The sequence below is a fragment of the Blautia hansenii genome, assembly GCF_013304445.1.
GTDB lineage: Bacteria > Bacillota > Clostridia > Lachnospirales > Lachnospiraceae > Blautia.
The window spans coordinates 57,672-115,342 of record NZ_JAAITA010000006.1; the positions used below are offsets into that span (position 1 = coordinate 57,672).

At 45.7% G+C, this 57,671-nt stretch carries 47 protein-coding genes and 1 riboswitch (2 of these 48 cut by a window edge); of the genes, 40 read left to right on the plus strand and 7 right to left on the minus strand.

The annotated features are described in order from the left end of the window. On the plus strand, nt 1-963 hold the 3' portion of the coding sequence (locus tag G5A70_RS06725; RefSeq protein WP_173748898.1) for a glycoside hydrolase family 43 protein. It extends 684 nt beyond the left edge of the window; only the last 963 of its 1,647 coding nucleotides appear in the window; its start codon lies beyond the left edge, outside the window; its stop codon occupies nt 961-963. Here the strand turns inward: G5A70_RS06725 and G5A70_RS06730 are convergent. Continuing rightward, the gene (locus G5A70_RS06730) at nt 960-2,189 is read right to left on the minus strand and encodes an AraC family transcriptional regulator (RefSeq protein ID WP_173748899.1); all 1,230 of its coding nucleotides are present in this window, start codon (nt 2,187-2,189) and stop codon (nt 960-962) included. The genes G5A70_RS06725 and G5A70_RS06730 overlap by 4 nt on opposite strands. 151 nt (nt 2,190-2,340) lie before the next feature. Here G5A70_RS06730 and G5A70_RS06735 point away from each other — a divergent pair, with 151 nt between their 5' ends. From G5A70_RS06735 to G5A70_RS06745, 3 genes are read left to right on the plus strand one after another with little or no spacing between them, the layout of a single operon-like run. Continuing rightward, entirely contained in the window at nt 2,341-3,510 is a 1,170-nt protein-coding gene (locus G5A70_RS06735; RefSeq protein WP_173748900.1) for a glycoside hydrolase family 5 protein, read from the plus strand. A 21-nt stretch (nt 3,511-3,531) separates the two neighbouring features. After that, a complete protein-coding gene (locus G5A70_RS06740; protein ID WP_173748901.1) occupies nt 3,532-4,914 on the plus strand; it encodes an MFS transporter in 1,383 nt (460 codons plus the stop codon). A 23-nt stretch (nt 4,915-4,937) separates the two neighbouring features. Continuing rightward, nucleotides 4,938-6,935: a beta-galactosidase gene (locus G5A70_RS06745; RefSeq protein WP_173748902.1), complete on the plus strand. Its 1,998-nt coding sequence runs from the start codon at nt 4,938-4,940 to the stop codon at nt 6,933-6,935. Between the two features lie 88 nt (nt 6,936-7,023). Here G5A70_RS06745 and G5A70_RS06750 read toward each other — a convergent pair whose 3' ends face one another. After that, complete coding sequence (locus G5A70_RS06750; protein WP_173748903.1) at nt 7,024-7,302, minus strand: type II toxin-antitoxin system HicB family antitoxin; 279 nt, start codon at nt 7,300-7,302, stop codon at nt 7,024-7,026. Nucleotides 7,303-7,579: 277 nt separating this feature from the next. Here G5A70_RS06750 and G5A70_RS06755 point away from each other — a divergent pair, with 277 nt between their 5' ends. The 5 genes from G5A70_RS06755 (at nt 7,580) to G5A70_RS06775 (ending at nt 13,133) form a co-directional block, all read left to right on the plus strand. Next, nucleotides 7,580-8,413: a winged helix-turn-helix transcriptional regulator gene (locus tag G5A70_RS06755; protein WP_226853541.1), complete on the plus strand. Its 834-nt coding sequence runs from the start codon at nt 7,580-7,582 to the stop codon at nt 8,411-8,413. 84 nt (nt 8,414-8,497) lie between these two features. After that, nucleotides 8,498-9,259, plus strand: a complete 762-nt coding sequence (locus G5A70_RS06760) for a class I SAM-dependent DNA methyltransferase (protein ID WP_173748904.1) — start codon at nt 8,498-8,500, stop codon at nt 9,257-9,259. 16 nt (nt 9,260-9,275) lie between these two features. Then, nucleotides 9,276-10,157, plus strand: coding sequence for an Hsp33 family molecular chaperone HslO (gene hslO / locus G5A70_RS06765; RefSeq protein WP_173748905.1), 882 nt, complete (start codon nt 9,276-9,278; stop codon nt 10,155-10,157). Nucleotides 10,158-10,204: 47 nt separating this feature from the next. Then, nucleotides 10,205-12,115 (plus strand): NAD(+) synthase, encoded by a 1,911-nt coding sequence (locus tag G5A70_RS06770; protein ID WP_173748906.1) that lies wholly within the window; start codon nt 10,205-10,207, stop codon nt 12,113-12,115. A gap of 46 nt (nt 12,116-12,161) precedes the next feature. Then, entirely contained in the window at nt 12,162-13,133 is a 972-nt protein-coding gene (locus G5A70_RS06775) for a Gfo/Idh/MocA family oxidoreductase (protein ID WP_334295092.1), read from the plus strand. A 100-nt stretch (nt 13,134-13,233) separates the two neighbouring features. Here the strand turns inward: G5A70_RS06775 and G5A70_RS06780 are convergent, their stop codons facing one another. Beyond that, entirely contained in the window at nt 13,234-13,665 is a 432-nt protein-coding gene (locus tag G5A70_RS06780) for a hypothetical protein (protein ID WP_173748908.1), read from the minus strand. 195 nt (nt 13,666-13,860) lie between these two features. Here G5A70_RS06780 and G5A70_RS06785 point away from each other — a divergent pair, with 195 nt between their 5' ends. Genes G5A70_RS06785 through addA form a run of 3 tightly spaced genes read left to right on the plus strand, consistent with a single transcriptional unit; the run spans nt 13,861 to nt 21,840 of the window. Continuing rightward, nucleotides 13,861-14,667 carry a Cof-type HAD-IIB family hydrolase gene (locus G5A70_RS06785; protein WP_173748978.1) on the plus strand — a complete coding sequence of 269 codons (807 nt, stop codon included), beginning with the start codon at nt 13,861-13,863 and terminating at the stop codon, nt 14,665-14,667. A 28-nt stretch (nt 14,668-14,695) separates the two neighbouring features. Continuing rightward, nucleotides 14,696-18,139, plus strand: coding sequence for a helicase-exonuclease AddAB subunit AddB (gene addB / locus G5A70_RS06790; RefSeq protein WP_173748909.1), 3,444 nt, complete (start codon nt 14,696-14,698; stop codon nt 18,137-18,139). A gap of 2 nt (nt 18,140-18,141) precedes the next feature. Then, complete coding sequence (gene addA, locus G5A70_RS06795) at nt 18,142-21,840, plus strand: helicase-exonuclease AddAB subunit AddA (RefSeq protein ID WP_173748910.1); 3,699 nt, start codon at nt 18,142-18,144, stop codon at nt 21,838-21,840. A gap of 64 nt (nt 21,841-21,904) precedes the next feature. Here addA and G5A70_RS06800 read toward each other — a convergent pair whose 3' ends face one another. Then, a complete protein-coding gene (locus tag G5A70_RS06800) occupies nt 21,905-22,522 on the minus strand; it encodes a DUF4230 domain-containing protein (protein ID WP_173748911.1) in 618 nt (205 codons plus the stop codon). A gap of 223 nt (nt 22,523-22,745) precedes the next feature. On the opposite strand from G5A70_RS06800, the gene G5A70_RS06805 reads away from it, so the two are divergent. The 6 genes from G5A70_RS06805 to G5A70_RS06830 all read left to right on the plus strand — a co-directional run bounded on the left by G5A70_RS06805 (nt 22,746) and on the right by G5A70_RS06830 (nt 25,953). Beyond that, entirely contained in the window at nt 22,746-23,069 is a 324-nt protein-coding gene (locus G5A70_RS06805; protein ID WP_173748912.1) for a PadR family transcriptional regulator, read from the plus strand. Then, nucleotides 23,066-23,884, plus strand: coding sequence for a DUF1700 domain-containing protein (locus G5A70_RS06810; protein WP_173748913.1), 819 nt, complete (start codon nt 23,066-23,068; stop codon nt 23,882-23,884). Before G5A70_RS06805 ends, G5A70_RS06810 begins: the two co-directional genes overlap by 4 nt. Further along, on the plus strand, nt 23,881-24,708 hold the full coding sequence (locus tag G5A70_RS06815) for a DUF4097 family beta strand repeat-containing protein (protein WP_173748914.1): 828 nt from the start codon (nt 23,881-23,883) through the stop codon (nt 24,706-24,708). Before G5A70_RS06810 ends, G5A70_RS06815 begins: the two co-directional genes overlap by 4 nt. Before the next feature lie 29 nt (nt 24,709-24,737). Further along, nucleotides 24,738-24,923 carry a PspC domain-containing protein gene (locus tag G5A70_RS06820; RefSeq protein WP_173748915.1) on the plus strand — a complete coding sequence of 62 codons (186 nt, stop codon included), beginning with the start codon at nt 24,738-24,740 and terminating at the stop codon, nt 24,921-24,923. A 67-nt stretch (nt 24,924-24,990) separates the two neighbouring features. Then, the gene (locus G5A70_RS06825) at nt 24,991-25,194 is read left to right on the plus strand and encodes a small, acid-soluble spore protein, alpha/beta type (RefSeq protein WP_173748916.1); all 204 of its coding nucleotides are present in this window, start codon (nt 24,991-24,993) and stop codon (nt 25,192-25,194) included. Nucleotides 25,195-25,243: 49 nt separating this feature from the next. Then, nucleotides 25,244-25,441: riboswitch (cobalamin riboswitch) on the plus strand. 134 nt (nt 25,442-25,575) lie between these two features. Continuing rightward, nucleotides 25,576-25,953 carry a hypothetical protein gene (locus G5A70_RS06830; protein WP_173748917.1) on the plus strand — a complete coding sequence of 126 codons (378 nt, stop codon included), beginning with the start codon at nt 25,576-25,578 and terminating at the stop codon, nt 25,951-25,953. Nucleotides 25,954-26,039: 86 nt separating this feature from the next. On the opposite strand, the gene G5A70_RS06835 is transcribed toward G5A70_RS06830, so the two are convergent. Further along, a complete protein-coding gene (locus G5A70_RS06835; RefSeq protein WP_173748918.1) occupies nt 26,040-27,218 on the minus strand; it encodes an MFS transporter in 1,179 nt (392 codons plus the stop codon). A gap of 278 nt (nt 27,219-27,496) precedes the next feature. Between G5A70_RS06835 and G5A70_RS06840 the strand changes: the two genes are divergently transcribed. The 22 genes from G5A70_RS06840 to G5A70_RS06940 all read left to right on the plus strand — a co-directional run bounded on the left by G5A70_RS06840 (nt 27,497) and on the right by G5A70_RS06940 (nt 55,210). Beyond that, nucleotides 27,497-28,792 (plus strand): ABC transporter substrate-binding protein, encoded by a 1,296-nt coding sequence (locus tag G5A70_RS06840; protein ID WP_173748919.1) that lies wholly within the window; start codon nt 27,497-27,499, stop codon nt 28,790-28,792. Between the two features lie 25 nt (nt 28,793-28,817). Then, nucleotides 28,818-29,720 carry a carbohydrate ABC transporter permease gene (locus G5A70_RS06845; RefSeq protein ID WP_173748920.1) on the plus strand — a complete coding sequence of 301 codons (903 nt, stop codon included), beginning with the start codon at nt 28,818-28,820 and terminating at the stop codon, nt 29,718-29,720. A 12-nt stretch (nt 29,721-29,732) separates the two neighbouring features. Continuing rightward, nucleotides 29,733-30,557: a carbohydrate ABC transporter permease gene (locus G5A70_RS06850; protein WP_173748921.1), complete on the plus strand. Its 825-nt coding sequence runs from the start codon at nt 29,733-29,735 to the stop codon at nt 30,555-30,557. A gap of 33 nt (nt 30,558-30,590) precedes the next feature. After that, entirely contained in the window at nt 30,591-31,769 is a 1,179-nt protein-coding gene (locus G5A70_RS06855; protein ID WP_173748922.1) for a glycoside hydrolase family 88 protein, read from the plus strand. An 11-nt stretch (nt 31,770-31,780) separates the two neighbouring features. Next, nucleotides 31,781-33,160 (plus strand): sulfatase, encoded by a 1,380-nt coding sequence (locus G5A70_RS06860; protein ID WP_173748923.1) that lies wholly within the window; start codon nt 31,781-31,783, stop codon nt 33,158-33,160. 20 nt (nt 33,161-33,180) lie between these two features. Beyond that, nucleotides 33,181-34,695: a sulfatase-like hydrolase/transferase gene (locus G5A70_RS06865; RefSeq protein WP_173748924.1), complete on the plus strand. Its 1,515-nt coding sequence runs from the start codon at nt 33,181-33,183 to the stop codon at nt 34,693-34,695. Between the two features lie 143 nt (nt 34,696-34,838). Continuing rightward, nucleotides 34,839-36,623: a sensor histidine kinase gene (locus G5A70_RS06870; protein ID WP_173748925.1), complete on the plus strand. Its 1,785-nt coding sequence runs from the start codon at nt 34,839-34,841 to the stop codon at nt 36,621-36,623. A 21-nt stretch (nt 36,624-36,644) separates the two neighbouring features. After that, complete coding sequence (locus G5A70_RS06875) at nt 36,645-38,291, plus strand: response regulator transcription factor (protein WP_173748926.1); 1,647 nt, start codon at nt 36,645-36,647, stop codon at nt 38,289-38,291. Nucleotides 38,292-38,391: 100 nt separating this feature from the next. Next, complete coding sequence (locus G5A70_RS06880) at nt 38,392-39,672, plus strand: glycoside hydrolase family 125 protein (protein WP_173748927.1); 1,281 nt, start codon at nt 38,392-38,394, stop codon at nt 39,670-39,672. Nucleotides 39,673-39,702: 30 nt separating this feature from the next. Beyond that, the gene (locus tag G5A70_RS15965) at nt 39,703-39,888 is read left to right on the plus strand and encodes a hypothetical protein (protein WP_319017070.1); all 186 of its coding nucleotides are present in this window, start codon (nt 39,703-39,705) and stop codon (nt 39,886-39,888) included. Next, on the plus strand, nt 39,875-40,102 hold the full coding sequence (locus tag G5A70_RS15970; protein ID WP_302702871.1) for a glycoside hydrolase family 2 protein: 228 nt from the start codon (nt 39,875-39,877) through the stop codon (nt 40,100-40,102). The genes G5A70_RS15965 and G5A70_RS15970 overlap by 14 nt, the downstream gene beginning before the upstream one ends. A 24-nt stretch (nt 40,103-40,126) precedes the next feature. Then, nucleotides 40,127-41,365, plus strand: a complete 1,239-nt coding sequence (locus tag G5A70_RS06890; RefSeq protein WP_173748979.1) for an AGE family epimerase/isomerase — start codon at nt 40,127-40,129, stop codon at nt 41,363-41,365. A gap of 100 nt (nt 41,366-41,465) precedes the next feature. After that, nucleotides 41,466-42,848: an NCS2 family permease gene (locus G5A70_RS06895; RefSeq protein ID WP_173748928.1), complete on the plus strand. Its 1,383-nt coding sequence runs from the start codon at nt 41,466-41,468 to the stop codon at nt 42,846-42,848. Nucleotides 42,849-43,391: 543 nt separating this feature from the next. After that, nucleotides 43,392-43,952, plus strand: coding sequence for a M15 family metallopeptidase (locus tag G5A70_RS06900; RefSeq protein ID WP_370779157.1), 561 nt, complete (start codon nt 43,392-43,394; stop codon nt 43,950-43,952). A gap of 383 nt (nt 43,953-44,335) precedes the next feature. Next, nucleotides 44,336-45,676: a TrkH family potassium uptake protein gene (locus G5A70_RS06905; protein WP_173748930.1), complete on the plus strand. Its 1,341-nt coding sequence runs from the start codon at nt 44,336-44,338 to the stop codon at nt 45,674-45,676. 61 nt (nt 45,677-45,737) lie between these two features. Continuing rightward, a complete protein-coding gene (locus tag G5A70_RS06910; protein WP_173748931.1) occupies nt 45,738-47,300 on the plus strand; it encodes a DUF4118 domain-containing protein in 1,563 nt (520 codons plus the stop codon). Further along, the gene (locus tag G5A70_RS06915) at nt 47,293-47,988 is read left to right on the plus strand and encodes a response regulator (protein WP_173748932.1); all 696 of its coding nucleotides are present in this window, start codon (nt 47,293-47,295) and stop codon (nt 47,986-47,988) included. The genes G5A70_RS06910 and G5A70_RS06915 overlap by 8 nt, the downstream gene beginning before the upstream one ends. A 115-nt stretch (nt 47,989-48,103) precedes the next feature. After that, nucleotides 48,104-50,635, plus strand: a complete 2,532-nt coding sequence (locus G5A70_RS06920; protein WP_173748933.1) for an FAD-dependent oxidoreductase — start codon at nt 48,104-48,106, stop codon at nt 50,633-50,635. Nucleotides 50,636-50,801: 166 nt separating this feature from the next. After that, on the plus strand, nt 50,802-51,305 hold the full coding sequence (locus G5A70_RS06925; protein ID WP_173748934.1) for a GreA/GreB family elongation factor: 504 nt from the start codon (nt 50,802-50,804) through the stop codon (nt 51,303-51,305). A gap of 98 nt (nt 51,306-51,403) precedes the next feature. Beyond that, nucleotides 51,404-53,164 carry a Na/Pi cotransporter family protein gene (locus G5A70_RS06930; protein ID WP_173748935.1) on the plus strand — a complete coding sequence of 587 codons (1,761 nt, stop codon included), beginning with the start codon at nt 51,404-51,406 and terminating at the stop codon, nt 53,162-53,164. A gap of 43 nt (nt 53,165-53,207) precedes the next feature. Beyond that, complete coding sequence (locus G5A70_RS06935; protein WP_173748936.1) at nt 53,208-53,882, plus strand: winged helix-turn-helix domain-containing protein; 675 nt, start codon at nt 53,208-53,210, stop codon at nt 53,880-53,882. Further along, complete coding sequence (locus G5A70_RS06940; RefSeq protein ID WP_173748937.1) at nt 53,879-55,210, plus strand: sensor histidine kinase; 1,332 nt, start codon at nt 53,879-53,881, stop codon at nt 55,208-55,210. The genes G5A70_RS06935 and G5A70_RS06940 overlap by 4 nt, the downstream gene beginning before the upstream one ends. 80 nt (nt 55,211-55,290) lie before the next feature. Here G5A70_RS06940 and G5A70_RS06945 read toward each other — a convergent pair whose 3' ends face one another. Together G5A70_RS06945 and trkA are read right to left on the minus strand one after the other, a co-directional pair. Continuing rightward, nucleotides 55,291-56,733, minus strand: a complete 1,443-nt coding sequence (locus G5A70_RS06945; RefSeq protein WP_173748938.1) for a TrkH family potassium uptake protein — start codon at nt 56,731-56,733, stop codon at nt 55,291-55,293. An 11-nt stretch (nt 56,734-56,744) separates the two neighbouring features. Continuing rightward, nucleotides 56,745-57,671, minus strand: partial view of a Trk system potassium transporter TrkA gene (gene trkA, locus G5A70_RS06950; protein WP_173748939.1) — the 3' portion only. It continues 435 nt past the right edge of the window; the window shows 927 of its 1,362 coding nt (coding positions 436-1,362); its start codon lies off the right edge, out of view; it ends in the stop codon at nt 56,745-56,747.

Consider the following 57,671-nt stretch of genomic DNA (forward strand, 5'->3'; position numbering starts at 1 on the left):
GACCCGGCCAATCCCATTGTCACTTCGGTACCGGGAGTTTCCAATGAAAGACATGACCCGGATCATTTGAAGCCCCGCTATTATAATCCGGATTCTGTGCTGCAGAAGTCGGGACATGGCAGTTATGTGGAGACTCAGAACGGAGAAGTATATTTGCTGCATCTCTGTGCCAGACCTTTTGTGCCGGAACTGCGGTGTACTCTTGGCAGGGAAACGGCGATTCAGAAAATGAAATGGACAGAAGACGGCTGGCTGCGTATGGCGGACGGCAGTCATCTGGCAAAAATGGAAACGGAAGAGAGCAATCTTTTGGAAGTGCCTATGGCGAACATACCGGATTTTGATGATTTTGACGGGGAAGAACTTGGGAACTGGTACTATGCCCCCAGAATTATGCCCCAGTCATTTGCCGATGTAAAGGCACGTTCAGGCTATGTGAGAATCCGGGGACAGGAATCCCGTACGTCTCTTAATGAAGTGAGTATTCTGGCAAGAAAGCTCACCAGCGTGTACGCAAGGATTACCACAAAAATGGACTTTAAGCCGGAGGTGCACCAACACAGCGCCGGATTAATTTTGTATTATGACAATATGAATTATATCAATCTGCGGAAGTATTACAGTGAAACGCTGGGACAAAGCGCTCTTTCGATTATCCATCTGGAGAACGGAGAGAAGACAGAGTTTTTAAATACCAGAATTCCGGTGGAAGACCGGGAAATTTATCTGCGGTTGTATATAGAAGGGCGAAAATCCTGGTTTGCGTGGAGTTATGACGGCGAAGTCTATGAAAAGATAGGCCGGGTTTTTGATACAACCAGGTTCTCAGATGAATACTGCAAATACGGAGAATTTACCGGTACTATGGTGGGGCTTACCTGTGCAGACAGGGTAAAGCATGCCCATTGTGCGGATTTTGATTTCTTTGAATATATTGCAGATGAAAGCAGGAATCCTTCTTAAAGGAATTCCCGCACATGATATTTATCACGATACTGTTTCAGTGTCATCCCTGTCTGGGCTTTAAACTGCTTTCCAAGGTGGCTTTGGGAAGAAAAGCCCAGATAGGAAGCAATTTCAATATAAGAATAATTGGAATAAGTCAGCAGGTTTTTTACCAGCTTGAACTTTTCCTGTGCAACAAAATCTACAATAGAAATACCCTCATGTCTGCGAAATAAATTGGAAAGATAATTGGGATTTAAGTATAATTCCCGGGCAATATCCGGAATGCGGATTTTCTCGTGGAGATGTTTAAAAATATAGTCTTTACACTGTTCTACTGTAGGGTTTCCCTCCCTTTTTTTCTGTTGGGATGTCTGTTTTTTTAAGTCTTGTACAAGTCGTGCATATTCCATTTCAAAGGTGCGTATCAGAGGATACAGCGCAGCAGGATTTTGCATACTGTCCAGTTTTTGAATATGAATGTCGCTGAGGGAATAGGCGATTTCAGGGAGCACTCCGCCCCGGATAGAAGCACGGCAGGCCAGGGTAGTCACCACGATTCCCAGATTTTTTAGCTGACGCAGGGGATTTTCCGACAGGGTTCCCAGTTGTCCGGGATAGTCTTCTTCAAAGCTTTTCTGCAGCATTTCCAAATCCCCGTTTTCAATACTGGAAAATTCCCGTAGTTCCTGGTCATAAGGGTTATGGGTTACAGCCATTTCCTGATTATGAAAAATCAGGTCAGCCAGCTTTTGCTGTGTTTCCTCCGGAGAAATCAAGGGAACAACATTTTGGAAAAGAAGGGTATCCCGGTTCAGGAAATTTTCCTGAAAAGAGTTATAAATGAGCAATACACAGTCTGCAAAGTCTGTAAAATCGCAAAGGGCGGCAGTTTCCGGGAAGTCCTTTGGCATTTTGGATGCCGTCAGTGCGGTTTTGAGAGACGCTGAGGAAGAGAAGCGCACAGGGCCCACTACAAAAAGTCCCTCCGGAGTGGGAACAGAGGCATAAATAAGGCTGTAGTTGACTGTAAGCAGCAGGGGGAACTTCCGGGCGGCAGCGGTGTAAAAGGTGCGGAGGATTTCTTCGGTCAGAAAAGAGGCATCCGTAAACGCATAGCGGGAACAAAAACTCTCGTCAGGAACAAGAGAAGGGAGAGGGCAGGAAGAGGGAAGGAGCGGATACCGTTTGATTATGGTGTGCAGGCGGCAGGAAATATAGTGCATCAGATATTGATAATTCATAAGAACCTCCGGGAAAAACAAATTCTGTGAGCACAGTATAGCACAATTTTTTATATGTGAAAAGTGATATACTGCTGTGAAAAGTAATATATTTTCCGGAAATGAGAGCATACAATAGAGGTATCATATAGAAGCGGAAAGGAAGAAAAGCATGAAAGTAAAAGGCGTGAACCTGGGAAACTGGCTGGTGCTGGAGAAATGGATGAGTCCTTCTTTATTTGAGGGGACAACAGCGGAGGATGAGTATTATCTGCCTACACAGTTGTCAAGAGAAGTGTATGAGGCAAGGATAAAAATACATCGCTCTGAATATATCACAGAGCGTGATTTTACAAGAATTAAATCTATGGGTATGGATGCAGTGCGGATTCCGGTTCCTTATTTTATTTTCGGAGACAGAGAGCCTTTTATTGGGTGTATAGAGGAGTTGGACAAGGCATTTTGCTGGGCTGAAAAGTACGGACTTCAGATTCTCATAGACCTTCATACAGCGCCGGACAGTCAGAATGGATTTGACAACGGCGGTATCAGCGGGGTGTGCAAGTGGTCACAGCAGCCGGATGAGGTGGAATTTGAGCTGACTGTATTGGAAAGACTGGCCGAGAGGTACGGTAAGAGAGAAGGACTTTGGGGAATTGAGGTACTCAATGAGCCTGTTTTAGAGGATATGTGGGAAAGCATGAAGGTGACGGAGCGTTATCCGGCAGCAGACCCGGAGAAGGCAAAAGGGACAAAACCCAATACCATGGAGTTTGTCCGGGATTTCTATCTGAGAGCCTATGACAGAATCCGGAAGCATATGCCCAAGGAAAAATATGTGGTTATCCACGACGCATTCAAACTGAAAGCCTGGAAAGATTTCATGCAGGAAGAAAAGTACAAAAATGTAGTGCTGGATACACATCAGTATCTTATGATGGCAGAATTGCAGGGGTGTCCTCAGACGGTGGAAGGTTATGTAAACTATATTGAGGAAAATTTTGAAAAGGATATTCAGGAGATGTCCCAATATTTCCCGGTCATCTGCGGAGAGTGGTGTCTTTTTAATTCCCTGGCAGTGGGAAGAGATACCAAAGGCGGACAGACGGTATTGAACGGCCAGGAAGGTGTTTCAGAGGAAAGTCTTACACCGGAACAGAAAAGGGAAATTTATCAGGCTCTTGCAAAAGCGCAGTTAAAGGCCTGGGACGCAGGAAGCGGTTATTTTTACTGGAGTTATAAGCTGCTTACGGACACGGTGAATACCCCCGGCTGGGTCGGCTGGGACAGTTGGGATTTGGGAAGATGCGTGGACTTTGGCTGGTTTCCCACAGAAAGATAAAAGGAAAGGCAGGACAAACAAATGAAAACAGATAAAAATCCAAACGCAAAATTATCCTTTTTGGAACGGTTCGGCTATGGACTGGGGGACTATGCAGGAAATCTGGTATATTCTGCTATCAGCGCTTTTCTGCTGGTGTATTACACCAATGTAGTGGGGGCAAATGCAGCGGCGGCAGCTTCTATGATTGCAGTGTCTAAGCTGCTGGACGGTATTTCAGATTTGATTATGGGCTATATCATTGACCATACACACAGCAAATGGGGAAAAGCGCGTCCGTGGATTGCAAGACTATGTATTCCGCTTGCAGTATGTACTGTGCTGATGTTCAGTGTGCCATCACAATTTGCGGGAAAAGCGCAGATTGCTTATATGTTTCTGACTTATAACCTGGTATCTACTATTTTTTATACAGGCATTAATGTGCCTTATGCAACCATGCACGGGTTAATGACAACCAATCAGTATGAAAGAGGGCTGCTGGGGAATTTCCGTATGCTTCTGGCAACCGCAGGAACGATGACCATTAACACCGTAGTTCTGAAAATGACCGGATTTTTCGGCGGCGGCGATGCCTATGCACAGAAAGGCTGGACGCTGACTTTTGTGGTGCTGATGCTTGTATTTGTTGTGTTAAATATGTTTACCTTCTTTGTCTGCCGGGAACGTGTGACAGAACAAAGTGAGGAACGGGAAAAAGTTTCTTTTGTCAAAGGAATTACAGGGCTTTTGAAAAACAAATACTGGGTGCTTATGGTTGTGGCTCTGTTTTCTATGTACTTTATGATGTCCTGTTTCTTTGGTTCTGCTTTGTATTTTACAAAGTATAACATGGGAAATGAGGGACAGTATGCCATGGTTTCCAATCTGCTTTCCGTGGCTCAGATTGTAACCATGTTCTTTACGCCGCTTCTGATGAAAAAGGTAAGCAAGAGAAATGTATTTCTTCTTGGAATGGCAATTTCTACCATTGGTTTTCTTATGGCAGGTGTGAGTACGGATTATGTCATTATCTGTGTATCCTCGGTTGTAAAAGGAATTGGTTTTGGCTGTGGAGGTGCAACGATGTTTGGCTGTCTGCAGGATGCCATTACTTACGGGGAGTGGTATAATGGATATGGAACCGCCGGTATGGGAAATGCAGCTTCCTCCTTCTGTATGAAGGTAGGTTCCGGTGTAGGTACGGCAGCTCTTGGCTGGATTTTGAATGCCGGAGGGTTTGATGCAGCGAAAGATGTGCAGAGCGCATCTTCCCTGCACGCGGTTACCACAGCGTTTGTGTGGGTTCCCATTGTAACTTCTGTTATCTGTGTGGTCTGTATGCTGCTGTTTGATTTGGACAAACATTATGACCAGGCTGTGGCAGATTTGGCACAGGGGAAATCCAGAATCCATCAGAAATAGAATACGAGTAGGAGAGAAGTTTGATGAAAGAGGAATTGCTGTTTGGTGCGGCTTATTATGCGGAATATATGCCATATGAGAGAATTGACCGGGATATGGAAATGATGAAGCAGGCAGGTATGAATGTTCTGCGTATTGCAGAATCCACCTGGAGTACGCTGGAACCTCATGACAATGTATTTGATTTTTCTTTTCTTGATAAGGTGCTTGAGGCCGCAGAGCGAGAAAACCTTTCCGTCATTGTGGGAACGCCTACTTATGCTGTTCCTGCCTGGCTGGTAAAGAAAGACCCGGCGGTGCTGGCGGTTACAAAGGAAAGACAGGAATTATACGGCAGACGGCAGAACATGGACATTATGAATGAGACTTTCCGTTTCCATGCAGAACGGGTGATCCGGAAATTACTGGAGCATACCGCAGGCAGACGCTGTGTCATAGGATTTCAGATTGACAATGAAACCAAGCATTACGGTACGGCATCTCCCGGGGTACAGGCGCTTTTTGTGGAATATTTGAAAGAAACTTTCGGGACAACGGGGAAACTGAATGAAACCTTCGGGCTGGCGTACTGGAGCAATTCTGTTCATTCCTGGGAAGATTTTCCGGATATGAGAGGCTGTATCAACGGCGGCCTGGCCAGTGAATTTGAAAAGTTCCAGAGAAAACTGGCGGCAGAGTATTTAAGCTGGCAGGCGGACCTTGTAAGAGCCTATAAACGGGAAGACCAGTTTATCACCCACAATCTGGATTTTGAATGGAAGAAATTCGGTGCGGATATTGCCCAGGATGGATACTCTTATGGAGTGCAGCCGGATATCAACCACTATGAGGCAGCAAAGTGCCTGACGATTGCGGGCACTGATATTTATCATCCTACACAGGATTTTCTTACAGGGGCGGAGATTGCCTTTGGAGGAGATGAAATACGCAGCCTTAAGCAGGAAAATTACTTTGTGCTGGAGTGCCAGGCCCAGGCTTTTAAATATTGGACGCCTTATCCGGGACAGCTTCGTCTTCAGGCATACAGCCATCTGGCCAGTGGCGCTAAAGGGCTGATGTACTGGAACTGGCATTCCATTCACAATGGATATGAAACTTATTGGAAAGGGCTTTTGAGCCACGATTTGGATACCAATCCCACTTATGAGGAAGCCTGTGTCTTTGGCAGAGAATGGAAAAATCTGGGAAAGAAGCTTATCGGGCTAAAGAAAAAAAACAGAATTGCCCTTTTGGTGGATAATCAGTGTCTGACTGCCATGAAGTGGTTTCCTATTGACAGGGATTTAAGCTATAATGATGTAGTGCGCTGGGCTTACGACAGCCTTTATGAGATGAATCTGGAGTGCGATGTGGTGGATGTGCAGGCCGTAGACATGAGTCGGTACGACATGATTGTAACGCCTGCCCTGTACAGCGCAAAAGAATCTCTTTTGCAGCAGCTGGAAGAGTTTGTTGCCCGGGGCGGTGTGCTGGTAAGCACGTTCAAATCCTTTGTATGCAATGAATATTTAAGTGTGTACTGCGATAAACAGCCACACAGGCTGCACCGGTGTTTCGGTATGAGTTACAACCAGTTTACCGAGCCTGGAACAGCGGCTTTAAAAGGGCAGAAGGTGCAGTATTTTGCCGAACTTTTAAAGACGGAGGGTGCAGAAAGTCTGGGGAATTACGAACATAAATACTGGGGAAAATATGCGGGAATTACCTGCAATGATTATGGAAAAGGCAGAGCCTATTATATTGGCTGCTTTACGGAGAAAGGGATTTTAAAAGAAATTTATGCCCAGGCAGGAAGAGATGCCGGTATGGAACTTCCCTTGTCAGTCTGGCCAGTCGTGTTCAGAAGCGGAGAAAATGCAGAGGGGCATATGCTGCATTATGTGCTGAATTACAGTGAAAATCAGCAGGAGGTTTTGAATCCTTACAAAAGGGTAAGGGATTTGCTTTCAGACAAGGTGTATGAACCGGGAGAGAAGATTCTGCTGATGGACTGGAATCTGGCAATTTTGGAAGAAATTTAAAGCGTTATTTGGAACAAAAAATAAGAACAGGCAGGAGCAGGAAGTGCTTCTGCCTGTTCTGAGCATCTCTCATAAAGCAAAGTCTGCTTTATTCATCCCAACCTTCATAAAACCGGATATTTACGGAAATATTTCTTACAATATCCCCTTCCTGTAAATCCATATCACTTTCGTCCGATACAGAGGGGAGGCTGCAGTCCTCTTCGGAGAGTTCCAGGCTCAGCCAGTCGTAGGCAGCCTCGTTGGCATTATCTACGGCATCTTCCAAAGTGTCGCCTTTGGCATAGCAGCATTCCAAATCCGGAAAGTGGCCTTCATATGTTCCGTCTTCTGCTTTGCGGAAAACCGCAGGATATATAAATTTCATAGGGAAACTCCTTTCTGGGTATTCTGAATTTATAATATTGGCTTCTTTAGGGAGTATATAACAAAATTCCGGGAGGGACAAGTAAAATGTGGGGATAAGGTATATCTGTGAAATGTACATACAGGCTGAAAGAGACGCGGAATTATGGTATAATGCAAATAAAAAATTGGAAAGGAAGAAAATATGGATTCAAAGGATATCAAAGCAATATTGGGAATAGGTGAGACCGTTGCAGTGGAATTTAAACGCTGCGGAAATGGCATTGAAAGTGATGTCTATGAGACTGTATACAATGGACCGGGTAACAGGAGAACAGGGATTCAATCTGGCTGCAGTTATGCTTTTGGGATATGATGATGTGATTTTAGATATAGTTCCAACCTATATGACAGACGCATTGCTTCGGCGCATAAATGTAGACCGTTATGATGATAGAGAAATTGTACAGACAAATTTGATAGAAAGCTATGAACGATTGATGGAATTTGGACACAAGCATTTACCGGATAAATTTTTTCTGGAAGATGACCAGAGAAAGAGCCTGAGAAATATTATTACTCGAGAAATGATTGCAAATACATTGATTCACCGTGAATATACAAGTTCTTATCAGGCAAAATTTGTCATAGAGAATGAACGTATGTATGTAGAAAATGCAAACCGGGCTTTGCAGCAGGCAGTTCTGACGCCGGATAATATGGAACCACTGCCTAAAAATCCAATCATAGCGTCGTTTTTTAGAAATATCGGATATGCAGATCAACTTGGTTCGGGGGTGCGGAATTTGTTTAAGTATAGTAAATTCTACTCTGGTGATGACCCGAAGTTTATGGAGGGAGATATTTTTAGAATTATTGTACCATTAAATGAAAGAAAGACGAAAGAAACTATTACCCAATCGGCCACCCAGTCCACCCAATCAGATGAGATAAAGCCGGTTCAGAGAATCATTGAAATCATAGAACAGAATCCACTTCTTTCTCAAAAGCAAATGGCTGAAAAATTATCTTTAAATCAAAATACACTGAAATATTATATTAAAAAGATGCGGGAAAAAGGAATTATTGAAAGAGTTGGTTCCAGCCGAAAAGGAAAGTGGGTTGTTAAATAACGGAAAAATGAATCTTTCTTTACACAACTCGGTATTTCGTGATAGTATGAATTGGAATCAGGAAAGAAAAGGAGGAATCCCTATATGGGTTCTTACGAAAGTTTTGCCAGGGTATATGATTTGTTTATGGACAATATACCCTATGACGAATGGTGCAGTTACCTGATAGAACTGCTGAAAGAATACGGCATAGAGGACGGTCTGGTTCTGGAGCTGGGCTGCGGTACCGGAAATGTAACAGAACGGCTGTTCAATGCGGGATATGATATGATCGGTGTAGACAATTCCATGGACATGCTGGAAATTGCCATGGAAAAGAAAGAAGAGAACAAAAAGGACATTCTGTATCTTCTGCAGGATATGCGGGAGTTTGAACTTTATGGGACAGTTCGGGCGGTGGTGTCTATTTGTGACAGTATGAATTATATCACAGAGGAAGAAGACCTCTTAGAGGTGTTCCGCCTGGTTAATAATTATCTGGACCCCGGTGGAATCTTCCTATTTGATATGAATACAAAGTATAAGTATGCGGAGATTCTGGGGGATAATACAATAGCAGAGAACCGGGAGGACGCCAGCTTTATCTGGGATAACTATTATGATGAGGAAGAGCAGATAAATGAATATGATTTGGCGTTGTTTATTCCCGAAGACTGTCAGGGTGAGCTGCTTTACCGGAAATATGAGGAAACTCATTATCAGAGAGCATATGAGCTGGAAACCGTGAAGCGGCTTCTGGAAGAAGCGGGTATGGAGTTTCTTGCTGTGTATGACGCATTTACACGGGAAGAGCCAAAGGCAGACAGCCAGAGAGTTTACATGATAGCCAGAGAAAAAGGAAAATAAAACAGGGAGAGACAAAATGAGAGATTATATAGTAAGAGCAACTGCAGCAAACAGTCAGATTCGGGCCTTTGCTGCGACAACCAGAGATTTAGTGGAATATGCCAGAGCTGCACATAACACAAGCCCGGTAGCTACAGCAGCGCTGGGACGTCTTTTGACAGGGGGCGCTATGATGGGCGTTATGATGAAGGGGGAGAAAGACCTTCTGACTTTACAGGTAAAAGCAGGCGGCCCTTTAAACGGCATGACTGTTACTGCAGATTCCAGAGGAAACGTCAAGGGATATGTGGGAAATCCAAACGTGGTACTGCATGCCAATGACAAAGGAAAATTAGATGTAGCAGGCGCTGTAGGCGTGGGATTTATGAACGTCATTAAGGATATGGGGCTGAAAGAGCCTTACATGGGACAGACCGTGCTGCAGACCAGTGAAATTGCGGAGGATTTGACGTATTACTTTGCTACCAGTGAGCAGGTGCCGTCTTCTGTAGGACTGGGGGTTTTAATGGAAAAGGACAATACCGTGAAACAGGCCGGAGGCTTTATCATTCAGCTTATGCCTTTTACAGAAGAATCCGTTATCAGCCAGTTGGAAGAGAATCTGAAAAACGTAACGTCTGTTACTGCGCTTCTGGAAGAGGGCCACACACCGGAAAGCCTTCTGGAGACTCTTTTAAAAGGCTTTGACATAGAATTTACAGAAAAAATTCCTACACAGTTTTACTGCAACTGTTCCAAAGAGCGGGTAGAGAGAGCTTTAATCAGTGTAGGCAAAAAGGACATTCAGGAGATGATTGACGACGGAAAAGAAATTGAGATGAATTGTCATTTCTGCAATAAAAATTATATTTTTACCGTGGACGAATTGAAAAGAATTCTGAAAGAATGTAAAAGATAAGGGCATAGAAGGATAGAAGTAAAAAAGCAGGAAAGGTTTGGTGCAAAATGAAAGACGGATTCATAAAAGTGGCAGCCGCAACACCGGATATTCAGGTGGCAGACTGTGTTCACAACACCCGGGAAATTGTAAAAAAAGCAAAAGAAATGAGCCGGGAGGGCGCCCGTATTCTGGTGTTCCCGGAACTTTGTATTACGGGGTATACCTGCCAGGATTTATTTCAGCAGGATACTCTTCTGGAATCTGCCAAAGAGCAGCTTTTAAAGGCAGCAGAGGAACTGAAAGAGGTTCCGGGACTGATTTTTGTGGGTCTGCCTCTGGAATTTCATGGGAAGCTGTACAATACCGCAGCGGTGTTAAGCGGCGGTGAGATTCTGGGAATTGTGCCAAAGCAGTATTTGCCCAATTACGGAGAATTCTATGAAGCCCGTCATTTTGTCTCCGGAGGAGAGATTCTGGACTATATTCCTATGGGAAAGGGAAAAGTTCCCTTCGGCAGCAGACTGCTTTTTACCTGTGAGGAAATGCCGGGACTTACGGTGGCAGCGGAAATCTGTGAGGATTTGTGGGCGCCCTGTCCTCCAAGCGTAGGACACGCCATGGCAGGAGCCAATGTGGTGGTGAACCTGTCGGCCAGCGATGAAACAGTGGGAAAAACAGAATACAGGAGAAGTCTGGTAAAGGGACAGTCGGCAAGACTTTTGTGCGCTTACATTTATGCCACAGCAGGAAACGGAGAGTCCACTCAGGACTTGGTTTTCGGCGGACAGAATCTTATCTGTGAAAACGGCAGTCTTCTGGCAGAGGCGCCGCTGTTTGCCAATGAAACGATTTACGGAGTTCTGGATATTCAGAAGCTGAAAGGGGAGAGAAGACGGATTTCCACCTGGCAGCAGGAAATGGATGGCTCTTATCTCAAGATTTCTTTTCACCTTCCGAAAGAGGAAACACTGCTTACCAACTGCTTTGAGCAGAATCCTTTTGTACCGGGAAATCCGGAAAAGAGAGCGGAAAGGTGCAATGAAATTTTGAATATTCAGGCTATGGGACTGAAAAAGAGAATGGAACACACCCATTGCAAGACAGCGGTTTTGGGAATTTCCGGCGGTCTGGATTCTACCCTGGCCCTTCTGGTGACAGCCAGAGCTATGGATTTGCTGGGCATGGACAGAAAGCAGATTGTGGCGGTTACCATGCCCTGCTTCGGAACGACGGACAGAACGTATACCAATGCCTGCGAACTGACCAGACGTCTGGGGGCGGAACTTCTGGAAGTGGACATTAAAAAGGCAGTTCTGCAGCATTTTGAAGATATTGGGCAGGACCCACAGGTGCATGACGTGACATTTGAAAATGCACAGGCCAGAGAGCGGACACAGGTGATTATGGATATTGCCAACCAGCGGGGCGGCATGGTTATCGGTACCGGAGATTTGTCAGAACTGGCCCTTGGCTGGGCAACGTATAACGGAGACCACATGTCTATGTATGGAGTCAATGGTTCGGTGCCGAAAACTCTGGTGCGCTATCTGGTGCGCTATTATGCGGAAACCTGTGGGGAAGAAAAGCTGGCGCAAATCCTTATGGACGTGCTGGATACTCCGGTAAGCCCGGAACTTCTGCCACCTGAGGACGGTGTGATTTCCCAGAAAACAGAAGATTTGGTAGGACCGTATGAATTACATGACTTTTTCCTCTATTATATGCTGCGGTTCCATTTTTCGCCGTCCAAGATTTACAGAATGGCGAAAGCGACTTTTGAAGGTGCGTATGACGAGGAAACGATTTTAAAATGGCTGAAGAAGTTTTACTGGAGATTTTTCTCTCAACAGTTTAAGCGTTCCTGTCTTCCGGATGGACCGAAAGTGGGCAGCGTGGCGGTATCGCCCCGCGGGGATTTGCGTATGCCAAGCGATGCCTGCGTGACGGTGTGGATGAAGGAAATAGAAAAGTTATAAGAACGTATTTGGTGGGATTTTACGGGAGGTTTGGATTATGGAAAAACTGAGAGTCGGTATTTTAAGTACCGGAAATATTGCTGCCACAATGGCAGGAACTGTCAAACAGATGAAAGAGGCCCGGGTGTGTGCCGTTGCGTCGAGAAATCTGGAAAAGGCAGAGAAATTTGCGGAAAGATTTGAAATTCCGAAAGCCTACGGTTCTTATGAAGAACTGGCAAAAGATGAGGAACTTGACGTGGTCTATGTGGCAACGCCCATGTCAGAGCATTATGAAAATGTAAAAATGCTGCTGAACCATGGCAGAAACGTGCTTTGTGAAAAATCTTTTGCGTTGAATAAAAAACAGGCAGAGGAAATGATTCACCTGGCAGAAGAAAAAGGTCTTCTTTTGACAGAAGCCATCTGGGTGCGGTATATGCCTATGTGGAAAACACTAAGGCAGGTGCTGGATTGTGGAATGATCGGCGAGCCTATGACAGCTACCGCCAATCTCTGCTATCTCATAGACCAGGTGCCGCGGCTTATGGAATTGAAGCTGGGCGGCGGCGCACTTTTGGACGTAGGTGTGTATGTCCTGAACTTTGCCTCTTTGGTATTTGGAAATGAGATAGAAAGTATCACTGCAAAGGCATTGATGACAGAGGGTGGAGTGGACGCGCAAAACAGCATTACGCTCACCTATCCGGGACAGAAAATGGCAGTGCTGAACAGTTCTCTTCGTGTGATTTCCGACAGAAAAGGCGTGATTTACGGCACAAAGGGATATGTGATTGTAGAGAATATCAACAATTTTGAGTCCATTGCCGTGTATAACCGGGACAGGGAGCAGGTGGCATTTTATGAACAGCCGTCTCAGATTTCAGGTTATGAATATGAGGTGCTGGCCTGCAAAGAAGCGTTGGAAAAGGGATGGAAGGAATGTCCGGATATGCCTCATGCAGAGACCCTTCGGATTATGGCACAGATGGATGCCATCCGCGAAGGATGGGGGATGAAATACCCCCAGGAAAGATAGAAAGATACCAGGAATTATGCGATTACAGTAAAAGAAAAACTGCCCCATAAAGTCTGCGGAACACTTACCAATTTCCGCAGCGGCTTCATGGGGCAGTTTTTTATTTTCGCGCCTTTTCAAGTGCCTTCTCAATGGCATCTAACAACATCATGGAGGTATATTTGTTTTCCTCTGTATATGTGATGTTTTCCGTGGACTGTGTCTGGCAAATCTGTTCAGAAAGCGCGTCCAGGGCCGGCTGCATCAGGGGATACATAGCAGTGGTGGTTTCGCTTAGATTTACAAGAGAAATGGCATTGATGTGATTTTCGTCCACCGTAACCTCCACATCAAAGGTATTGTCGTTGAGTGTAATGGGGCTTGCATAGACACCGGCGTGATAGACGGCTTTGGCACTGGCGGTATCTGCGTCCCTGCTCTTCCCAAACATCATAAAGAGTACCACAGCCAGTACAATAGCCAGTACCACAAAAATACCTGTATAAATGACTTCTTTCATATGTAACACAACAATTTTGGTTTTTGAGCTCATGGCTGCACCTCCTGCATTCCTTTTTATAACATATTACCGGGTAAGGGAAAATATGCCTGTGTATTTGCACATCTACATTTAACAATACACGGATTGGCATTTAAAATGGGGTATGTTATTATGAAAAGGAACAGAAATGCCAAGGAGACATTCCATGAAAGAATTGAAAATGAGAGAGAAACAGGAGAACAGATGATGCGTTATAAATTATTGGTTTTAGACATAGATGGAACCGTGACAAATTCTAAAAAAGAGGTCACAGAGAAGACGAAAAAGGCTATTATTGAACTGCAGGAAAGAGGAATTCCCGTGGCCATTGCTTCCGGGCGTCCGCCTCAGGGGGTGTACAAGGTGGCAGAAACCCTGGAACTGGACCGTTTCGGCAGTTATATTCTGCCCTTTAACGGCGCGAGAATTTTGAATTTCCAGACCAGGGAATGTGTGTATGAGAAAACGCTGCCCATGCACCTCCCTGCAAGGCTCTGGAAAGATGCCCTGGAGAATGGAATCGGTATCATTACTTACGAAAAAGACGAGATTCTTTCCGGAACAGAGCCGGATAAATATATGGAAATCGAGGCGAAAATCAATCAGCTTCCCATTGTATATAAAAAGGACTTTGGAACTTATGTAAACTTTCCGGTGAATAAATGTCTGATGACCGGAGCACCTCAGGATTTGGAAGCCCTGGAGCCTGTGATGGCCCGGAAATATTGCCATGAGGCCCAGGTATTCCGGTCAGAGCCTTTCTTTTTGGAAGTGACGCCGAAAAATGTGGACAAGGCTTACTGTCTGCGGCATCTTCTGGAGATTCTGGGAATCAAACGGGAGGAAATGGTGTGCTGCGGTGACGGTTTTAATGATGTGTCCATGATTCAGTACGCCGGTCTTGGCGTGGCTATGGCCAATGCCCAGGAGCGTGTGAAGGAAGTGGCGGATTATATTACCTGTTATGACAATGACCATGACGGTATTGCAGAGGTAATCGAAAAATTCTTTTAAGTCCCCAGGTTTCTGAAAGGAGGAACGTATGGCATTACAGTTTATTTTCGGCCCTTCGGGAGCAGGGAAATCCCATTATATTTACAGCAAAATCATACAGGAATCCATGGAACATCCGGGCCGCTCATATCTGGTGCTGGTACCGGAGCAGTTTACCATGCAGACCCAGAAGGCACTGGTAGAAATGCACCCGCGAAAAGGCATTATGAATATAGATGTCCTAAGTTTTGAACGTCTGGCTTTCCGTGTGCTGGAGGAAGTGGGGGAGACTCAGAGAGAACTGCTGGAAGAAACGGGAAAGAGCATGGTGCTGCGAAGAGTGGCGCAGGAGAAGAAAAAGGAACTGAAGGTTCTGGGCAGCAAAATGGACAAACAGGGGTATGTATCCCAGATGAAGAGTATGGTGTCTGAGCTGCGGCAATATGAAATCGGGTCCTCTGATTTAGAGGAGATTCTGGAGGATTTAAAGAACCGCCCGGAGCTGTATTACAAATTAAAGGATATGCAGGTGCTGTATCAGGGTTTTTTTGAGTATCTGGAAGGCAACTTCATTACCCAGGAGGAAGTCTTAGACGTACTGGGAAGGGTGGCAGACAAGTCGCGGAAATTAAAGGACAGTGTGCTGGTACTGGACGGCTACACCGGATTTACCCCCATACAGATACAGCTTCTGGAAAAACTGTTGGAAATCAGCAGTCAGATTTATGTCACCGTAACCATGGGGAGAGGAGAAGACCCGTATCATCCCGGCAGCCCCCATCAGCTTTTCTGCCTCAGCAAGCAGACCGTTGCAAGATTATGTAAACTTGCTTCGGAGAAAAAAATTCACTGGGAAGAGCAGTGGGTACCGGAAAAAGGGGCGCCGTATCAAGGGAGATTTACAAAAAATCTGCCGATGGATTTTCTGGAACGGAATCTTTTCCGTTATCGCAGAGGAACGTATGATAAAAAACAACATGCTGTGCATATCCGGGAATCCCTGAATCCGGCACAGGAAATGGAGGAAACCGCAGGTATTATCCGGGGGCTGGTGCGAAAAAAAGGTTACCGTTACCGGGATTTTGCTGTGATTACCGGAGACATGGAGGTTTATGCCCCTGCAGCGGCCAGAGCTTTTGAGAAATACCATATTCCCTGCTTTCTGGACCAGAAGCATTCCGTGTTTCTGAATCCTTTTGTGGAATACATTCGTGCCGCCGTAGATTTAATCATCGAGCAGTTCAGCTATGAGAGTGTGTTCCGCCTGCTGCGATGCGGGCTTACGGATATTACCGAGGAAGAGACAGACCGGCTGGAAAATTATGTGGTAGCCATGGGAATCAGGGGCTTTGCGGCCTGGAACCGGGAGTGGGTGCGCACTTATCGTGGACAGAATCCAGAAGAATGTGTATTACTCAATGAAATTCGTACCCGCCTTGTGGATATGTGGGAACCTTTTTATACGAAAATGCGGGAAAAGGGTGCTGATATTACAGATTATGCAAGGGCTTTGTATGAGTATATCTGCAGCAATCACATTCAGGAGAAAATGCAGGCGTATGCGGAAAAATTCCGGCAGGAAGAAAACCTGTCCATGGTGAAGGAATACAGTCAGATTTATGAGATTGTCATGAATCTGCTGGACAAGCTGGTGGAAATCCTGGGAGAAAAGAAGGTGCGGCTGCGGGAGTTTAAGGAGATTCTGGACGCCGGGCTTTTGGAAGCCAAGGTGGGAATTGTGCCGCCCACCTCAGACCAGGTGCTGGTTGGGGATATGGAGCGAACTCGTTTAAAGGATATTAAGATACTGTTTTTTGCCGGGGTCAATGAAGGGAAAATTCCCAAGGAGACTCAGGCAGGAAAACTTCTTTCTGATTTGAACCGGGAAGAAATGCGGGAATCTTTGGAACGGCGGGGATTGTCCCTGGCGCCCACGGCAAAGGAAAGCCTGTATACCCAGAAGTTTTATCTGTATCTGAATCTGACGAAACCCAGTGAGCAGGTCTATCTGTCTTACAGCCGTTTAAGCAGCAGCGGGGAAGCCCTGTCTCCTTCTTTTCTTATTTCCCAGATAGAGGGCTTATTTCAGGATTCCAGAGAGAACCAGGAGATTCTTTTGTACAGAGAAAGTGTGACAGGGGCTTTGGAAAAGCTGTCGGGAGAACTGCACAGTGTTCAGAAGGAGTCTCCGGTTTTTGAAGAACTGATGAACTGGTTCTGCAGCCGGAAGGAATGGGAAGCTGTGGTGAAGAATCTGATTCAAGGGGCTTTTTACGCCAATCCCCAGGACGCTATCAGCCGGGGCACTGCTCATGCGCTTTACGGCACAGAGTTGGAAAACAGCGCGACCAGGCTGGAAGAGTTTGCCAAATGTGCCTGCGCTCATTTCCTGTCTTATGGTCTTGCCCTACGGGAACGGGTGCGGTATGAGTTCAGTATGGCGGATTTGGGAACTCTGCTGCACAACAGCCTGGATTTGTTTGCCAAAAAAGTCCGGGAACAGGGCATGAAATGGGTGGATTTAGAAGACGGACCAAGAGACGCTCTGGCAGAAGCCTGCGTAGATGAGGTGGTGGAAAAATCAGGAGAAACCATTCTCTTAAGCAGCGCCAGAAATGCCTATACGGTAAACCGGGCCAAGCGCATGGTGAAGCGCAGTGTCTGGGCTCTGCAGTGGCAGTTAAAGCAGGGGGATTTCTATCCGGCCCTGACGGAATGGGCTTTTGGGCCTGCGGATAAGATAGACAGCCTGCATTTTTCTCTGGGAGAAGGAGAAGAATTGCAGCTGCGGGGACGGATTGACCGGGTGGATGTGTGCCGCGGAGAGGACAACCAGCTCTATGTAAAAGTGATTGATTATAAATCCGGGGCTACCAAGCTGGATTTACTGAAAGTCTATTATGGTTTGCAGCTGCAGCTTGCCCTGTATCTCGGGGCGGCCATGGAACTGGAAGCCAAGCGGTTTCCGCAAAATCAGGTAAAGCCTGCAGGTATCTTTTATTACAATGTGAAAGACCCGGTGTTAAACCAGGAGGATGTAAAAGACCCGGAACATCCGGAAATGGATATCCTGAAAAAGCTGAAAATGGACGGACTGGCAGGAGCAGAGCCGGAAATTCTGGAAAAACTGGACCGGAACCTGGCAGCGGCGAAAGGCGTGGAATCTCTGGCCGTGCCCGTCAAATACACGGCAAAAGGAGGATTTGCCAGCAATTCCAAAGTGGCAAGTCAGGAACAGTTTGGGGATATGATGTGGTATGTAAACTGCAAGGCAAAGGAAATCGGCGGAAAAATTCTGGGTGGAAATACAGAGGTCAATCCTTTTGAACAGCAGAAGGAAAACGCCTGCGTTTACTGCCCGTACCGCAGTGTGTGCGGATTTGATGAAAAGATTCCCGGCTACCGCTACCGGAGGCTGGTGCCTTATAAAACAGAGGAAATCTGGGAGAAACTGAAAGAATACCGGGAGAATCCGGAGAAAGGAGAGGTTTAAGCATGGGCGTTTCATGGACAAAGGAGCAGCAGAAAGTCATTGATACCCGAAACTGCAACATTCTGGTCAGTGCGGCGGCCGGCAGCGGAAAGACAGCGGTGCTGGTGGAGCGTATTATCCAGAGAATCACGGATAAACACCAGCCCATAGACATTGACCGTCTGCTGATTGTAACCTTTACCAGAGCGGCGGCCGGGGAGATGAAGGAACGTATTCGGACTGCCATTGAGAAAAAGCTGGAGGAGGACCGGGATAACGAACATCTGCAAAGACAGAGCACCCTGGTACATCATGCCCAGATTACCACCATTGACAGTTTTTGTTCTTATGTGGTGAAGAATTATTTTCATCTCATCGATTTAGACCCTTCCTTTCGTATGGGAGACGAGGGAGAAATGCGGCTTTTGCAGGCCGACGTGGCAGATAAAGTCATGGAAGAGGCGTACAGTGCGCCGGAGAATGAGAAATTCTGCTTTTTTGCGGACAATTTCTCTTCCGGGAAAACAGATGAGAAAATACCGGAAATGATACGGAAGCTTTACGGTTTTTCCATGAGCTACCCCTATCCGGAGGAATGGCTGAACGCCTGCAGAGAGGCTTATGATATAGAAACGGCAGAGGAACTGGAAAAAGCTCCCTGGATGAAGGCGGTGAAGGAAGAAATCCGCAAGCAGATACAGGAGGCAGCCAAACTTCTCACGGAGGCAGGAAACCTTGCAGGAGAACCGGACGGGCCGGGCTTTTATCTGGGGCTTTTGGAACAGGAAAAAGCGGCGGCAGAGAACCTGGAAAAGGCGGAGACTTTCGCAGAATACAAAGCGCTTTTCGATACCCTGGAATTTAAACGCCTTCCGGCAGGGAAAAAGGCAGAGAAGGAACTGGTATCGGAAAGCGTGCAGGAACTGGTGAAAAATCTGCGGAATCAGGCAAAGGATTTGCTGAAGGAAATTCAGGACCGGTATTTTTCAGAAAGTCTGGAAGAGATTCTGGAACATCTCAAAAAGGCAGGAGAGCCGGTGGGCGTTCTGGTGGATCTGACCCTGCGCTTTATGGAGTGCTACCGGGAGAAAAAAAAGGAAAAGAACATCCTGGATTTTGCGGATTTGGAGCACTATGCCCTGGAAATTCTGGTACATCACACACCAAAAGGAGATGAGCGGACCGACGCAGCCAAAGAACTGTCCCGGCAGTTTGCAGAGATTATGATTGACGAGTATCAGGACAGTAATCTGGTGCAGGAAAAACTGCTGACCTCTGTGTCCGGAGTAGAGGACGGCATGTATAATATTTTCATGGTGGGAGATGTGAAGCAGAGCATTTACCGTTTCCGTCTGGCCAGACCGGATTTGTTTATGGAGAAATTCCGTACCTATCCTCTTACGAAAGGGGAAAACCGTCTGCGGATTGATTTGCACAAAAACTTCCGAAGCAGGAAGGAAGTGCTGGACAGCGTCAACTATCTCTTTTATCAGATTATGGGAGAAGACCTGGGCGGCGTGGAATATGACCGGGACGCGGCGTTGTATGCAGGGCGGGTTTTTCCGCCGAAACCGGAAGGTTCGGAAACGATGCAGCCAGCAGCGGAGGTACTGCTTCTGGAGGAAGATGACCCGGTGTGGAAGGACAGCGAAAATCCCGAGAGTATCCGGGAAACCGAGGCCCGTATGATTGCTATGCGGATTCGGGAGCTTATGGAGACAGAGCAGGTTCTGGACAAGAAAACGGAAACCTACCGTCCGGTATGTTATTCGGATTTTACGATTTTGCTGCGTACCATGTCGGGCTGGGCAGAGACTTTTAAGAAGATTTTAAATTCCTGCGGGATTCCCGCCAGCGTTACCACCAAGACCGGATACTTTTCCGCGCCGGAGGTCACCAGTGTGCTGGATTACCTGCAGATTCTGGACAACCCGCTGCAGGATATTCCGCTGGCCGGGGCTTTAAGATCCATGCCGCAATCGTTCAGTTTTGAAGAATTGGCGGAAATTAAAATTCTGGGAAAAGAGGCGGAAAAGCCTGCGCTTTATGAAGCCTTGCTTCTGGCAGAGCAGCAGGACAGTCCCCTGGGGGAAAAGACCCGTGGTTTTCTTAAGATTTACCGGAAACTGCGGAGCAAGGTGCCCTATACCCCTATGCATGAACTGATTTGGGATTTCTTCGATGAAACGGGATTTCTGCTCTATCAGCAGGCCTTTGTGTCCGGGGAACAGAAAAAGGCCAATCTGCTGATGTTGGCAGAGAAGGCCAGAGATTATGAAAGCACCAGTTACCGTGGGCTGTTTAACTTTATCCGCTATATTGAAAATTTGAAAAAGTATCAGGTGGATTTCGGGGAGGCCAATATTCTTTCCGACAAAGAGGATACCGTGCGGATTATGAGTATTCACGGCAGCAAAGGACTGGAATTTCCCATTGTCTTTGTGGCAGGTATGGGGAAAAGTATCAATATGCAGGACGCCAGAGAAAGTATGGTTATGCACCCGGATTTGGGAATTGGCGCCCCGGCTATGGACGAAAAGCTGCGGATTCGTACCAGAACCATTCTGCAAAGAGCTGTACAGCAGGAAATTCAGGCAGAGAGTCTGGGAGAAGAGCTGAGGATTCTCTATGTGGCCCTTACCAGAGCCAAGGAGAAACTGATTCTTACGGGAACAGTTTTAAAGCTGCAGGAAAAGCTGGCCGGATTTGAGATGGTGAAGCGGCAGCGGGAAGAGCGTCTTTCCTACGGTATGCGTACAAAAGGAAAAAGCTATATGGATTGGATTTTGCAGGCTTTGGCCCGTCACAGAGCCATGAAACCGCTGTATGCAGAATACGAACTTCCCGTATACCCGCTGAATCCGTTGTATGAAGGGGAAGGAGATTTTCTTATCCGTAAAGTTTACCCATTGGAATTAGTCATAGAAGAAACCCAGCTGCGCATGGAAGAGGAACAGGAGAAAGCACGGCTGCTGTCCTGGGACTGCGGACAGGTTTACGATGAAAAGCTGAAACAGGAATTGGAAGACAGTTTTTCCTACGTGTATCCCTACGAAGCCCAGGCACTGATTCCCTCCAAACTCACGGTTTCCGAAGTGAAGCGCATGCAGGAGCCGGTACAGGAGGAAAGCCATGTTCTGTATGAGGAAAAACCTGTGGAGACTTATGTGCCTGCTTTTATGCGGGAGAAGGAAGCAACGCCTCAGGGGGCGGCCAGAGGAACCATCTATCACCGGGTTCTGGAAAATCTGGACTATGGAAAAACAGAGGATTTAGACCAGATAAAGGCGCAGATAAAAGCGTTAGGGCAGCAGGGAAAACTGACAAAAATCATGGAAAAAACAGTGCGGGCTCAGGATATTTACCGGTTTGTCCAAAGTGCTCTGGGACAGCGGATGAAAGCGGCAATGGAGAAGGGGAAGCTCTATCGGGAGCAGCCCTTTGTTATGGAAGTATCTGCTAATCAGGTGAAGCCGGAATATGACCCACAGGAACAAGTGCTCATTCAGGGAATTATGGATGCGTATTTCGAGGAAAACGGGGCGCTGGTGCTGGTGGATTACAAAACCGACAAGGTGTATGGAAAGAATCCGGCTTCTCTGATAAAGAAATATCAGGTACAGTTGGAATATTATGCAGAAGCCCTGGAACGGCTGACCGGAAAAGCAGTGAAGGAGAAATATATTTATTCCATTGACCTGGGAGAAGCGGTGCCGGTATAAGAATTCTGGCATATAGTGGAAACGGAAAAGAGGCTGTTTGACAGCCTCTTTTCTGTAAATTTTTTTAATTTGCCGCAGAGGATTCCGATTGGGTATCTGCAGCCGTTTCAAAGGTAATTTCCGGCTTTGTATCCTCCTGGTTCCACATGGAATTTACCAGTTCCGTAATCACGGTTTTCGCCCGTTCTTCTGCGGTGGTGAGCAAATCTGTTTTTTCTGCCTGCTTGGTTACGTCCTCTTTGGCATACTGCAGAGCCTCTACGGTATCCTGGCGGTCCTGAAAATTAAAAAGTGCAAATTTTTCATCATAAAATTCCAGGCTGTCCGGGTCAATGGTAATGTCCTGAATTTCTGCTTTGGGAAGGGTTACGGATACTTTGTTTCCCTTTATATCCACCTGTACCTGTCCTAAATCCACCCCGGCCTTTACATTGGCATCGTAAATCATTGTAAATTCTTTCTTGGTGAGAAAGGTGATTTCTCCCTGGCTGTACCGTACCAGTCCCCGGTAGGCAAGTTCTGCGGTGGACAGCTGGGAGAGCTCTGAAATCTGCGCGGTAATCGCAGACGTGTTCAGCTCCGGCTTCTTACTGGACTCCAAATATCTTCCGGCAATCATGCCCAGAATCAGAATGGCGGCAGCGGCCAGAATGGCAAATATTTTTCCAAATTGTTTTTTCATGTATTCCTCCTGTGTCGAAAATCCTTGAAATTTGCGAAACGTGTCTCTATACGAGTATAAAGGTTTGCAGAGAGAAAGAAAAGAAAAATCTTTAAAATTTCTTTTGTTTTTCTTCTATAAAATATTATTGACAATATTATATTATATGACGTATAGTATTGAACATAAAATAGTATTGCTTAAGAAACAATATTATGGAGAAAAAAGGAAGCGAGGTGGACATATGGTTTTTAATACAGGAGCAGCGCTTTTGGACGCCATTGTGCTGGCCGTTGTATCCAAGGAAAACGAGGGTACCTATGGGTATAAAATTACCCAGGATGTGCGTCAGGTGCTGGAGGTTTCGGAATCCACGCTCTATCCGGTTCTGCGGAGACTTTTAAAAGACCAGTGTTTGGAAACTTATGACAGAGAATACGGCGGAAGAAACCGGCGATATTATAAGGTAACAGAGAAAGGGATGGTGCAGTTGAATCTGTACCGGGCAGAATGGAAAAGCTACTCAATGAAAATCAGTGAATTGTTCGAGGGAGGGATTCAGGCATGAACAGAAAGGAATTTTTGGCGCAGCTTTCGCGGCTGTTGTGGGATATACCGGAAGCGGACAGAAAAGACGCTCTGGAATATTATGAAAACTATTTTGAGGATGCAGGGGAAGAAAACGAACCCTCTGTCATACAGGAACTGGGAAGTCCGGGGAAGGTGGCAGCCATCATAAAAGCCGGCCTGGAAGAGGGACAGAATGAGTATGGGGCATACACAGAGGCCGGATACCGGGATGAACGGTTTGAAGAACGGAATATGCCTGAGCGGCAAAAGGCAGAATCTTCTTCCGACTCCCAAAATCATGAGGAAGACCGCCAGGAAAAGAATAACTGGGATGGAAGCCGTTATCACGGAGAGGAGAATGGGGGAAATACAGCTTATGAGGGACCGTATCGAACCTATGCGGGAACCGCACAGAGAAAACAGCCAAGAGGCGGACTTTCCTGGCCGCTGCTATTGGTATTGGTGATTCTTACTTGTCCTTTGTGGGGCGGATTGGGACTGGGACTGCTGGGTGTGTTTCTGGGGCTTTTGGGCGCCTGCATTGGAATTCTGGCAGCTTTGCTTTTTAGCGGGCTGGGATTGGTAGTTGGCGGTGTGGTGCTTCTGGCTAATGCCTTTATTTTTCAGTTGGGAACTCCGGCTACTGCTGTAGTTACCGCAGGGGCAGCGCTTATGATGACAGCGCTGGGACTGCTTTTGACTTTGGGATTTTTCCTTCTGGTGATAAAAGTTTTTCCGCCTTGTTTCCGATGGTGCATAGATTTGATTCAGCGAATTCTTCACAGAGGACATACAGGAGGTGACCGGGCATGAAGAAGTTTACAAAAATTGTTTTGATTTCCATACTGTGTTTGGGGCTTTTGGGAGGTATTCTGTTCGGCGCAGGTGTGGCGGCAGGCGGAAGTATTGATTTGGTTTATGAAGGAAATCATCTGGCAAATACCCGGCTGTTTCGGATGATAGCCCACAAGCTGCAGAAGCATGAACACAGATATGAAGAGTGGGAAGACAAATGGGACGAAGGTCTGTCGGATATTGATGCAGTTGATGATGACAGTACACCGGGAAACCTGGAATACTCCCAGACAGAGGTAGAGCGTCTCCTCCTGGAAGTGGATACAGGAATTGCAGAAATCCGTACAACCACGGGAAATACCATTCGGATTCTGGGAGTCCGGGAAGACGATACGGTAAGCCGCAGCTCCGATAATAAGGAATTGTATATAGAAGCCGAAGGCGACCATGACAGCGAAAAGACAAAACTTGTGATAGAAGTACCGGAAAATAAAACATTCAAAGATCTGGAGCTGGTTTCCGATACGGCTCAGATAAAAACAGTGGGAAAACTGCGGACCGATAAGGCTTATCTGGAAACAGATACCGGAAGTGTGCAGGCAGAGTATCTGGAATTTCAAACAGGAGAAATAGAGTGTTCCACCGGAAATCTCCAGGTGAAATGTGCCGGAAAACTAAACGATTATACCGTTTATGCAGAAAGCGACAGCGGCAATCTGGTTCTGGATGGAAAGGAGTATGTGGGTTACCAGGAAGGCGTTTTCGGAAATGCAGACAGCCAAAAGACCATAGACGTGTCAAATGATATGGGAAATATGGAAATCGAGTTTGAAAGTAAATAAAAAATAGAAGCAAGGAAAGGAGTTATCATATGTCTGATAAAAGATTGTATCGTTCCTCTGTAAATTATATGCTGGCAGGGGTCTGCGGAGGAATTGCAGAATATTTTAATATTGACCCTACTTTAATAAGGCTGGCATGGATTATCTTGACCTGCATGAACTGCGGCACAGGAATTGTGGCTTATATCATTGCAGCCATTGTAATTCCAAAATAAAATTTACAGACGGTATAAAGTGAGAAAAAAGGGCCATACTCCAGTTAGAAAGGAGTGTGGCTTTTTTATGGCAAAGAAAAAAGAAGAAAAAATTGATTTAAACAATATTCCGGAAGAGGAAAAAATAAAATATGAAATTGCCGGAGAACTGGGACTTTTGGACCGGGTAGCTGCAAATGGCTGGAAAAGCCTGTCTGCAAAGGAAACGGGACGTATCGGCGGGCTTATGACAAAACGCCGAAGAGAACAGCAAAAAACAGGAGAAAATTAGGAAAAGTGCTTGACGCGGCTTGGAGGCAATGGTATTATAATCAATGTATAATTCCATAAACCTATTAAGTGCACCGTGTTGACCGCACAACACTGGTGAAAAGGGAATCAGGTGTGAGTCCTGAGCGATCCGGTCACTGTATTTGGGGAGTGATGCCGCAGAAGTCCATTGTACGAAGCAGTACGAGAAGGAGCGGCAAAGCGATGAGCCATGAGTCAGGAAACCTGCTTAGTAGTAGTAAGGTGATAACTTCCGTGCAAAGTTTGAAATCCCTCACACTGTTTACAGACAGTTGACGAGTCCGCTTTCACAAGGAAGGTGGATTTTTTTATGGAATTGCCGAAAGGTGAACCTGAACTTATAGAATTATGCATTGATTAAATGGCAGGTGGTATATTCCCTGATTCTATGTTTCCTGTTTGGCTGTTTACAGGTTTTGTTTTCCCGCAACAAACAAAACTGCGCATCCTCCGCAGAGAGCAGGAAAGCTTCGTGACCGGAATCAGGGAGTGTCCATCAAAAAGATTTCTACATAGTCTCTTATCCGCAATTCAGCGGGAAATTTCAAGTTATAGTATTTATGGGAAAAAATATAAAAAGGAAAATGGGAAAGTGCATTGTCTGACAGACATTTCTATTTCTAATGTTCAGTTTGACGGAAACAAACAGGAAATTTTTATTGCTGTTCCTTTTATGACTTGGCCTGCAGGGTTGGAGGCGATGAGTTTGTACTGTTTCTGCCGGACACCATGGATATAAAGTTGTATAAAAGAAATGCAGGAAGGGGTGTCGGTAAATACCGATTTTTAAGCTCTAAATCTTAAAAAACCCCTTAACTGCATTTTTTAAAGCGCACTTTTTCTCATTTTTCGTATATGTCTTACCAGCAGAAGAATGCAAACCAGGTCAATGACCACAACTGCAATAATGGACTGCATGCCGTAGTAAATACCGGCAGTTTCTGCAATTTTACCGATAATGGACGGCATGAGAATAGAGCCGAAGCTGGCAAGAGTGAGAATGAAACTCCAGGCCAGAGAATATTTTTGGATAAGGCTTCCGGAAAAGGAAACCGTGGTGGGATAAAGCCCTGCCATACTGAAGCCAAAGCCCATAATTCCCACAAGAATCAGCGGTGTAGTGGAACTGAACAGCAGTAGGATTAAAAATCCCACCAGTCCGAAGCCCATGACAAGCAGCAGCCATTCCTTATGAACTCTGGTGGAAAGCCAAGCCGTTAAAAGGCGGCCAGCTAGAATCATGACCCATAAAAGGCTGGCCGTGACCTGAGAAAGAGATGCGGGCAGCAGTCCGGTATCCTTAAAGTAAGTAATCATCCAGCCAATTACTCCCTGTTCTGCACAGAGATAGAAGAAAAGAGTCAGTGTGCAGAGATAAAACAGCGGTTCTTTGAAAAAAGCAAAATCAGCAGCTTTTTTTATCTGTTCTTCTTTTTTTTCTTTAACAGAATCAGGAATCATAAAATACATGACCCAGCTTAAAACCCCCATAATCAGCATGAAAGAACAGGCGTAAATCCAGTTATCGCTGTTTGTCCGCGTCATGGCAAGCAGCAGAAGCGGGAAAGTAAAGGCGCCGACAGCAAACATGGCATGCAGGCCATTTAAGAGCGATGCCTTACCGGGAGCCAGTTCGTTAATGGAGGTGTTGCAAAAATTACTGGTAGCGCCCCGGGCCATACCGGTGAGGAAAAAGGCCAGTGCCAACATAAAATTATTGTCAGAAAGAAGAATGACCAGGTAGGAAAGGGCAATGAAAGAATTGAAAAAAAGAATGCTTTTCTTTCTTCCCCAGACCTCGGATAAAGCGCCGCAGGCAAAGCTGGAAATCAGATTTCCTACGGAATGAAGGCTGACAATCATACCGCAAAAAGCATAGGCCAGTCCCCGGGAATCCCGGATATAAGGCAGGAGTGAGCCAATGGAGAGTGCAAGCATACCGTTTATGATGAAGACGCCGTAGCTGCACAGAAATTGTCTGTTTTGAGTTTTGTCTTGAAACAATGATAAGTCCCCCTCTTTTTAAAATTGAAAATGCAAAATCGAGTATAGTCTAAAACAAATCTGCAGTTTCGTCAATGGAAGAATCCCACTTTGTAATGCGGAAATAGTAACAGAATCTAAAAAAATGACAAGAAAATTTTGCTGCAACCTGCAGAAAGTAACAGAAATAGGAAAATAATTCATTTCAGAAAAAAAGGCTTTCTGTTAATCTATAACTACAAAGAAAACACCCCGTAAAGAGCGGAGAAAAGAATGAAGAGAAAGAAGGAGAGCAGCACATGAAAGCAAGAAAAGCAATGGCAATGGGACTTATCGCGGCGATGTCAGTGGGAATGCTGGCAGGCTGCGGAGGTGAAAAAAAAGAGGACGGAAAGGAAACTGCAGACGGAAAGCAGAAGCTGACCATTTCCACATGGGACAATGACACATCACCGCAGTTCAAAGCGGCGGTAGAGGTATTTCAGGAAAAATACCCGGATGTAGAAATTGAATACATTGACACAGCGGCCAATGAATACAACAACAAATTGACGGTTATGCTGGCTGGCGGTGACCCGGACCCGGATGTTATCTTCGTAAAAGATATGGGGACACAGTTGAGTATGCAGCAGAAAGGACAGATTGCCTGTCTGGATGAATACATAGAAAAAGATAAGCTGGACTTATCTGTTTACAACGGAACAGCAGAGGATTTACAGATTGATGGTTCCTCCTACACACTGCCTTACCGCTCGGACTGGTATGTTCTGTATTACAACAAAGACTTATTTGACAAAGCAGGCGTTCCTTATCCAAGCAATGATATGACCTGGGATGAATACGAAGAACTGGCGAGAAAGATGACCTCCGGAGAAGGCAATGACAAGATTTACGGAACACACAACCACAACTGGATGGCGCTGGTATGCAACTGGGCTATTCAGGACGGAAAGAATACACTGGTATCCGATGACTACAGCTTCCTGAAACCTGCTTATGAACAGGCTCTTCGCATGCAGGAGGATGGCATCATTCAGGATTACGCAACTATTAAAACAGGTAATTTACATTATTCCAGCGTTTTTGAGCAGCAGCAGTGTGCAATGATGCCCATGGGAACCTGGTTTATTGCAAACCTTCTCCAGGCACAGAATGCAGGAGAACTTGGATTTAACTGGGGATTCGCAACCATTCCGCATCCGGAGGGCGTAGAGGCAGGCAACAGCGTTGGCGCGGTAACACCGGTGGCTATCAATGCAAATTCTGACCAGAAAGATTTGGCATGGGAATTTATCAAATGTGCAACCAGCGAAGAAACAGCAGAAAAGCTGGCAGAACAGGGTATCCTGACCGTTATTCAGAATGACACCATTATGAACAAAGTCACATCTGTGGAAGGTTTTCCGGAAGGCTGTGCAGAAGCACTGGAATTAAAGGGAATGGTATTTGACAGACCACTGGACAAAAACATTGAAAAAATTCGTAAAGCAGTGGAAGAAGAACATGACCTGATTATGATTGGCGAGGAAAGTATTGACGACGGAATCAAGAATATGACAGAACGCGTTAAGGAAATACGGGAGGCCAATCCGTAAGAAAGAAAGACAGGAGAAAAAGGATATGGCATTAACACCGAAACAAAAAAGAGTTGTAAAAAATAATCTGATTGGATATTCATTTATCCTGCCAAACTTTATCGGATATTTTCTGTTCATCTTTATTCCGGTAGTATTTTCCTTTGTATTAAGTGTCATGAAGTGGAACGGTTCTGCAAATACACCTATGGAATTTGTGGGATTTGATAACTTTGTGAGACTCATGGGAGATTCTACCTTTAAGATGTCCGTGGGACACACCTTTTATTATGCGGTTTTCACCGTGCCGCTGACGGTTGCGGCAGCACTTCTTATCGCAGTGCTTCTGAACAGTAAGATTAAAGGAATTGTGGTTTACCGTACTGCATTTTTCTTCCCTTATATCGCTTCCCTGGTTGCGGTAGGAGCTGTGTGGAACATGCTTTTTATGAAAGATGTGGGACCGATTAATGAATTTTTAAGAGCCATTGGTATTTCCAATCCTCCGGGATGGGTGGCATCTGTGAAATGGGCCATGCCTGCCATTATTATTGTCAGTGTATGGAAATACATGGGCTATTACATGATTGTATATCTGGCAGCTTTGCAGGGGATTTCCAAAGAACTTTATGAGGCGGCAAGTCTGGACGGGGCCACCGGATGGAAAAAACTGAGATACATCACCATCCCCATGCTGAAGCCCACAACTTTCTTTGTTGTCATTATGCTGACTATTCAGTGCTTTAAGGTATTTGACCTGATTTATATTATGACAGGCGGAGGACCCGGCCGTGCAACCCAGGTTATGGTAAACCATATTTACGATGCAGCGTTTACCAACTTTGAATTTGGCTATGCAAGCGCAAGCGCCATTGTTCTCTTTGCCATTGTACTGGTGATTACGCTGATTCAGTTTAAGGGCGAGAAGAAATTTACGGAATGGATGTAAAGGGGTGACAATATGAAAGCAGAAAAGAGAAAAAAGATATTTATTTATATAGGCTTGACTTTCCTGGCCGTGCTCATGGCAGTTCCTTTTTACTGGATGTTGATTTCTTCCGTGAAGCTGAATAAAGATGTGTTCAGTATTCCCATGGAATGGATTCCCAGAAGCTTCCATTTCGAGAATTACCAGGAAATCTGGGAAAAGATTCCGCTTCTGACTTTTTTCAAAAACAGCACGAAGCTGACGGTAATTACCACCATTATCCAGCTGGCTACCAGTTGTTTTGCAGCTTACGGTTTTGCAAAAATGGAGTTTAAGGGAAGAGATTTCCTGTTCCTGGCTTATGTCACCACGATTGCAGTTCCATGGCAGGTATACATGGTGCCTCAGTTTACTATGATGTCCAAATTCGGTTTAAACAACACCCATGTGGGACTGATTATGCTTCATGCGTTCAGTGCGTTCGGCGTGTTCTTAATGCGGCAGTTTTTCTTAAGTGTGCCGAAAGAACTGTCAGAAGCAGCGAGAATTGACGGATTGGGCGAGTACGGTATCTTTGCCAGAGTTGTGCTTCCTCTGGCGAAGCCGGGAATTGCAACTCTGACCATCTTTACTTTCGTAAACGTATGGAATGACTTTATGGGACCTTTGATTTATTTAAACAGCACGGAACTGAAAACCATTCAGCTGGGTATTCGTATGTTTATTTCCCAGTATGCAGCAGACTATGCGTTGATTATGGCAGCGTCTGTATGTGCGCTGATTCCGGTAGTGATTATTTTTATCGCTTGTCAGAAGTTCTTTGTAGAAGGTGTTGCGGCAAGCGGTATCAAAGGCTGATATTTGTAAGATTAGGAAAATGGGAGGACAAGTATGGCACAGACATTTGAAACCCTTAGAAAGTATCCGGGGACTTCGGAAAAAATGCTTCAAAAGGCAATCGAGCAGGCGACCAAAATTGTAAAGGGCAATCTGGGGGATTTTACAGAGTCCTTCCAGTCTCCCAATACGGAAAACGGTTTCTACTGGCCTACGGAAAATGTAGAGTGGACCACAGGATTTTGGACCGGTGTTGTATGGCTGGCGTATGAACTGACAAAGGACGAGGCTTTCCGAAAAACAGGGGAAATCCATGTGGAGAGTTTTCTGAATCGTATAGAAAAGAAAATTGACGTGAATTATCACGATATGGGATTTTTATACAGCCTTTCCTGTGTTGCGGCATACAAACTCTGCGGCAATGAAAAGGGCAGGAAGGCTGCTGTTATGGCGGCAGACCACCTTTTGACCAGATACAGGGAAAAGGGAGAATTTATTCAGGCATGGGGCAATGTGGGGGACCCCGGGGACTATCGGCTGATTATTGACTGCCTGTTAAATCTGCCTCTTTTGTACTGGGCAACAGAGGTTACAGGAAATCCGGAATATGCGGATAAGGCCTGCCGTCATATGCATACAGCCATGCAGTGTGTGTTGAGAGAAGACCATTCTACTTACCACACTTATTATATGGACCCGGAGACGGGGAAACCTTCTTACGGAGTCACCCATCAGGGAAACAGAAATGGTTCTGCGTGGGCAAGAGGTCAGGCCTGGGGTGTGTATGGCGTTGCGCTCAGTTACCGTTATCAGCAGAAACCGGAATATATTCAAATGTTTCGGGATGTGACAGATTACTTTATTGCGCATCTGCCGGAGGATTTGGTTCCCTATTGGGATTTCGATTTTGACACAGGCAGTACAGAGCCAAGAGATTCTTCTTCTTCTGCTATTGTCATCTGCGGTATTTATGAAATGCTGCCTCACCTGGAGAAAGAGGAGGCAGAGAGATACCGCATGGCAGCGGACAAAATGCTGTGTGCGTTGATAGAAAAATGTGCGGTAAAGCACAGGACAGAGTCTAACGGACTTCTGCTTCACGGTACTTATGCCAGAAGCTCCGAGGAGAATACCTGTAAGAACCGGGGTGTAGATGAATGCAATACCTGGGGAGATTATTTCTATCTGGAGGCTTTGCGGAGAAGACAGGGTGAGTGGAACCCTTATTGGTAGGAGGCAGAAAGGTGAAGAAAAAACCGAATTTACTATATGTTTTTTTGGACCAGTGGAGATATCATGCGATGGAATGCACGGGGGAAGACCCTGTGCATACTCCGCATATGGATACTTTTGCAAAAGAGAGTCTGGACTGCAGGGAGGCGGTAAGTACCTTTCCTCTGTGCTCCCCGCACAGAGCTTCGCTTCTGACAGGAAAGTATCCTTTTAGCCTGGGCATGTGGACCAACTGTAAAATCGGACTCAGCGAGGTGCTCATGCTGCGTCCCCAGGAAACCTGCATTGGAAACGTATTGAAAGAAAATGGATACCATACCGGATATATCGGAAAATGGCATTTGGACGCAGCGGAACAGAACTTTCAGCAAAATCCGGTTTCCGGGGCAAGGGACTGGGACGCTTATACGCCGCCGGGCGAGCGAAGACAAGGCTTTGATTACTGGCTTTCCTATGGGGCCTGCGACAATCATTTAGATCCCCACTACTGGGCAGATACGCCCAGGCAGATAAAACCTGGCTGCTGGTCACCGGAATTTGAGACAGACAAGGCGCTGGAATATATGGAGGAACAAAAGGGAGAAGAGGAGCCGTTTGCACTTTTTGTATCTTATAATCCCCCCCATCTTCCTTATGAATTGGTTCCGGATAAGTATTATAAGCAATATGAGAATATGCCGGTTCACTTCCGGAAAAATGTGCCACCGGAAAAGCGGACACCGGAAATGGAAACCATTACCAGACAGTATTTTGCAGCAATAACCGGGGTGGATGAGCAGTTTGGCAGAATTTTACAGTATTTAAGGGACCATCATCTGGAAGAGGATACTTTGGTGGTGCTTTCAGCAGACCATGGAGAAATGTTGGGGTCCCATGGACGTATGAGCAAAAATGTGTGGTATGAGGAATCCATTCATATTCCGTTGTACATACGGCAGAAGGGACAGGTTCCTTTGGGAGTGTATAAGGAACTGCTGGCAAGTCCGGACCATATGCCGACGCTTTTGGGGCTTCTGGATATTCCTGTGCCGGATACCTGCCAGGGCTTTAATCATGCGCCATGCATACGCGGGGAAGCAGATAATGCACCCAAACAGGCATTTTTGTGTTCTTATCCCGGAATGCCGGAAATGGTGGCAGCTTATGAAAAGAAGGGAAGGAACAGCAAATGCTACGGATGGAGAGGTATTCGTACCCAACGGTATACGTATGTAGTGAATAATGGTTATACGCCGGGGGAAAGGCAAGTACGTCTTCTCTATGACAATGAGAAAGACCCTTATCAGATGTCTCCTCTGGTGATTACGGAACTCAATCAGGATCTGGTGCAGGAATACGAAGCAAGGCTGCGGGAATATCTGGATATGCAGCAAGACCCGTTTCTTTTATAGAGCAGGGGACAGGAGGAAGTATGAGCAGGAAAAAACAGGTGATTTTTATTATGACAGACACCCAGAGGACGGATATGCTGGGCTGTTACGGCAATGAACGCATGATAACGCCTAATCTGGACAGGCTGGCCAGAGAAGGAATCCGCTACGACAAGGCATATACCACACAGCCGGTATGTCAGCCGGCCAGAGCGGCAATTTTTACGGGAAGCTACCCACATTCCTGCGCGGGGTGGTCAAATTGTATGGGATTGTCGGACAATGTGCCGAATATCGGACAGAGGCTGAGCGACGCGGGAATTCATACCGCTTATGTGGGAAAATGGCATTTGGACGGGGGAGATTATTTCGGGCTGGGCAGATGCGCCAAAGGCTGGGATGAGGATTACTGGTATGATATGCGGTGCTTTCTGGAAGAACTGACCCCGGAAGAACGATATCGTATCCGGCAGATGGAAAGCATTGAGAAATATAATATTACGGAAGATATGACGTATGGACACCGGTGTGCAGACCGGGCTGTGGATTTTATAGAGAAACACAGGGATGAAAATTATTTTCTGGTGGTTTCTCTGGACGAACCACACGGGCCCCACATCTGTCCGAAGAAATATGTGGATTTATATGAAGACTATGAGGTTCCCATAAAGGAAAATATGAAGGACACTCTGGAGAATAAGCCGGAACATCACAGAATCTGGGCCGGGGAGGAGTATCTGAAGGTCTGCAGGGAAGACTTTTCTTTGAAGCCAAAGGAATTTCTGGGCTGCAATACTTTTGCAGACTATGAAATCGGAAGAGTGATAGACGCGGCAGAACAGCAGGAGGACGCGCCCATTATCATTTACACCTCGGATCACGGAGATATGATGTATGCCCATTCCCTTACAGGAAAAGGCCCGGCGCTGTATGAGGAGATTGTACATATTCCTTTGATTATCCGGGGGCTGGGACAGGGTGTAGATACCAATCCGGTTTCTCATATCAATCTGGCGCCCACTATTTTTGACATCTTCGGTGTGCCCATTCCGAAAATGTTTGAGGGCAGAAGTATCTGGCAGGAAGTTCTGAATCCGCAGGCTCGCTGCAACGATTATGTGTTTATGGAATTTGGAAGATATGAGGTTGACCATGACGGCTTCGGCGGTTATCAGCCGCTGCGGGGTGTTTATGACGGCAGATACAAAATGGTGCTGAATCTCATGACCAGTGATGAACTGTATGATTTGGAAAAAGACCCCCAGGAAATGGTAAACCTGATTGAAAAACCTGAGTATGAGGAAGTGAAGAAACGGCTTCATCAGGCAATCCTGGACAATATGTATGAAACCAGGGATCCGTTCCGGGGATATTATTGGGAGGACAGGCCGTGGAACCGGAGAACGGAATTTAAGACCTGGGACAGCAGGCTCATGACCAGACAGCGGGAAAATGAGGAATATGAACCAAGACAGCTGGACTACGGCACCGGACTGCCTATGACTGCGGCAGTAAGGAAAAAAGGGGAATCGGACGCAAAATTTGCAGAAAAATAGAGTGAAAGAGACAGGGGACTGCAGGAGAAGGGCAGTGTCCTGTCTTTCGCATACCTGGAAGAAAGAGGCAGTTTCTTCTTGTAGAGAGAAAAGAGAATGAGTATAATGAAAGGCAGAGATGTATCGTGTTGGGGGACGCCAAAATGAAGAATAAAAAAATATGGAAAACACTCCAGGGAAGGATTATCATGTACAATCTGAGTATTGTGATTCTGGTGGCCTTCATTGGAAGTATGGGAACTTATCACAGTTCGTTTAAGCGCTCTTTGGAAATGACGGAGCAGACCATGGAGAATGATATCGAGGGTATTTCAGAAAATTTTTTTGTGGCCTATGAAGAAATGATGAATATTATTCTGAACTGTACGGGTCGAAGTTCTATGAATTACGGCAGCCTGGATTTTGCAGACCAGCCTTCCGCCAAGAAGCAAGCGCTGATAAACAGTACACTTATGAGTGACTACTGTGCCATTTCCGGATACGGTTCTTATATTAATAAACTGATGATTCTGGACAAAAACGGAAATGCCATACAGTCCGGCAGCAGTCCGGGGAGCAAGGATGACGTAAAACAATTACTGGAGACAGACTGGTTTTGGCAGGAAGCGGAAAAGTCGGCGGATGAATACCGTCTGAAAGTAGTGGACAACCCCTTTTTTCAGGGGAAAGGGGAGATGTTGATTCCCATCGTCCGTCCTTTGGACGTAGCAGGCAGCAACAGCAAGGAGGGATGGGGATTTCTGGGATTTTCCACCAAGTTGTTTGAAAAAGAACTGAAAAAGGCAGACCATGGGGACACTCTGGTGGTTGCTGTGGAAGACGGGACCGTTATCGCAGCTGCCAATGAGGAAAAATTTCAGAAAAAGGATTTGCAGGAAATGACAAAAAATCTGTTGGAAGCAGAGACCTCCGGCGGCATTGAAAAGAAGAAGCTGCAGGGAGAAGCATGTCTGGTAGCCTGGTCTAAAAATTCTATGAGCGGTATTCTGGTTTACGAAATTATGCCAATCAGTTCTATTAAAAACGAGAAAATGCTGATTCTAAACCTGGCTGTTTTCATGTTTATCAGTTGTCTGCTGGTGGGAATGGGGATGTCGGTGCTGTTTTCCAACCGGCTGCGAAAACCAGTGGCGCTTTTGAGCGAGCAGGCAAGAAAAATCGGAAACGGAGATTTTTCCTGTAACCCACAGATTGAGAGTGAAGACGAATTGGGGGAAATCGGCCGGGGTATGAATAAAATGAGCAGGAAAATTGCCCAGCTTCTGGATAAAAGTGTGGAAGATGAGCGGGAGAAGAAGAATCTGGAAATTAAGATGCTGCAGGCTCAGATAAATCCACATTTTTTGTATAATACCCTGGATTCCATTCGGTGGATTGCCGTGATACAGAAAAATACCAGCATTGTGAAAATGGTTGCAACCCTGTCCGGACTTCTGAAAAATATGGCAAAAGGTTTTAATGAGAAAGTGACTTTGCGGGAAGAACTGAAGTTTCTGGAGGATTACATTACCATTGAAAAAATGCGTTATATGGAAATGTTTGATGTAGAGACCCAGGTGGAAAAAGAAGAGCTGTACGAGGCAAAAATCATTAAGCTGACCTTGCAGCCACTGGTGGAGAATGCGATTTTTTCGGGAATTGAGCCGGGAGGAAAGAACGGAAATATCCGTATTCATATCTGGCAGGAAGAGAACCGGCTTTGCGTCAGTGTAAGAGATGACGGCGTAGGAATGACGGAAGAGAAAATCCGGGAGATTATGGAAAACCCGCAAAAGCGCAAAGGTGACACGATGAGCGGCATCGGTCTTCCTAATGTGGACCAGAGAATTAAGCTGGTCTATGGGGAAAGCTATGGGATTCATATTCGCAGCCGGGTGGGGGAATACACAGAAATTCTGGTGACTTTACCCATAGAATATGGAAAATAAATAAAAAAGAGGATGGAGAAGATGTATCGTATTTTACTTGTGGACGATGAACCGTTAATACTGGCAGGGATTGCGTCTATGATGGAGTGGGGAGATTATGACTGTGTGGTTGCGGATAAGGCAACCAACGGAAGTCAGGCATTGGAAAAGATAGAAGAAATCCAGCCGGATATTGTGATTACGGATATTAAGATGCCGGCCATGAATGGACTGGAATTTATGGAGGAGTGCAGAAACCGGGGATATCAGGGGGAATTTATCCTGCTGACCAACCTGGAAGAATTTTCTCTGGCACAGAGAGCCCTGCGTCTGGGGGCCTTGGATTATCTGGTGAAAATAGAAATTACACCGGAAATCCTTGGAGAGAGTCTGCAAAAAGCCACTGCGATATGTCGGGAAAAGCAGGAAGCAGAGGGCAGTCCGGTTATTCAGGAAGTATTGCAAAAAAACGCAGAGGAGATTACAAAAAAATTCTTCGGGGAAATTTTGGAAAATAAGAGGGAAGATTGTGGAAAACTGCGGGAAAAATGGGAGAAAGAAGTAGAAAGACTGGGATTGGAAAAACTATATGAAAGTCCGGTGCTTGTGTGGATTCGCCCCTATCAGCAGGAAACCCATTTGTTCCAGAAGACAGAGGCAGCAGAGCAAAAGGAAATTATGGAATATGCGTCCAGTCTTTTAAAACAGTTTATGGACCGTATCAGCCCGGTTTACTGTATGATGAACTGGGAGAGAAGGGGAATTCTGGCTGTATTTCCACAAAAAGAACTGCCGGATTCTTTTTCTGCCCTTGGAAATAAGATTTTGACTATTTTTCAGAATTATTTCGGAAATCCGGCTTTTGTGGCGGTCAGTACACCGGCAGAGAATATCTGGGAAGGCTTTGGCCGTGGGGTTCATCAGATAAGAACTCTGGAGGAATATTATTATTACCACAGTGAAACTCCCATTTTGTGTGCCGGGGATTTTCATCCTGAAGACCTGGAAAAGAACCATTCCAGGCACGAGGTTTTTGACATCAGCTTTCTGAAAAAGGATTTGCAGCAGGCCCTGATTGTGCAGGACAGGGAAAAGGTGGAACGGGTTTTTTCGGAAGTGGCAGAACTTTTTTTGGAATACCAGCCGGCAAGAGCACAGGTCATTGATGCCTGTATGAATCTGTACTATTTCTTTTTCTCTTATGCAGAGGGGGAGAAGCCAGGAGAGGAAAGGGGCTTTCCCTATCCTTCGGAGATTGTAGAACGGCTGGGCGCCTGTTTTACCTTAGAGGAGAATATTCGCTGGCTGCAGGAACTGGGAAATTGGATTGGCAGCAGGATGGAAAGCCTTAAGGGCGGCAGCAAGACGGAGAAAATCGTTGCCTCTGTGAAAAAATATGTACAGGAAAATTATAAAGAAAAGCTGACTCTTGCTATGATTGCCAATGCCATCGGCATCAGTCAGGGGTATCTGAGCAGTGTGTTTAAAAAGCAGACGGGCAGCAATCTGAATGATTATGTCAATCAGGTGAAAATCGAAAAAGCCAGGGAGCTTCTGGGGCTGCATGAATATATGATGTATGAAATTTCGGATATGTTGGGATTTGAAAATCCTTATTACTTCAGCAAGGTTTTTAAAAAGATTATGGGAATGACGCCCAGCGAATATGAAATGACAAGAAAAAATTAGAGGATATCTGGGAAAATTCCACTATTTTTTTCAAAAAAAGTCTGCTAGAATATTCCAAAGAAAATTTACTTTCCAATTATATTGATATGGAGGACAAATCATGAGCATACAGGAAACCATGGATGATTTTTTAGAAATGTTAAAAGAGCAGACAAAGGAATGTCCGCATCTTATGGAACTTTTCACTACCTGCTACACCAACACACTGGATACCACGGTAAAGAGAATGGAAAACAATACCACCCATGTCATTACCGGGGATATTCCTGCCATGTGGCTGCGGGATTCCGCTGCCCAGCTGCGTCCGTACATCTTTCTGGCGAAGGAAAATGAAGAGGTGCGGGAATTGATAGCAGGTCTGGTAAGACGGCAGTTTTTCTGTATATGCATAGACGAGTATGCCAATGCCTTTAACGATTCTCCAAGCGGAGCCTGCTGGGAAAAAGATGACCCCAACCAGAATCCCTGGGTTTGGGAACGAAAATTTGAGGTGGATTCTCTGTGCTATCCCATTCAGCTTGCGTACCTCTTATGGAAGAATACAGGCTGCACCACCCAGTTTAACGAGGATTTCCAAAGCGGGGTACAGAAGATTTTAGAGGTGTTCCGAACCGAGCAGCACCATGAGGAAAAATCCTCTTACCGCTTCTGCCGCCATAACGGTTATTACCGGGATACCCTTTCCAGAGATGGAAAAGGTGCGCTGGTAAAATCCGGTACGGGCCTGATTTGGTCCGGTTTTCGTCCCAGTGATGACGCCTGCACTTACGGGTACCTGATTCCTTCCAACATGTTCGCCGTAACCGTGCTGGGATATCTGGAGAAAATTGAGCGGAAGATTTATGGCAATGGGGAAATTGCAGAGGCGGCAAAGGCTTTGAAAGAGGAAGTACATACCGCCATTGAAACCATTGGAAAGACTTTTACCGAAGAGTTTGGCATGGTCTACGCCTATGAAACGGACGGATTCGGCATGTACAATTTAATGGACGATGCCAATGTGCCAAGCCTTCTGGCCATGAATTACCTGGGTTATCCGTCAGATAAGGAAGTCGAAGCCAACACCAGAAGACTGCTTTTAAGCGAAGCCAATCCTTTTTACTTCAAGGGCGCAAAAGCGGCAGGGATAGGAAGTCCCCATACTCCGTCCAACTACATCTGGCACATTGCCATGGCGGTGCAGGGGCTGACCACCGGGGACAGAGAAGAAAAGAGAAGAATTCTGGAAAACATGGCTGCTACCACAGGAGGAAAAGGCGTGATGCATGAGGGCTTCTGCTGCGAGGATGACACCCGGTATACCAGAGAGTGGTTCTCCTGGGCCAATGCCATGTATGCAGAATTATTCTTGAATTATCTGGGGTATACACTGGACAAATAGAATTATGCAAAGCGTTTCTTTGCGCCTGTGATGATTTCCTGCCAGGAAGAAAGCTGGCTGACCCAGGAAGCCAACATGAACCGCCAGCATTTTGCATTTGAGAAATCTATTACCCTAAATGTGACAAATGAGACTTTAAAAGACAGAGAAATTTTGGTAAAATGGTATCTGCGGAACGCGAAGGCAGAAATTTTGGAAGCCCATGAAATACTTTAAATATGAAAATCCAAATCTCCGTTACAAAGTGGAGGGGAATACCATTACCGTGTGGGCGGATGCCTATGCAAAGAGTGTGGAAATCTTAGATGAGAATGAGGATATGGTGCTGTCCGACAATTATTTTGATTTGCACGGGGACAGCAGAACCGTGGAAGTTTTAAGAGGTGTGCCTGAGAATATCAGAGTCCGCAGCGTTTATGACATTCGATAGAGGAGGATAACAGCAATGGGTGAAATGAGTAAAAAATATTTGATTGATACGGAGGAAAACAGACAGTTTTTAAAAGAAATCAATGAGAATTTATTGAGTTTCGGACATAAATTCCCGTCTCCGGGAGGAAGCTCTTACTATCTGGGCGGGGACGGAACTCCCTGGAAGGAGAGAAACCGTGAAACCTGGATTACTTCCCGTATGGCTCATGTGTACAGCATCGGAACTTTTCTGGGACATGAAGGCAGCAAAGAACTGGCAGCCGCAGCCATCAAAGGTTTAAGAGGAGAGCTTCACGATGATAAAAACGGCGGCTGGTATGCAGGACTTACCGCAGACAATGAAATTGTGCCGAATAAACAGTGCTATGCACATGCATTCGTTATTCTGGCCGCTTCTTCTGCCGTACTGGCAGGGGTAGAAGGTGCTCAGGAACTTTTAGAAGACGCTTTGAAACTCTATGACCTGCGTTTCTGGAACGAAGAGGAAGGTCTTTCCTGTGACACCTGGAACACAGAGTTTACCGTATTGGATGACTATCGCGGTTTAAATGCCAATATGCACACCGTAGAGGCATTCCTGGCAGCAGCAGACGTGACAGGAGATGAAAAATACCGCAAAAGAGCAGGACGTATCATTGACCATGTGCTGGTATGGGCATCAGATAACAACTGGAGAATCCCGGAACACTTTACAAAAGAGTGGGTGGCAGATTTGGAATGCAACAAAGAACAGCCGGCAGACCAGTTCAAACCATACGGCGCTACACCGGGACACGGCATTGAATGGGCAAGGCTGATTACCCAGTGGGCTTTATCTGCACACAAGGACAACAAAGAAGGCGCTGCAAAATACATCGAAGCGGCAGAAAATCTCTTTAACCGCGCAGTGGAAGACGCATGGAATGCAGACGGGGCGCCGGGTATCGTATACACCACAGACTGGGAAGGCAAGCCGGTGGTACACGACAGAATGCACTGGACACTGGCCGAGGCCATTAACACCTCCGCAGTGCTGTACCATGTGACAAAGAAAGAAAAATACGGCGAAGACTATACAGAGTTTATGAAATATCTGGACGAAAAAGTGTTGGATCATGTAAACGGTTCCTGGTTCCATCAGATGAATGAGAAGAATGAAGTCATTGGAACCGTATGGCCGGGCAAATCCGATATTTATCATGCCCTGCAGGCAACCCTGATTCCTTATCATACACCGGAACTGTCCATTGCTCCGGCGGTGAAGGCTGGGATGCAGATTTAGGCCGGTTTTGTTTAATTTTATAAAAAGCTTGTAAAACCAAGCGGAATTGCTTACAATACATCTGTTGCCCTATAACGATAGAAAACGGAGGAGAAATAGAATGTTGGAAAAGATATTCAAACTGCGTGAGAACGGTACAGATGTGAAAACAGAGATATTGGCCGGAATCACCACTTTTATGACCATGGCCTATATTTTGGCTGTCAACCCGGGTATTATGGCAGAAGCAGGCATGGACCAGGGAGCTGTATTTACCGCTACAGCTCTGGCTGCCCTTCTGGGTACTTTATTTATGGCGTTTTTTGCCAATTATCCATTTGCACTGGCACCGGGAATGGGACTGAATGCGTACTTTGCGTACACTGTAGTGCTGGGAATGGGATACTCCTGGGAAACCGCTCTCACAGCAGTTTTTGTGGAAGGTCTTGTTTTTATTGTTCTGTCACTTACCAATGTGCGTGAAGCAATTTTTAATGCCATTCCCCAGAACTTAAAAGCTGCTGTGAGTGTGGGAATCGGTTTGTTTATTGCTTTTATCGGCCTGCAGAATGCCAAAATTGTCATTGGCGGTTCCACTCTGCTGCAGCTGTTTTCTTTAGAGGCTTATAATGAGGTAAACGGAGTAAAGGCTTCCTTCCACGACGTGGGAATTACCGTGCTTCTGGCCATTATCGGAATTTTAGTCACAGGATATCTGGTTATTAAGCAGGTGAAAGGAAATATTCTGTGGGGGATTCTGATTACCTGGATTTTAGGAATTATCTGCCAATTTGCAGGAATCTATGTACCGAATCCAGAACTGGGATTTTATGGTCTGCTTCCTGATTTCAGCAATGGACTTTCCATTCCAAGTATTGCCCCTGTGTTTGGAAAATTGGATTTTAGCGGGATTTTTTCACTGAATTTTGTGGTTGTGGTATTTGCCTTTTTATTTGTGGATTTGTTTGATACCATTGGAACACTGATAGGGGTATCCTCCAAGGCTCAGATGCTGGATGAAGACGGAAAACTTCCCAATATTAAAGGTGCCTTAATGGCAGATGCAGTAGCTACAACATTGGGTGCCGTTATAGGAACATCCACCACCACTACTTTTGTAGAAAGTGCATCTGGTGTTTCAGAAGGAGGAAGAACAGGACTGACTTCCGTGACAACGGCTGTTTTGTTTGGTCTGTCCCTGTTCCTGTCACCAATTTTTCTTGCTATTCCGTCTTTTGCAACGGCGCCTGCACTGGTAGTAGTCGGTTTCTATATGCTGACGAATGTAGTGAACATTGACTTTGATAATGTTTCTGAAGCATTGCCGTGCTATATCTGCATTGCTGCCATGCCTTTCTTCTACAGCATTTCCGAAGGAATTTCTATGGGGGTTATCTCCTATGTGGTTCTGAATCTGTTTACAGGAAAAGCAAAAGAGAAAAAAATCAGCCTGTTGATGTATGTGCTGGCAGTACTGTTTGTGCTGAAGTATGTGCTTCTGTAAGAGAAGAAATAAAAAGATAGCCGGGAATGCTGCAGTTGGCAGTCTCGGCTATCTTTCTGTTCCGGCATAAGTATTTTCCAGTTTTCTCCCTCTTGTATGAAATGAGTTATCCGGTACATAATAACTCAAGTAGGAAAGAACTATTAAAAATTTAAAAAAATTGTAACAAAATGAAGAAATTACAAAAAAAAGATGATATAATAAGCGCACATTACGTAATTGAATCAGTTGTATTTTGGGTAAAGGGTGGTAATTAATATGAACCAGAGAAGCAGGAGAAGGCACAGAAGAAATATCCGAAGAGTCCGGCAGAGAAACAGAAGATTGCTGTTAATGGCGGTTCTTATGTGCTTTATTGCCTGGGCGGGCATTACGAATATAAAGAAACAGAAGGAAGCAGAGGAGTCCAAAGCGGCTTACGCAGAGCAGCAGAAAAAAGAAGAAGCAGAAAAAGAAAGTGAAAAAGAAGAATCCAAGCTGGTTCTGGCAGAGGAAAGCGAGAAGGACAAGTGGTATTTAAAGCTGGTAAATGCCAAAAATCCCATGACAGAAGCAGACGTGCCGGAGGTGGAGACGGAAACTCTGGATTCGGAAGGGTATCAGGTGGATGCCAGAATTATGGATGACCTGGAAGACATGTTTGCAGCGGCAAGAGAAGCCGGACGTTCTCCTATGATTTGTTCGGCATTTCGCTCCTGGGATACGCAAGTATCCTTGTATCAGAACAAAATCAGCAGAGTCATGAGCGAGGACGGGCTGAATGAGGAAGATGCAGCCATAAAAGCGGCCACTGTAGTGGCAAAGCCAGGTACCAGTGAACATCAGGTGGGGCTGGCTCTGGATATCGTTTCTTCCGAGTATACCAATCTGGATGAGGGACAGATGGAAACGGAAGACCAGAAGTGGCTGATTGAAAACTCCTGGAAATATGGATTTATTCTCCGTTATCCACTGGACAAAAGTGATATTACAGGGGTTATTTTCGAGCCCTGGCATTACCGCTATGTAGGGAAAAAAGCGGCAAAAGAAATTACCGAGCAGAATCTGACTCTGGAGGAATATCTGGGGGCAGAGCCGGTGGGAGACCCTACGGGGGATTTGTAAAAAGGGAATCGTCGTTTTATGCGACGGTTCCTTAAATTATTTACGGAGAATTTCTTCAAAAGGAAAAGATACACTTTTTCACAATCTTTATTTCTTCCCCCTTTTACAGTATGAAACAAAGAGTAGAAGCATCTGCTAATACTTTTGCAAAGATGCATCCATTTTTGTCATTCCTGGGGGTTTTTATCGGAATGCCGATTCTGACGCTGGGAGCCGTAGCTCTTTGCTCTTTCGTCGTGGTTTTTCCGGTAGCTTTGATAATGGGATGGATATAAAGATTTCTTTATACAGTCTTAATACTGTATAAAGTTTGCTTACACAGTTTTTATGCATGACAAGCCATAATTAAGATACCATAAAGATTGTGGAGGAAGAGAAAACTCATGCGTAAAAAAAGACATTTTACTTCATTTCAGATTATCAGTCTGGGATTTTTTATAGTAATTTTGACTGGTAGCCTTCTTCTGATGCTGCCTGTTTCTACCAATGGACCGGGAGGAGCCTCTTTTTGGGATTCTCTGTTTACGGCCACTTCTGCGGTTTGTGTAACTGGTTTGATGCTGCATGATACGGCACAGTACTGGTCTTACTTTGGGCAGTTTGTCATTATGATTCTCATTCAGATAGGCGGTATGGGCGTAGTGACTGTGTCCATTGCCATAGCCATGCTTTCCGGGAGAAAAATAGGACTTATGCAGCGAAGTACGATGTGCGAGGCGATTTCCGCCCACCATGTTGGGGGAATTGTGCGCATGACAGGCTTTATTTTAAGAACAACAATTATCATAGAACTGACAGGAGCAGCAGCCATGTTTCCGGTGTTCTGCCGGGATTTTGGCGCGGTGAAAGGGTTGTGGTATTCTCTTTTTCATGCGGTTTCAGCTTTTTGTAATGCCGGATTTGATTTGCTGGGAGTGAGAAGTGAATTTTCCTCCCTGACTACTTATGCGGACAATCCGGTGATTAATATTACCATTATGACCCTGATTGTCACCGGAGGAATCGGTTTCCTTACCTGGGATGATATAAAAACCCACAAAATTCATCTGAAAAAGTACAGAATGCAGAGTAAGGTGATTCTTACGGTAACCAGTCTGTTGATTTTACTGCCTGCCCTGTATTTTTATTTTGTAGAATTTTCTGCGGACAAGTGGAGCGGCATGAGCGTATCAGAGAGGATTTTGGGTTCCTTTTTCCAGTCTGTAACACCCAGAACAGCCGGATTTAATACAGTGGATTTGACCATGCTCAGCGAAGCGGGCGTATTTATTATGATTATCCTTATGATTACCGGCGGTTCTCCCGGGTCGACTGCAGGCGGCATTAAGACAACTACCATTGCCGTGTTGTTCTCTTCTGCCTTTTCTGTATTCCGAAGAAAAGGGGAGACCAATTGTTTTCATCGCAGAATTTCAGACGACACCATAAACCATGCGGCTACGATTCTCCTGATGTACCTGGTGTTGTTCCTCACCGGCGGAATTGCCATAAGCTGTATGGAAGGCATTCCTATTTTGGACTGTCTTTTTGAGACGGCTTCGGCCATAGGAACTGTAGGGCTGACCCTTGGAATCACTACAGAACTTGGATTTGCTTCCCGGCTCATATTGATTGTGCTCATGTTCTGGGGACGTGTAGGCGGCCTGACTCTGGTCTTTGCAGCTATTTCCGGCAAGCATCCGGACTTTGCCAAATTTCCTATGGAGAAAATTACCGTGGGATAGTGAAGCGCAGAGAAAAGTGTGCTAATATGGAAAACAGAAAAAGAGGAAAGGATGCAAAAAGATGAAAAGTACGTTCAGGGACTTGTTAAGCCGGGAAAAAGGGAAAATAGAAAATCTGGCAGGAGATGTTTTAAAAAGTATATTTGTGCTGGCAATCTCTACATTTATCAGTTACTTTTTTTCCCGGCGGGGATTTCGGGAAGCAAATATTATTACCGTATATATTCTGGGGGTTCTGATAACGGCTATATGGACTTCAAAGAGAGCATACAGTCTTGTCAGTTCCGTTATCAGCGTCCTGCTCTTTAATTTTCTGTTCACAGAGCCGCGCTATACTTTCAATGCCTATGACGCTGGGCATCTGGCGACCTTTCTGGTGATGTTTATCGCTGCTTTTATCACCAGTTCCCTGGCGGTGAGAATAAAGCAGCAGGCCATGCAGTCTGCGGAAACAGCATACAGGACAAAGATTCTTTTTGAAACAAATCAGCAGCTGGGCATGGAGCAGGATATTCAGGGGATTATTTCTGTTACCTGTGGGCAGCTCAGAAAACTTTTAAAGAGAGACATTATTTTCTATGAAGTGCAGAATAACAAACTGGGAAAGCCTGCAGTATTTCCTTATCAGGAGGAGGACTTACCCAATTACCTGTCACCGGAGGAAACGAAGGTTGCCCGATGGGTGCTGGAACACAATATTCATGCAGGTGCGGCTACGAAAACTTTTCCGGAAGCAGAATTCCTGTATCTGTCCGTAAGAGTGGGCAGTGATGTGTTTGGCGTAGTGGGAATTGCTATTGGAAAAAGCAGACCGGATTCCTTTGAAAAAAGTGTTATGCTGTCTATTCTGGGCGAATGTGCCCTGGCTATGAAAAATGACAAAGTTTCCAAAGAAAGAGCCGCCGCTGCGCTTTTGGCAAAGAATGAACAGCTTCGTGCCAATCTGCTGCGCTCCATTTCTCATGATTTGAGGACGCCTCTGACATCTATTTCGGGAAATGCAGGGATTTTGCTGTCCAGTGAAGAAAGTATGGACCGGGAAAAGCGCAGACAGTTGTATGAAGATATTTACGATGATTCCCTGTGGCTGATTAATCTGGTGGAAAACCTGCTTTCTGTTACCCGGATTGAAGATGGTACTATGAAGCTTCGGCTGAATACAGAACTTCTGGAAGAAATTGTTCATGAGGCAGTGAAGCATGTGGAAAAGAGAAGCAAGGAACACAGCATTACGGTTCACTTTTCAGACAGCCTGCTTTTGGTGAAGGCAGATGCCAGACTGATTGTTCAGGTATTGATAAATCTTATGGATAATGCTATTAAATATACCCCTGCCGGGTCGACGATAGAAGTAGAGACAAGGCAGAAGGATGGCCTGGCAGAGGTCAGCGTATCGGATAACGGAAGCGGTGTTTCAGAAAATGCCAAGGCGCATATTTTTGAAATGTTTTATACAGATGCCACAAAAGCGGCGGACAGCCGCAGAAGTCTCGGTCTGGGACTTGCTTTGTGCAAATCTATTATTACGGCTCATGGAGGAACAATAAAAGTCGAGGACAATCAGCCTCATGGCGCCCGCTTTGTATTCACATTGCCTGCGAAGGAGGTTAAATTACATGAATAAACCATTAATTTTAGTTGTTGAAGACGACACAGCAGTCAGAAACCTGATTGTAACCACTTTGGAAACCCATGATTATCGTTTCCAGGCAGCGCCCACAGGGGAAACTGCCATTATGGAGGCGGCTTCTCACAATCCGGACGTGATTCTTCTGGACTTGGGACTGCCGGACATGGACGGCATTGACATTATCAAAAAAATCCGTACCTGGTCTAAGAAACCGATTATTGTGATCAGTGCAAGAAGCGAGGACACGGACAAAATCGAGGCGCTGGATGCAGGGGCAGACGATTATCTCACGAAGCCTTTTTCCGTAGAAGAACTTCTGGCCCGTCTCAGAGTGACTTTCCGCCGTTTGAACGACAGCCGCGAAGAGCAGGTGCAGAATTCCGTATTTCAGGATGGAGACTTGAAGATTGATTATGCCGGGGGCTGCGCCTTTATGAAAGATAAGGAACTGCATTTGACTCCTATTGAATATAAACTGCTGTGCCTTCTTTCCAAAAATGTGGGAAAGGTGCTGACGCATACCTATATCACAAAAGCCATCTGGGGAAGCGCATGGGACAATGATGTGGCGTCCCTGCGGGTATTTATGGCAACTTTGAGAAAAAAAATTGAGCCAAACCCATCAGAGCCTATGTATATACAGACGCATATCGGCGTTGGGTATCGGATGCTGAAGGTGTGACAGGAAAAAACAGAAAATAACCACAGAAAACAGTAGTAATTTTATCCAGATTGGATTATACTGTAGGTAACACGAAATTGTATAAAAAGAAAAACAAAAGGGAGGTTACTTACGAATGGAATCCTTGAAATTGAGAGAAAATTTTTACTGGACCGGCATTGTAGATGACCAGCTGAGGGTATTTGACATTATTATGTATACAGAGTTTGGAACAACCTACAATTCCTATGTCATGAAGGCCGGCGATAAGACCATCCTGTTTGAGACAGCCAAGGCAAAATTTTTTGATGAGTATCTGGAAAAACTGAAAGAGATTACAGATATTTCCACCATCGACTATCTGGTGGTGAACCACACAGAGCCGGATCATGCCGGAAGCGTAGAAAAGCTTCTGGAATTAAATCCGGGGCTGAAAATTGTGGCAACAGGCTGCGCCATCAGCTTTTTGAAGGAAATCGTAAACGGCGAATTTACGGCCATTCCCGTAAAGGACAACCAGGAGATGAAAATCGGGGACAAAACCCTAAAATTTCTTGTAGTGCCCAATTTACACTGGCCGGATACCATGTATACTTATATTGAAGAAGAACAGATTCTGGTAACCTGCGACTCCTTCGGTTCGCACTACGGCTTCCATGATATTCTGGTGAGCAAGGTGACAGACCGGGAAGGCTATATGCGGGCAACCAAGTATTACTTTGACAACATTATCGGGCCTTTTAAGCCTTATATGAAAAAGGCGCTGGACAGAGTGAGAAATCTGGATATTTCCATGATTTGCACAGGACACGGTCCGGTGCTGGATACCAACATTGATTTTATGCTGGATACTTATGAGGAATGGTGCACCGTGGTGAATCCCAATCCCAGAAAAACCGTAATTATTCCTTATGTAAGCGCCTATGGATATACAAAACAACTGGCAGAAACCATTGCCAGGGGCATTGAAGAAAGCGGAGATATTGATGTGCGCTGTTATGATATGGTAGAAGCAGACCGGGGCAAGGTTTTGGAGGAACTGGGCTTTGCGGACGGAATCCTCTTCGGTTCGCCCACCATTGTAGGAGAAGCGTTAAAGCCTATCTGGGATTTGACAACCTCTATTTTCGCAGGCACTCACGGCGGTAAGCTGGCCGGCGCATTCGGAAGCTATGGCTGGAGCGGCGAGGCGGTTCCCCATCTGATTGAAAGACTGAAACAGCTTCGCATGAGGGTGATAGACCAGGGCTTCCGGGTGAAGTTCAAACCAGGAGAGGAAAATCTCATGGACGCTTATGAGTACGGCTATAATTTCGGCTGTGTGCTTCAGAATAAGGAAAATGTAAAGCAGGCAAAGGGAAGCAGAACACTGGTGAAATGTCTGGTATGCGGAGAAATCTTTGATTCTTCTCTGGAAATCTGTCCGGTCTGCGGTGTGGGCAAGGAGAATTTTGTGCCTGTAGGCGTGGAAGAAAACAATTATCACAACGATACCAGAAACTTCTATGTGATTCTGGGCGGCGGCGCAGCAGGATACTCCGCAGCAGCGGCCATCCGGGAAAGAGATAAGACAGGCTCTGTGGTTATGATTTCCAATGAGCCATATCTTCCTTACAACCGTCCAATGCTGACAAAATCCCTTATGGCAGATTTGACAGAAGAGCAGATTGCCATGCAGAGCAAAGAATGGTATGAAGAGCAGAACATTCATCTGATACTGGGAAAAGAAGTTACCGGCCTGGATACAGAGCAAAAAGAGGTCCTGCTGGAGGACGGTACGAAGCTGGCTTATACAAAACTGATTTACGCCCTTGGTTCCGAGTGCTTTATACCGCCGATTCCCGGCCATGAGCAGGAAGGCGTTGTGGCTGTACGCCGTCTGGCAGATACCAGAAAAATTGAAAATATGCTTCCAAAAGTGAAACATGTTGTAGTTATCGGCGGCGGTGTGCTGGGACTGGAAGCAGCATGGGAAATGAAAAAAGCAGGCTGCAGCGTAACGGTACTGGAATTGGCTCCCCAGCTTATGGGACGTCAGTTGGACGAAGCAGCAGGAGAAATGCTGAAGCTTATCAGTGAGAGCAGGGGCATTTCCATACACACAGGCGTTCAGATTGCAGAACTGGAAGGAAACGGAAACGTAACAGGTGTGAAGCTGGGAGACGGTACAAGCCTTCCGGCAGAACTGGTTCTTGTATCCTGCGGTGTGAGAGCCAACACACAGCTGGCACAGGCAGCGGGCCTGGAAATTGACCGGGCTGTTGTGGTGAATGAGAAGATGGAAACCAGTGTGCCGGATATTTATGCCTGCGGAGACTGTGCCCAGTTTAAAGGCGTCAATTACGCAATCTGGCCTCAGGCGGTAGAACAGGGCAAGGTAGCCGGCGCAGCGGCCTGCGGCGATGAAGCCGTATACGAGACCGTTCCGGCGGCGCTTAGCTTCCACGGCATGAAGACCGCACTTTTTGCAGCAGGAGACAATGGCAAAAATCCGAACCTGATTTACAGGACAGCAGAGTTTAAGGATTTGGGAAGAAAACATTATCAGAAGTATTACTTCCTGAACAACCGCCTCTGCGGCGTCATTCTTATAGGGGATGTTAGCCGTATGGCAGAGATGACCCAGGCGCTGGAAAATCATGCGCTGTATCAGGAAATTGTGAAATAAAACGGGCAGAGATGATTTGTGAAACAACAGCGGGAATCTTTATACATGAGAGAATGGTGTATAAAGGTTTCCGCTTTGACTTTTGTCGGGTAGACAAACACAGAGGGGAAGGATATACTATTTAAAAGCAATAAAAATAAAACCAGTGAAAAGTGAGGTTACAGACATGGGAGAACGTCTTACCAAAAGCGATGTGGAAAAAATTCAAAAAGAAATCGAATACAGAAAGCTGATTGTACGCAAGGAAGCCATTGAGGCTGTGAAAGAGGCAAGAGCCCAGGGGGATTTGAGCGAAAATTTTGAATATTATGCGGCAAAGAAGGACAAAAATAAAAATGAGAGCAGAATCCGCTATCTGGAACGCATGTTAAGACAGGCTGTCATTGTGTCAGAAGACTCCAAAGCAGATGAAGCCGGTATGAATAACGTAGTCGAGGTATATTTTGAAGAAGAGGACGAGACAGAGACCTACAAGCTGGTGACCTCTATCCGGGGAAATTCTCTGGAGAATAAAATCAGCATAGAGTCTCCGCTGGGAAAGGCTATTCTGGGACATAAAGAAGGCGATAGAATCTGGGTAAAAATCAGCGACTCCGCAGGCTATTACATTGTCATTCGTCATATCCGAAAAAATACAGATGACGCAGAAGACGCCATTAAAAGTTTCTGATATTTTACATAGATTTAACATAAATCCTTAAAAGATTTTACATAGGCTGCTTATAATGAGAAAAACTAAAGAAATATACCGTACAGAAGGAGAAAATTATGGATTTTTTTAGCATTTTAAGTATGATAGGAGGTCTTGCCCTTTTCTTATATGGGATGCATGTTATGGGAGATGGTCTGGCAAAGGTTTCCGGTGGAAAGATGGAGAAGATTCTGGAAAGCCTTACCTCCAATCCTTTAAAAGCAGTAGGGCTGGGTGCCCTGGTAACGGCAGTGATACAGTCTTCCTCTGCCACCACAGTTATGGTAGTGGGGTTTGTAAACTCCGGCATTATGAAACTTTCCCAGGCAGTAGGCGTCATTATGGGAGCCAATATCGGAACCACGGTGACTTCCTGGATTCTCAGCCTTTCCGGTATTGAGAGTGATAATTTTTTTGTTCAGTTGTTTAAGCCTGCATCTTTTTCGCCGGTTCTGGCCATGATAGGTGTAGCTTTCTTATTGTTTGCCAAAAGTGAGCGGAAGAAAGATTTGGGAACCATTTTTCTGGGATTTGCCGTGCTGATGTACGGTATGGACAGCATGAGCGCAGCAGTGAAACCTCTGGCAGACGTACCAGAATTCACGGGAATTCTGACCGCATTCAGCAATCCTCTGCTGGGTATGCTGGCCGGCGCCCTTTTGACGGCTGTGATTCAAAGTTCTTCTGCGTCCGTGGGGATTCTGCAGGCCCTCTGTGTCACAGGGGCTGTCAGCTACGGAGCAGCCATTCCCATTATTTTGGGACAGAACATCGGTACCTGTGTGACGGCTTTGTTGTCTGCCATTGGCGCAAAGAAAAACGCAAAGCGCGCCGCTATGGTACATCTGTATTTCAATATCATTGGCACAACGGTATTTCTGGTGATATTCTACGGTCTGAATCTGGTTTTTAAGTTCAGCTTTTTGGACCATGCAGCCAATGCAGCAGGCATTGCCGTTGCCCACAGTGCTTTTAATGTTTTTGCTACCGCTGTGCTTCTGCCATTTTCCAAAGGTCTGGAAAAACTGGCCTGTCTTACCATCCGCGATGAAAAAGAAGAAACCGCACAGTCAGATGGTGCTCAGCTTTTAGACATTCGTTTTCTGGAGCAGCCAGCTTTTGCCATGGAACAGAGCCGCAACGTGGCAAAGCGTATGGCGGATACATCTAAGAATGCGCTTTTTACAGCCTTTTCCCTATTTAGGGAGTACAATCCCGAACAGGAAAAAGCAGTGACAGAAGAAGAAAAACGGGTGGATGCGTATGAGGATGCGCTGGGAAGTTATCTGGTGAAGCTGGGGCAGAAGGATTTGACGCAGCAGGACAGCAGAGATTTATCCATCATTCTGCACTGCATTGGAGATTTTGAGAGAATTTCTGACCATGCGGTAAATATTATGGAATCCGCCAGAGAACTCCATGAAAAAGGAATACACTTTTCTAAGAAGGCTCTGGAAGAACTGAAAGTTATCAGCAGGGCAGTGGCAGATATTGTAAATACTTCCTACCAGGTTTTTGAAGAAAAAGACAGAGAGCTGGCAAAGCAGGTAGAGCCTCTGGAAGAAATCATAGATGAACTGAACATGGAACTGAAAAACCGCCATGTGCGCAGACTGCGGGAAGGTACTTGTACCATTGAGCAGGGTTTTATACTGTCGGATGTGCTGACCAGCCTGGAGCGGATTGCAGACCATTGCTCCAACATTGCAGTGTGCGTTTCTCAGGTGGCAGAGGACAGCTTTGATACCCACAGTTACTTAAATGCCATGAAAAAAGAAGAAAATGAAGCCTTTCAGCGCAGAATGGAAGAGACAAGGAAGCAGTATTCTCTGCCGTAAGGAGATGCAAACGGGGGATACCAAGAAGGAGTAGGATACAGAGATGATTTATTGTGTGGAGGATGAACGGAATATCAGGGAACTGCTGGTATACACTCTTGGAACCACAGGATTTGAGGCCAGAGGTTTAAGCGATGGAAAAGAACTGAAGAAAGCGCTGAAAGAGGAAGTGCCGGAATTGATTCTGTTAGATATTATGCTGCCGGGAGAAGACGGCTACCGTATTCTGGAGAAGCTGAAGCAGAGCCCGGAGACCAGTGAAATTCCTATTATTATGGTAACGGCAAAAGAAGCGGAATACGACAAAGTACGTGGACTGGACGGCGGTGCAGACGATTATATTACAAAGCCTTTTGGTATGATGGAATTTATTGCAAGGGTGAAAGCGGTGCTGCGCAGAACCAAAAAACATTCTCAGAAACAGGAATATCGTTTTAAGGGGTTGAAGGTCCATGTGGAGCGCCATCAGGTTTTTGATAATGAACGGGCAGTGGAACTGACTTTAAAGGAATTTGAACTGCTCCGTTACCTGATGGAGAACCAGGGGCTGGTAGTCAGCCGGGACCAGATTCTGGAGCGTATCTGGGGATATGAATTTGCAGGTGAAACCAGAACCGTAGACGTACATATCCGGACATTGCGGCAGAAGCTGGGAGAATCCGGTTATCTCATAGAAACTGTCCGGGGTGTGGGGTATCGCATAGGAGACAGGCAATGAAGCAGAGAATCATGAATAATATAGGGTTTCTGGTGGCTCTGAGCATGCTTCTGACTTTTACCGCAGCCAGTGTTATTATGTATGAAAAATACAACAGTTATATGAGGCAGGATGTAAAAAATGAGGTAGAGTATATCCGATATGCCATAGAGAAGATAGGAGAGGAGTATCTCACGGAAGAGACCGGAAATCTGACAACCAGTCGGATTACCCTCACGGCGCCGGACGGAACCGTTCTGTATGATTCTGAGCAGTACGCTGACCAGGAGGAAAATCGTACCGGCAGTCCCGGATTTGAAAAGGTACAGGAAGATGGAACCGGAGAAGTCATGCGCTATTCAGAGTCCCTTTCCCAGCAGACCTACTACTATGCCGTTAAGCTGAACAGCGGGAATATTCTGGGGGTGGCGAAGACTACAGAAAGCGTTTTTCATACCATGTTTTCCAGCTTTGCCCTGATGGGAATTCTTTTGCTGGCAATTTTGGCGCTTGGCTTCTGTCTTATGGAGAGGCAGACCAAGAAACTCATAGAGCCTATCAATCAGTTGGATTTGGAACATCCTCTGGAACATGTGGAATACGAAGAACTGCGTCCTCTTTTAAACCGTGTGGACCAGCAGAACCGGCAGATTGCCCAGCAGGTGGAAGAACTGCGGCAGGCGGAAACCGTACGCCGGGAATTTTCTGCAAATGTGTCCCATGAACTGAAAACCCCTCTGATGTCCATTTCAGGATATGCGGAACTGATGAAAAATGAGATGGTGCGTCCCCAGGATGTGCCGGAATTTGCAGGCAGGATTTATGACGAGGCCAGCCGCCTGACCAGTCTGGTACAGGATATTATTGAGATTTCCAAGCTGGATGAAAAGAGCGGGGAAATGCCCTTTGAAACCGTGGATTTGTATGAAGTGGTGCAGGATATCTGTCAGAACCTCATGTTGCCGTCTAAGCGGAAACAGGTCACCATTTTTACAGAGGGAAAGAGTGCAGAGATATATGGAGTACGCCACATTTTATACGAGATGTTGTATAATCTTGTGGATAACGCCATTAAATATAACAAAGAAGGTGGATATGTAAAGGTTCTTCTGGCAAAAGAGAAGGAACATGTGATTTTCACGGTAGAAGACAATGGAATCGGAATTGCCAAAGAAGAGCAGGAGCGTATTTTTGAACGGTTTTACAGGGTGGATAAAAGCCATTCCCGCCAGACCGGAGGCACCGGGCTGGGACTTGCCATTGTAAAGCACGGTGCAATGCTCCATCACGCGGAAATTCTTCTGAGCAGCGAGCCGGGAAAAGGAACGAAAATCCAGGTACAGTTTTAAGAAAATACAGAAAAACAGCAAACAAAAAAGGCTATCGTTTTACATGCACTTCAAGCGATAGCCTTTTTTGCTGCAAAATTTTAATACCGTTTCCAGGTATCTCTTACAAATAACAAAAGCATGGGGAACAATTCCAGACGTCCCGCAAGCATATCAAAGGTCAGCACCAGCTTGGCGCCGTTAGAAAACAGACCGAAGTTCTGGGTCGGTCCCACCAGTTCCAGTCCGGGGCCGATATTATTCAGTGCAGAGGCCACGGCTGTGAAGTTGGTAATCATATCGAAATTATCGAATCCCACCAAAAGTACAGAAAAAGAAAATACCAGTACATAGGCAATGAGGAATACATTGGTAGCACGTACAACTTCATGTTCCAGGGTATGACCGTCCATTTTCAGTTTCCGCACACTGCGGGGATGAAGCAGGGTGTGCAGTTCCTTTTTGATGGTTTTAATCAAAATCACGAAACGGGACACCTTAATACCGCCTCCGGTGCTTCCCGCACAGGCGCCTACAAACATTAGCAGTACCAGAATGGTTCTGGACGCTTCCGGCCAGTTGTTAAAGTCCGTAGTGGCATATCCGGTGGTGGTAATAATGGAACCTACCTGGAAAGCCGCATGGCGCAGAGCGTCTCCGAAGGTGTCATAGATATTCCGAATATTAAAGGTAATAAAGGCTGTAGTTACCAGAATAATACCGAGATAACACCGGACTTCTTCCATCTTAAAGGACTGACGGAATTTTCTGCACAAAATTAGGAAGTAGGCGTTAAAGTTAATTCCAAATAAAATCATGAAAACTGTGACTACCACTTGCAGGTAAGGGGAGTAGCCGGCAATGCTGTCATTTTTAATACCGAAGCCGCCCGTACCGGCTGTGCCAAAGGTGATTGTCAGCGTATCAAACAAAGGCATGCCGCCCAGAAGCAGAAAAAGAATCTCCAGGATAGTCATAAAAATGTAAATAAAGTAAAGGACTTTTGCGGTGGACTGTACCGTGGGCATGAGTTTGCCTACAGAAGGCCCGGGGCTTTCTGCTTTCATCAGGTTCATATGGGAACCGCTGCCATGGGTGTGCATGAAAGAAAGCAGGAACACCAATACCCCCATACCGCCAATCCAGTGGGTAAAACTTCTCCACATCAGCATACACTTCGGCACAATTTCCACGTCTGTGAGAATACTGGCTCCGGTGGTGGTAAAGCCGGATACTGTCTCAAAAAGAGCGTCCACCGGGTTTGTCATAACGCCTCCTATGAGAAAAGGAATTCCGCCCATAAGGCTCATGACAATCCAGCTCAGGGCAACGGTTACAAATCCCTCTTTTACATAAAAAACAGAGTTTTTTGGACTTTTTCTGGTAAGCACAGCGCCAATGAGCACGCACAAGAGGGCTGTAAAGAAGAAGGCCCAGCCGCTTTCTTCCTGGTAAATAATGGCAGTGACACAGGGCAGCATCATAAAAGCTGCCTCAAAGTACAGGACTTTGCCAATAATAAATTTAACAATTGCGTAATTCATTCCTCTGCCCTCTACTTTTTCAAAATATCTTTCAAATCGTTTAAGCCTTCTATCGTGGTTACCACAATGACGGTATCGCCCACCTGGATTTTATCCTGTCCTTTGGGAATCAGGATGTTGCCGTTGTGGTTGATACAGGCAATGAGAAGGTTGTCTTTGAGGTTCAGCTGGCTTAAGGGGACATCCGTAATACTGGAGGACTCTTTTACTGCAAACTCCAGAGCTTCCGCATGTCCGTCCAGAATGTGGTACAGCGTTTCTACGTTGTTGCTGCTGATGGAATTTTCCATAGCCCGGACATAGCGCAGAATATAGTCTGCTGTAATATTTTTGGGATAAATCACACTTCCCAGATCCAGTTCCTCCACAATATCGTCAAAGGCAATGCGGGTGACCTTGGTAATCAGCTTGGCATTGGAGTTTTTCTTGGCAAACAGAGACAGCAGAATGTTTTCCTCATCCATATTGGTAAGGGTCACAAAGGCCTCTGTCTGGGCCAATCCCTCCTCAAGCAGCAGCTTTTTATCTGTACCGTCACCGCAGATGATGGTAGTTTCCGGCAGAAGCTGGCTTAATTCCTCGCAGCGGGCAATTTTGGATTCTACAATCCGTACATCGACTTTTAATTCCGACAGCAGAGTAGCGAGATAATAGCCAAGAGTACCGCCGCCTACAATCAGAGCGTTTTTTACCTGCTGGGTATGCACGCCGATTTTTTTGAAAAAGGCAGCCGAATTTTTTACAGAGGCCACAATAGAAATGCGGTCGCCGTTTTGCAGTACAAAGTTACCGGAAGGAATAAACACTTCATTCCCTCTTTCTACACCGCAGACCAGAATATTGCACCGGAGTTTGTCTACCATTTGCATAATAGACAAGCCGTCCAGACGAAATTCGGGCAGCAGCTTAAATTTCAAAAGCTCCACTCTTCCTTTGGC

Bases quoted from the DNA above. Each gene is read 5' to 3' on its own strand.
- G5A70_RS06735 (WP_173748900.1), top strand. From the start codon at position 2,341: ATGAAAGTAAAAGGCGTGAACCTGGGAAACTGGCTGGTGCTGGAGAAA.
- hslO (WP_173748905.1), top strand. From the start codon at position 9,276: ATGAGAGATTATATAGTAAGAGCAACTGCAGCAAACAGTCAGATTCGG.
- G5A70_RS06930 (WP_173748935.1), top strand. From the start codon at position 51,404: ATGGATTTTTTTAGCATTTTAAGTATGATAGGAGGTCTTGCCCTTTTC.
- G5A70_RS06770 (WP_173748906.1), top strand. From the start codon at position 10,205: ATGAAAGACGGATTCATAAAAGTGGCAGCCGCAACACCGGATATTCAG.
- G5A70_RS06935 (WP_173748936.1), top strand. From the start codon at position 53,208: ATGATTTATTGTGTGGAGGATGAACGGAATATCAGGGAACTGCTGGTA.
- G5A70_RS06805 (WP_173748912.1), top strand. From the start codon at position 22,746: ATGGTTTTTAATACAGGAGCAGCGCTTTTGGACGCCATTGTGCTGGCC.
- G5A70_RS06895 (WP_173748928.1), top strand. From the start codon at position 41,466: ATGTTGGAAAAGATATTCAAACTGCGTGAGAACGGTACAGATGTGAAA.
- G5A70_RS06890 (WP_173748979.1), top strand. From the start codon at position 40,127: ATGAGTAAAAAATATTTGATTGATACGGAGGAAAACAGACAGTTTTTA.
- G5A70_RS06730 (WP_173748899.1), bottom strand. From the start codon at position 2,189: ATGAATTATCAATATCTGATGCACTATATTTCCTGCCGCCTGCACACC.
- G5A70_RS06940 (WP_173748937.1), top strand. From the start codon at position 53,879: ATGAAGCAGAGAATCATGAATAATATAGGGTTTCTGGTGGCTCTGAGC.
- addA (WP_173748910.1), top strand. From the start codon at position 18,142: ATGGGCGTTTCATGGACAAAGGAGCAGCAGAAAGTCATTGATACCCGA.
- G5A70_RS15970 (WP_302702871.1), top strand. From the start codon at position 39,875: ATGAAATACTTTAAATATGAAAATCCAAATCTCCGTTACAAAGTGGAG.
- G5A70_RS06780 (WP_173748908.1), bottom strand. From the start codon at position 13,665: ATGAGCTCAAAAACCAAAATTGTTGTGTTACATATGAAAGAAGTCATT.
- G5A70_RS06905 (WP_173748930.1), top strand. From the start codon at position 44,336: ATGCGTAAAAAAAGACATTTTACTTCATTTCAGATTATCAGTCTGGGA.
- G5A70_RS06855 (WP_173748922.1), top strand. From the start codon at position 30,591: ATGGCACAGACATTTGAAACCCTTAGAAAGTATCCGGGGACTTCGGAA.
- G5A70_RS06910 (WP_173748931.1), top strand. From the start codon at position 45,738: ATGAAAAGTACGTTCAGGGACTTGTTAAGCCGGGAAAAAGGGAAAATA.
- G5A70_RS06820 (WP_173748915.1), top strand. From the start codon at position 24,738: ATGTCTGATAAAAGATTGTATCGTTCCTCTGTAAATTATATGCTGGCA.
- G5A70_RS06875 (WP_173748926.1), top strand. From the start codon at position 36,645: ATGTATCGTATTTTACTTGTGGACGATGAACCGTTAATACTGGCAGGG.
- G5A70_RS06845 (WP_173748920.1), top strand. From the start codon at position 28,818: ATGGCATTAACACCGAAACAAAAAAGAGTTGTAAAAAATAATCTGATT.
- G5A70_RS06810 (WP_173748913.1), top strand. From the start codon at position 23,066: ATGAACAGAAAGGAATTTTTGGCGCAGCTTTCGCGGCTGTTGTGGGAT.
- G5A70_RS06785 (WP_173748978.1), top strand. From the start codon at position 13,861: ATGCGTTATAAATTATTGGTTTTAGACATAGATGGAACCGTGACAAAT.
- G5A70_RS06850 (WP_173748921.1), top strand. From the start codon at position 29,733: ATGAAAGCAGAAAAGAGAAAAAAGATATTTATTTATATAGGCTTGACT.
- G5A70_RS06915 (WP_173748932.1), top strand. From the start codon at position 47,293: ATGAATAAACCATTAATTTTAGTTGTTGAAGACGACACAGCAGTCAGA.
- G5A70_RS06830 (WP_173748917.1), top strand. From the start codon at position 25,576: ATGGCAGGTGGTATATTCCCTGATTCTATGTTTCCTGTTTGGCTGTTT.
- G5A70_RS06880 (WP_173748927.1), top strand. From the start codon at position 38,392: ATGAGCATACAGGAAACCATGGATGATTTTTTAGAAATGTTAAAAGAG.
- G5A70_RS06865 (WP_173748924.1), top strand. From the start codon at position 33,181: ATGAGCAGGAAAAAACAGGTGATTTTTATTATGACAGACACCCAGAGG.
- G5A70_RS06760 (WP_173748904.1), top strand. From the start codon at position 8,498: ATGGGTTCTTACGAAAGTTTTGCCAGGGTATATGATTTGTTTATGGAC.
- G5A70_RS06825 (WP_173748916.1), top strand. From the start codon at position 24,991: ATGGCAAAGAAAAAAGAAGAAAAAATTGATTTAAACAATATTCCGGAA.
- G5A70_RS06870 (WP_173748925.1), top strand. From the start codon at position 34,839: ATGAAGAATAAAAAAATATGGAAAACACTCCAGGGAAGGATTATCATG.
- G5A70_RS06755 (WP_226853541.1), top strand. From the start codon at position 7,580: ATGAGACTGTATACAATGGACCGGGTAACAGGAGAACAGGGATTCAAT.
- G5A70_RS06740 (WP_173748901.1), top strand. From the start codon at position 3,532: ATGAAAACAGATAAAAATCCAAACGCAAAATTATCCTTTTTGGAACGG.
- G5A70_RS06920 (WP_173748933.1), top strand. From the start codon at position 48,104: ATGGAATCCTTGAAATTGAGAGAAAATTTTTACTGGACCGGCATTGTA.
- G5A70_RS06925 (WP_173748934.1), top strand. From the start codon at position 50,802: ATGGGAGAACGTCTTACCAAAAGCGATGTGGAAAAAATTCAAAAAGAA.
- G5A70_RS06945 (WP_173748938.1), bottom strand. From the start codon at position 56,733: ATGAATTACGCAATTGTTAAATTTATTATTGGCAAAGTCCTGTACTTT.
- G5A70_RS06900 (WP_370779157.1), top strand. From the start codon at position 43,392: ATGACAGAAGCAGACGTGCCGGAGGTGGAGACGGAAACTCTGGATTCG.
- G5A70_RS06745 (WP_173748902.1), top strand. From the start codon at position 4,938: ATGAAAGAGGAATTGCTGTTTGGTGCGGCTTATTATGCGGAATATATG.
- G5A70_RS06800 (WP_173748911.1), bottom strand. From the start codon at position 22,522: ATGAAAAAACAATTTGGAAAAATATTTGCCATTCTGGCCGCTGCCGCC.
- G5A70_RS06815 (WP_173748914.1), top strand. From the start codon at position 23,881: ATGAAGAAGTTTACAAAAATTGTTTTGATTTCCATACTGTGTTTGGGG.
- G5A70_RS15965 (WP_319017070.1), top strand. From the start codon at position 39,703: ATGATTTCCTGCCAGGAAGAAAGCTGGCTGACCCAGGAAGCCAACATG.
- G5A70_RS06750 (WP_173748903.1), bottom strand. From the start codon at position 7,302: ATGAAATTTATATATCCTGCGGTTTTCCGCAAAGCAGAAGACGGAACA.
- addB (WP_173748909.1), top strand. From the start codon at position 14,696: ATGGCATTACAGTTTATTTTCGGCCCTTCGGGAGCAGGGAAATCCCAT.
- G5A70_RS06840 (WP_173748919.1), top strand. From the start codon at position 27,497: ATGAAAGCAAGAAAAGCAATGGCAATGGGACTTATCGCGGCGATGTCA.